The sequence below is a fragment of the Streptomyces paradoxus genome, from assembly GCF_014202475.1.
GTDB lineage: Bacteria > Actinomycetota > Actinomycetes > Streptomycetales > Streptomycetaceae > Streptomyces > Streptomyces paradoxus.
The window spans coordinates 928,777-986,447 of the sequence record NZ_JACHGV010000002.1; the positions used below are offsets into that span (position 1 = coordinate 928,777).

General features: G+C 71.9%; 48 protein-coding genes, 1 tRNA gene and 2 pseudogenes (2 of these 51 only partly in view). 15 read left to right on the forward strand and 36 right to left on the reverse strand.

All coding sequences use genetic code 11. The annotated features are described in order from the left end of the window. Nucleotides 1–608, reverse strand: partial view of an RDD family protein gene (locus HNR57_RS09100; RefSeq protein WP_184558644.1) — the 5' portion only. Its footprint begins 79 nt before the window's first position; the window shows 608 of its 687 coding nt (coding positions 1–608); the start codon lies at nt 606–608; its stop codon lies beyond the left edge, outside the window. 60 nt (nt 609–668) lie between these two features. Next, entirely contained in the window at nt 669–2,441 is a 1,773-nt protein-coding gene (locus HNR57_RS09105; protein WP_184558646.1) for an RDD family protein, read from the reverse strand. 245 nt (nt 2,442–2,686) lie between these two features. Between HNR57_RS09105 and HNR57_RS09110 the strand changes: the two genes are divergently transcribed. Continuing rightward, entirely contained in the window at nt 2,687–3,097 is a 411-nt protein-coding gene (locus HNR57_RS09110) for an SsgA family sporulation/cell division regulator (protein WP_184558648.1), read from the forward strand. Nucleotides 3,098–3,108: 11 nt separating this feature from the next. On the opposite strand, the gene HNR57_RS09115 is transcribed toward HNR57_RS09110, so the two are convergent. Then, nucleotides 3,109–4,524: an FAD-binding oxidoreductase gene (locus HNR57_RS09115; RefSeq protein WP_184558650.1), complete on the reverse strand. Its 1,416-nt coding sequence runs from the start codon at nt 4,522–4,524 to the stop codon at nt 3,109–3,111. Nucleotides 4,525–4,616: 92 nt separating this feature from the next. Here HNR57_RS09115 and HNR57_RS09120 point away from each other — a divergent pair. Continuing rightward, nucleotides 4,617–6,036 (forward strand): annotated as a pseudogene (locus tag HNR57_RS09120) (tetratricopeptide repeat protein). 379 nt (nt 6,037–6,415) lie between these two features. Here HNR57_RS09120 and hppD read toward each other — a convergent pair. Then, a complete protein-coding gene (hppD, locus tag HNR57_RS09125) occupies nt 6,416–7,561 on the reverse strand; it encodes a 4-hydroxyphenylpyruvate dioxygenase (RefSeq protein ID WP_184558652.1) in 1,146 nt (381 codons plus the stop codon). A 123-nt stretch (nt 7,562–7,684) separates the two neighbouring features. Here hppD and HNR57_RS09130 point away from each other — a divergent pair, with 123 nt between their 5' ends. The 7 genes from HNR57_RS09130 to HNR57_RS09160 are packed head-to-tail and all read left to right on the forward strand — an operon-like array spanning nt 7,685 to nt 12,652. Then, nucleotides 7,685–8,155 (forward strand): Lrp/AsnC family transcriptional regulator, encoded by a 471-nt coding sequence (locus HNR57_RS09130; protein ID WP_184558654.1) that lies wholly within the window; start codon nt 7,685–7,687, stop codon nt 8,153–8,155. Between the two features lie 18 nt (nt 8,156–8,173). Continuing rightward, a complete protein-coding gene (locus HNR57_RS09135) occupies nt 8,174–8,821 on the forward strand; it encodes an ABC transporter permease (RefSeq protein WP_184558657.1) in 648 nt (215 codons plus the stop codon). Continuing rightward, nucleotides 8,814–10,073 carry a betaine/proline/choline family ABC transporter ATP-binding protein gene (locus HNR57_RS09140; RefSeq protein ID WP_184558659.1) on the forward strand — a complete coding sequence of 420 codons (1,260 nt, stop codon included), beginning with the start codon at nt 8,814–8,816 and terminating at the stop codon, nt 10,071–10,073. Before HNR57_RS09135 ends, HNR57_RS09140 begins: the two co-directional genes overlap by 8 nt. Further along, nucleotides 10,070–10,876, forward strand: coding sequence for an ABC transporter permease (locus tag HNR57_RS09145; protein WP_184558661.1), 807 nt, complete (start codon nt 10,070–10,072; stop codon nt 10,874–10,876). The genes HNR57_RS09140 and HNR57_RS09145 overlap by 4 nt, the downstream gene beginning before the upstream one ends. Beyond that, nucleotides 10,873–11,835, forward strand: coding sequence for a glycine betaine ABC transporter substrate-binding protein (locus HNR57_RS09150; protein WP_184558663.1), 963 nt, complete (start codon nt 10,873–10,875; stop codon nt 11,833–11,835). The genes HNR57_RS09145 and HNR57_RS09150 overlap by 4 nt, the downstream gene beginning before the upstream one ends. A gap of 50 nt (nt 11,836–11,885) precedes the next feature. Further along, the gene (locus HNR57_RS09155) at nt 11,886–12,470 is read left to right on the forward strand and encodes an ArsR/SmtB family transcription factor (RefSeq protein ID WP_184558665.1); all 585 of its coding nucleotides are present in this window, start codon (nt 11,886–11,888) and stop codon (nt 12,468–12,470) included. Between the two features lie 11 nt (nt 12,471–12,481). Then, a complete protein-coding gene (locus HNR57_RS09160) occupies nt 12,482–12,652 on the forward strand; it encodes a hypothetical protein (protein WP_184558666.1) in 171 nt (56 codons plus the stop codon). Here HNR57_RS09160 and HNR57_RS09165 read toward each other — a convergent pair. From HNR57_RS09165 to HNR57_RS09190, 6 genes are all read right to left on the reverse strand, one after another. After that, nucleotides 12,649–13,440, reverse strand: coding sequence for a S16 family serine protease (locus tag HNR57_RS09165; protein WP_184558668.1), 792 nt, complete (start codon nt 13,438–13,440; stop codon nt 12,649–12,651). The genes HNR57_RS09160 and HNR57_RS09165 overlap by 4 nt on opposite strands. Nucleotides 13,441–13,517: 77 nt before the next feature. Further along, nucleotides 13,518–14,159: an IclR family transcriptional regulator gene (locus HNR57_RS09170; RefSeq protein ID WP_184558670.1), complete on the reverse strand. Its 642-nt coding sequence runs from the start codon at nt 14,157–14,159 to the stop codon at nt 13,518–13,520. 359 nt (nt 14,160–14,518) lie between these two features. Then, nucleotides 14,519–16,318: a DEAD/DEAH box helicase gene (locus HNR57_RS09175; RefSeq protein ID WP_184558672.1), complete on the reverse strand. Its 1,800-nt coding sequence runs from the start codon at nt 16,316–16,318 to the stop codon at nt 14,519–14,521. Nucleotides 16,319–16,455: 137 nt separating this feature from the next. After that, on the reverse strand, nt 16,456–16,839 hold the full coding sequence (locus tag HNR57_RS09180; protein WP_184558674.1) for a type II toxin-antitoxin system death-on-curing family toxin: 384 nt from the start codon (nt 16,837–16,839) through the stop codon (nt 16,456–16,458). After that, complete coding sequence (locus HNR57_RS09185) at nt 16,836–17,036, reverse strand: hypothetical protein (protein ID WP_184558676.1); 201 nt, start codon at nt 17,034–17,036, stop codon at nt 16,836–16,838. The genes HNR57_RS09180 and HNR57_RS09185 overlap by 4 nt, the downstream gene beginning before the upstream one ends. 40 nt (nt 17,037–17,076) lie before the next feature. Continuing rightward, on the reverse strand, nt 17,077–18,702 hold the full coding sequence (locus HNR57_RS09190; protein WP_184558678.1) for an MFS transporter: 1,626 nt from the start codon (nt 18,700–18,702) through the stop codon (nt 17,077–17,079). Nucleotides 18,703–18,895: 193 nt separating this feature from the next. Between HNR57_RS09190 and HNR57_RS09195 the strand changes: the two genes are divergently transcribed. After that, nucleotides 18,896–18,970, forward strand: a tRNA-Cys gene (locus HNR57_RS09195). 17 nt (nt 18,971–18,987) lie between these two features. On the opposite strand, the gene HNR57_RS09200 is transcribed toward HNR57_RS09195, so the two are convergent. Then, nucleotides 18,988–20,076: a hypothetical protein gene (locus HNR57_RS09200; protein ID WP_184558680.1), complete on the reverse strand. Its 1,089-nt coding sequence runs from the start codon at nt 20,074–20,076 to the stop codon at nt 18,988–18,990. A 707-nt stretch (nt 20,077–20,783) separates the two neighbouring features. Between HNR57_RS09200 and HNR57_RS09205 the strand changes: the two are divergent. Then, nucleotides 20,784–21,000: pseudogene (locus tag HNR57_RS09205) on the forward strand (transposase); the annotation flags it as partial. A 355-nt stretch (nt 21,001–21,355) separates the two neighbouring features. Further along, on the forward strand, nt 21,356–22,576 hold the full coding sequence (locus tag HNR57_RS09210) for an LPXTG cell wall anchor domain-containing protein (protein ID WP_313673176.1): 1,221 nt from the start codon (nt 21,356–21,358) through the stop codon (nt 22,574–22,576). A gap of 11 nt (nt 22,577–22,587) precedes the next feature. Here the strand turns inward: HNR57_RS09210 and HNR57_RS09215 are convergent, their stop codons facing one another. The 10 genes from HNR57_RS09215 to HNR57_RS09260 all read right to left on the reverse strand — a co-directional run bounded on the left by HNR57_RS09215 (nt 22,588) and on the right by HNR57_RS09260 (nt 35,671). Beyond that, entirely contained in the window at nt 22,588–23,754 is a 1,167-nt protein-coding gene (locus HNR57_RS09215) for an SUKH-4 family immunity protein (RefSeq protein ID WP_184558684.1), read from the reverse strand. 298 nt (nt 23,755–24,052) lie between these two features. Next, complete coding sequence (locus HNR57_RS09220; RefSeq protein WP_184558686.1) at nt 24,053–26,371, reverse strand: xanthine dehydrogenase family protein molybdopterin-binding subunit; 2,319 nt, start codon at nt 26,369–26,371, stop codon at nt 24,053–24,055. After that, a complete protein-coding gene (locus HNR57_RS09225; RefSeq protein WP_184558688.1) occupies nt 26,368–28,542 on the reverse strand; it encodes a 2Fe-2S iron-sulfur cluster-binding protein in 2,175 nt (724 codons plus the stop codon). Before HNR57_RS09225 ends, HNR57_RS09220 begins: the two co-directional genes overlap by 4 nt. Further along, nucleotides 28,539–29,432 (reverse strand): FAD binding domain-containing protein, encoded by an 894-nt coding sequence (locus tag HNR57_RS09230; protein WP_184558690.1) that lies wholly within the window; start codon nt 29,430–29,432, stop codon nt 28,539–28,541. Before HNR57_RS09230 ends, HNR57_RS09225 begins: the two co-directional genes overlap by 4 nt. Before the next feature lie 291 nt (nt 29,433–29,723). After that, on the reverse strand, nt 29,724–31,349 hold the full coding sequence (locus HNR57_RS09235; RefSeq protein ID WP_184558691.1) for a beta-N-acetylhexosaminidase: 1,626 nt from the start codon (nt 31,347–31,349) through the stop codon (nt 29,724–29,726). Nucleotide 31,350: 1 nt separating this feature from the next. Next, nucleotides 31,351–32,196 carry a carbohydrate ABC transporter permease gene (locus HNR57_RS09240; protein WP_184558693.1) on the reverse strand — a complete coding sequence of 282 codons (846 nt, stop codon included), beginning with the start codon at nt 32,194–32,196 and terminating at the stop codon, nt 31,351–31,353. Next, nucleotides 32,193–33,068 (reverse strand): carbohydrate ABC transporter permease, encoded by an 876-nt coding sequence (locus HNR57_RS09245; RefSeq protein WP_184558915.1) that lies wholly within the window; start codon nt 33,066–33,068, stop codon nt 32,193–32,195. Before HNR57_RS09245 ends, HNR57_RS09240 begins: the two co-directional genes overlap by 4 nt. A 209-nt stretch (nt 33,069–33,277) precedes the next feature. Then, nucleotides 33,278–34,576, reverse strand: coding sequence for an extracellular solute-binding protein (locus tag HNR57_RS09250; protein WP_184558695.1), 1,299 nt, complete (start codon nt 34,574–34,576; stop codon nt 33,278–33,280). Nucleotides 34,577–34,787: 211 nt separating this feature from the next. Beyond that, nucleotides 34,788–35,069: a DUF3039 domain-containing protein gene (locus tag HNR57_RS09255; protein WP_184558697.1), complete on the reverse strand. Its 282-nt coding sequence runs from the start codon at nt 35,067–35,069 to the stop codon at nt 34,788–34,790. Between the two features lie 29 nt (nt 35,070–35,098). Beyond that, complete coding sequence (locus HNR57_RS09260) at nt 35,099–35,671, reverse strand: YqgE/AlgH family protein (RefSeq protein WP_184558699.1); 573 nt, start codon at nt 35,669–35,671, stop codon at nt 35,099–35,101. Between the two features lie 252 nt (nt 35,672–35,923). On the opposite strand from HNR57_RS09260, the gene murA reads away from it, so the two are divergent. Continuing rightward, the gene (gene murA / locus HNR57_RS09265; RefSeq protein ID WP_184558701.1) at nt 35,924–37,264 is read left to right on the forward strand and encodes a UDP-N-acetylglucosamine 1-carboxyvinyltransferase; all 1,341 of its coding nucleotides are present in this window, start codon (nt 35,924–35,926) and stop codon (nt 37,262–37,264) included. A gap of 101 nt (nt 37,265–37,365) precedes the next feature. Here murA and HNR57_RS09270 read toward each other — a convergent pair whose 3' ends face one another. The 15 genes from HNR57_RS09270 to HNR57_RS09340 all read right to left on the reverse strand — a co-directional run bounded on the left by HNR57_RS09270 (nt 37,366) and on the right by HNR57_RS09340 (nt 55,536). Further along, complete coding sequence (locus HNR57_RS09270; RefSeq protein ID WP_003990598.1) at nt 37,366–37,647, reverse strand: HU family DNA-binding protein; 282 nt, start codon at nt 37,645–37,647, stop codon at nt 37,366–37,368. A 330-nt stretch (nt 37,648–37,977) separates the two neighbouring features. Next, a complete protein-coding gene (locus tag HNR57_RS09275) occupies nt 37,978–39,411 on the reverse strand; it encodes an NAD-dependent malic enzyme (protein ID WP_184558703.1) in 1,434 nt (477 codons plus the stop codon). Between the two features lie 331 nt (nt 39,412–39,742). Then, nucleotides 39,743–42,040, reverse strand: coding sequence for a HelD family protein (locus HNR57_RS09280; RefSeq protein WP_184558705.1), 2,298 nt, complete (start codon nt 42,038–42,040; stop codon nt 39,743–39,745). Nucleotides 42,041–42,166: 126 nt separating this feature from the next. Next, nucleotides 42,167–42,997 carry an anti-sigma factor family protein gene (locus HNR57_RS09285; RefSeq protein ID WP_281403871.1) on the reverse strand — a complete coding sequence of 277 codons (831 nt, stop codon included), beginning with the start codon at nt 42,995–42,997 and terminating at the stop codon, nt 42,167–42,169. Then, nucleotides 42,997–43,518: a sigma-70 family RNA polymerase sigma factor gene (locus HNR57_RS09290; RefSeq protein ID WP_010039908.1), complete on the reverse strand. Its 522-nt coding sequence runs from the start codon at nt 43,516–43,518 to the stop codon at nt 42,997–42,999. The genes HNR57_RS09285 and HNR57_RS09290 overlap by 1 nt, the downstream gene beginning before the upstream one ends. A 352-nt stretch (nt 43,519–43,870) precedes the next feature. Continuing rightward, nucleotides 43,871–44,464: a CGNR zinc finger domain-containing protein gene (locus HNR57_RS09295; protein ID WP_184558709.1), complete on the reverse strand. Its 594-nt coding sequence runs from the start codon at nt 44,462–44,464 to the stop codon at nt 43,871–43,873. A gap of 262 nt (nt 44,465–44,726) precedes the next feature. Further along, nucleotides 44,727–45,878, reverse strand: coding sequence for a uroporphyrinogen-III synthase (locus tag HNR57_RS09300; protein ID WP_184558711.1), 1,152 nt, complete (start codon nt 45,876–45,878; stop codon nt 44,727–44,729). A gap of 116 nt (nt 45,879–45,994) precedes the next feature. Beyond that, the gene (locus tag HNR57_RS09305) at nt 45,995–47,380 is read right to left on the reverse strand and encodes a nitrate/nitrite transporter (RefSeq protein ID WP_184558713.1); all 1,386 of its coding nucleotides are present in this window, start codon (nt 47,378–47,380) and stop codon (nt 45,995–45,997) included. 160 nt (nt 47,381–47,540) lie between these two features. Beyond that, the gene (locus HNR57_RS09310; protein WP_184558715.1) at nt 47,541–48,485 is read right to left on the reverse strand and encodes a hypothetical protein; all 945 of its coding nucleotides are present in this window, start codon (nt 48,483–48,485) and stop codon (nt 47,541–47,543) included. A gap of 69 nt (nt 48,486–48,554) precedes the next feature. Next, nucleotides 48,555–49,760: an acyltransferase family protein gene (locus HNR57_RS09315; RefSeq protein WP_184558717.1), complete on the reverse strand. Its 1,206-nt coding sequence runs from the start codon at nt 49,758–49,760 to the stop codon at nt 48,555–48,557. Beyond that, nucleotides 49,757–51,946, reverse strand: a complete 2,190-nt coding sequence (locus tag HNR57_RS09320; RefSeq protein ID WP_184558719.1) for a bifunctional polysaccharide deacetylase/glycosyltransferase family 2 protein — start codon at nt 51,944–51,946, stop codon at nt 49,757–49,759. Before HNR57_RS09320 ends, HNR57_RS09315 begins: the two co-directional genes overlap by 4 nt. Before the next feature lie 288 nt (nt 51,947–52,234). Continuing rightward, nucleotides 52,235–53,257 (reverse strand): hypothetical protein, encoded by a 1,023-nt coding sequence (locus HNR57_RS09325; RefSeq protein ID WP_313673184.1) that lies wholly within the window; start codon nt 53,255–53,257, stop codon nt 52,235–52,237. A gap of 166 nt (nt 53,258–53,423) precedes the next feature. Next, on the reverse strand, nt 53,424–54,389 hold the full coding sequence (locus tag HNR57_RS09330; RefSeq protein ID WP_184558721.1) for a LysR family transcriptional regulator: 966 nt from the start codon (nt 54,387–54,389) through the stop codon (nt 53,424–53,426). A gap of 49 nt (nt 54,390–54,438) precedes the next feature. Beyond that, nucleotides 54,439–55,278, reverse strand: coding sequence for a hypothetical protein (locus HNR57_RS09335; RefSeq protein ID WP_246554329.1), 840 nt, complete (start codon nt 55,276–55,278; stop codon nt 54,439–54,441). Between the two features lie 12 nt (nt 55,279–55,290). Beyond that, nucleotides 55,291–55,536, reverse strand: coding sequence for a hypothetical protein (locus HNR57_RS09340; RefSeq protein ID WP_062927163.1), 246 nt, complete (start codon nt 55,534–55,536; stop codon nt 55,291–55,293). A gap of 249 nt (nt 55,537–55,785) precedes the next feature. Between HNR57_RS09340 and HNR57_RS09345 the strand changes: the two genes are divergently transcribed. Both HNR57_RS09345 and yicI read left to right on the forward strand, forming a co-directional pair. Next, nucleotides 55,786–56,994 carry an MFS transporter gene (locus HNR57_RS09345; RefSeq protein ID WP_184558723.1) on the forward strand — a complete coding sequence of 403 codons (1,209 nt, stop codon included), beginning with the start codon at nt 55,786–55,788 and terminating at the stop codon, nt 56,992–56,994. Nucleotides 56,995–57,070: 76 nt separating this feature from the next. Beyond that, a protein-coding gene (yicI, locus tag HNR57_RS09350; RefSeq protein ID WP_184558725.1) for an alpha-xylosidase crosses the window boundary here: on the forward strand, nt 57,071–57,671 show its 5' end (the start). 1,649 nt of this gene lie beyond the right edge of the window; 601 of the gene's 2,250 nt are visible here — the first part of the coding sequence; its start codon is at nt 57,071–57,073; its stop codon lies off the right edge, out of view.

The window sequence follows — 57,671 nt, forward strand, 5'->3', positions numbered from 1 at the left end:
CCGCCGCAGATCGCGGTCCAGACGCACGCGCAGCAGAAGGCGAACGGGATCCACAGCACCGCGGCGCGCGCCAGCGCGTTCTGCACGGAGGGCGTCGCACCGTTGTCCAGGTTGGCCACGCGCATGTTCAGCAGCTTCTTGCCGAGGGTCTGGCCGGTCCTCGCGGTCAGGACGGTGTCGTAGGCGATGTAGAGGACAGCGGCGATCCCCGACTGCCAGAACGACTTGCCGACCTCGATGCGGTCGCTGTCCACGTCGTACTCGTTGACGTCGAAGCCCCACGTGAGCAACCAGACGACGGCGCCCACCAGGATCATGTCGAGGATGCGCGCGAGCGTGCGCTTGCCGCTGTCGGCGAGCGGGGGCATGCCGGCGAGGGGGTCGGTGGGGTAGGAACCGCCGCCGTACGGATCGCCCCCGTAGGGGCCGCCTCCGAAGCCGTCACCCGGACCGCCGGGACCGCCCGGGCCGCCGCCCCCGTACGGCGGTGGTTCGCTGCCGTAGGGCGGGCCAGTGCCCTCCCCGGGCGGCTCGTTCGGGGGGCGCTTCCGGAACGGGTCGTCTTCCGGGGGTTGCTGACCGGAGCCGGGGGGCGGTTCGCTGCTCATGGCCCGAGTCGACCGCGAACCCCCGGGCTCCGCATCCGGCGGACGGCCGTCCGAGGGAGGTCAGCCCGCCACGAACGTGTGCGCGGCCTTGTCGTGCCAGCACTGTCGCCAGGGCCGGTCGAAGAGGCACCAGGCGACGCCGACGATCCCGACGGCGAGGAGCCCGGGCACGCTGTAGACCAGCCAGCGGCGCAGGGCCGCGCCGAAGCCGGGCGAGTCGTGGCCCTCGATGTCGCGGACTTCGAGGCCCATCAGCTTCTTGCCGAGGGTGCGGCCCCACTTGGCGGTGGGCAGCACCTCCGAGAGCACGCCGGCGAGCAGCAGTACGGCCAGGATGATGCCGAGGTAGATCGAGGTGGTGCCGTCGAGCAGCCAGACCGTGACGGTCTCGCCGGAGAGCTTGGCCGCGTCGATCTTCTCGTTGACGTGGTCGATCGCCTTGGTGCCGAGCGGGACGGCGGCCGCGGCGGTGAGCGCGGCGAGCACGACGGTGTCCAGCAGCCGGGCCACCAGCCGCTTGCCGAGTCCGGCCGGGCGGGCCTCTGCCTGGCGCCGGGCGGCCGCCTGGAACACGTCCTCGACCGGCGGCTTCCAGGGCGTGACGGGCTGTTCGTCACCGCCGCCGGCTCCGGCGAGCCGGTGCACCTGCTGCGCCCAGGAGGACTGGCCGCCGCCGGGGCCCGCGCTGAGGGGCGTACCGGAGGAGGCCGCGGCGCCGGGTTGGGCGCTGCCGGGCCCGCCGGACTGCGCGGGGACGGTGGGCGCCGCCTGGGGTCCGGACAGCGCCGTCGGGGCGGCCGCGGAAGCCTGGGCCGCCGCGCTGCCGGCCCCGGCCTGCGCCGCGGAGGCACGGGCGGCGGCCGCCTTGCCCGCGCCGAAGCCGGGCCCCGCGGAATCGTTCCCGGGACCGGTCGGCCCGGACTGCCCGGCGAACGCGGGTCCCGACGGGCCCATGCCTGAGGCCGCCGCAGCACTGCCCTGGCCGGCCGGCCCCAAGCCGGAACCGGACGCACCGCCTTGGCCCGCGGAGCCGGAAGCGGCCGAGTCGCCACCCGGCCCCGCCGGCCCGAAGCCGGAGCCCGCGGCCCCACCCTGACCTCCGAAGGCGGGCGCCGCCGCGCCGCCGCCCGATCCCGGCGGTCCGAAGCCGGGGCCGCCGGAGTTACCGGAGCTGTTACCGGAACCCCCCGGACCCCCGGCCGGTTTCGAAGCGCCGCCGGCCGGGCCCGTGCGCGGGGACACCGCGCGGAACGTCATCGTGCCGTCGTCGGGGGCATCGGCCCGGGCCCCTCCCCCGGGCTGCCCCGTCGGGCGGCGGAACACGAACGTGCCGTCTCCCGCCGCCGCGTTCGCCTCCTGGTCGGCCGGCGGGACGTTCGCCGTGCCGTCGGTGCGGGCGGCCTCCCCGTCGGGCCGCGGGCCTGCGGGCGACACCCTCGGGTCGGCGCCCTGCGCCCCCTGCGGAGCGCCCCACGAGACACGGCGGTCCTGGTCCCCGCCGAAGCCGGACTGACGCGAGCGGTCGGCGCCCCAGGCCGAGGCGGGTTCGGGACGGCTGCCGTGCTGGGCGTCGGCGGCGGACGGCGACTCGGACGGCTCCTCGACCGGGTCCTCGTCGAAGAAGTGCGGGCCGGTCTCCTCGACCGAGGCGGGCTGTGCCGCCCCCGCTCCGGGCGGCGGCGCGAGCGACTCGCCGTCCCGGGGCGCCGGACGGCTGGTGCCCGGCACCCAGGAAGCGCCGTTCCAGTACCGGACATATCCAGGAATGGACGGGTCCGGGTAATACCCTTCGCGGGGCCTGTCGTCACCGGGGGCCGGGGTTGGGGCGCTCATGTCCGTCGTCCCGTATCTGCTCGGGGGCCAAATGGGGGCCTCCACATCTATCAGACGTGCGCAAGCCCCACCGCCGCTCCCACCGGACCCACCCCTTTCGAGCACCGATGTGCTACGCACCGCGCCGCACCGGCGGATGCCCCTGCGAAAAAAACTTCCGGCAAGGCGCGTAATGCCACGGCCCCCGCCCGCTCTCTCCTCCCGACCGGCCCTCGCGGGCAGCCGTCAGGAGAAGGGAGACCGCCGTGCACACCGTGGTGGAGCGGGAACTGGAGCTGAAACTCGTCCTGTCGCCGGAGCGCAGGATCCCCGTGCCGGCCCGGCTCGGGTACCTCACGGACGACCCCTACGCCGTCCACGTCACCTTTCACATCGACACCGAGCATCCGGTGTACTGGACGTTCGCCCGGGATCTGCTGGTCGAGGGCGTGTTCCGGCCGTGCGGGCAGGGGGACGTGCGGGTGTGGCCGACGAAGACCGCGGGGCGCAGCGTCATGCTGATGGCGCTGAGTTCACCCGGCGGGGACGCCCTGCTGGAGGCTCCGGCGGCGGCGGTGTCGGCCTGGCTGGAGCGCACGCTGCGGGTGGTGCCGCCGGGAACGGAGGGCGAACAGCTCGGTCTTGACGACGAACTGGCCCAGTTGCTCGCCCAGTGAGGGGCCGGGGCTCAGAAGAGCTTGCCCGGGTTCAGGATGCCCAGCGGGTCGAAGGCCTGCTTCACGGCCCGCTGCATCTCCATGCCCACGGGGCCGATCTCGCGCGCCAGCCACTCCTTCTTCAGGACGCCGACGCCGTGTTCGCCGGTGATGGTGCCGCCGAGCTCCAGGCCGAGGGCCATGATCTCGTCGAAGGACTCGCGGGCGCGCCGGGACTCGTCGGGGTCCGCCGGGTCGAAGCAGACCGTCGGATGGGTGTTGCCGTCGCCCGCATGGGCGACGACACCGATGGTGAGCTGGTACTTCTCGGCGATCCGGTCCACCCCTTCGAGCATCTCGGCGAGCCGGGAGCGCGGCACGCACACGTCGTCGATCATCGTCACGCCCTTGACCGCCTCCAGCGCGGTGAGCGACAGACGCCGCGCCTGGAGCAGCAGTTCGGACTCGGCCTCGTCGTCGGCGGGGACGACCTGGGTGGCACCGGCCGCCTCGCACAGCGCGCCGACGGCGGCGAGGTCGGCGGCCGGGGCGGTGGTGTCGAACGCGGCCAGGAGCAGGGCCTCGGTGCTCTCGGGGAGGCCCATCTGGGCCATGTCGTTGACGGCCTTGACCGTCGTACGGTCCATGAGTTCGAGGAGTGACGGGACGTGGCCGCCCTCCATGATGCGGCACACGGCGTCGCAGGCCGCGGCGGCGGAGGCGAACTCGGCGGCCAGCACCAGCTGCTGGGGCGGCTTGGGGCGCAGCCCGAGGACGGCCCGGACGACGATGCCGAGGGAGCCCTCGGAGCCGACGAACAGGCGGGTCAGGTCGTAGCCGGCGACGCCCTTGGCGGTGCGGCGGCCGGTGGACATGAGCCGCCCGTCGGCGAGCACCACGTCCAGTCCGAGGACGTATTCGGCGGTGACGCCGTACTTCACGCAGCACAGGCCGCCGGAGGCGGTGCCGATGTTGCCGCCGATGGTGCACATCTCCCAGCTGGAGGGGTCCGGCGGGTAGTACAGGCCGTGTTCGCCGACGGCCCGGGACAGGGCGGCGTTGACCACGCCCGGTTCGCACACGGTGATGCGGTCGACCGGGTTGATCTCCAGGATCCGGTCCATCTTCGTCAGGGAGAGCACGATGCAGCCGTCGGAGGCGTTGGCGGCGCCGGACAGCCCTGTGCGGGCGCCCTGCGGTACGACGGGGACGCGCAGGGCACTGGCGGTGCGCATCACGTGCTGGACCTGTTCGGTCGTGCGCGGCAGCACGACCACGGCCGGGGTGCCGGCCGGGCAGAAGCTCGCCATGTCGTTGGCGTAGGAGGCCGTGACATCGGGGTCGGTGAGGACCGCTTCGGCCGGGAGGCCGCCGAGGAGCAGGTCCACGAGGTCGCCGGTCGCTGCGGTGTCGTCGGAGCGGGGCGCTTCGATACGGCTCATGATCACAGGTTCGCACCCGGGGCCATCGGTGTGAACCCCGTCGGCGGGACCCTTCGGCTGCCCGGGTGTGGTCGTCGTACTGACGCACAGTGAGCGCCATGGAGAACGAGCAGGAGGGACCGGAGCGGCGGGACAGAAGCGTCCGACGCCGCCGGGTGCTGGTCGCCTCCGCGGCGGGGTGTGCCGTGCTGGGCGGGGTGCTGGTGCTGCTGCCGAGGGAGCCCGCCCGGCCCGCTCCCCCGTCGCCGGGGGCGCTGGCCATGGCGGCGGTCGGCGGCGGGGTGCCGGCCGCGCTGCCCGGCCTGGCGGAGCTGATCCGCGAGCGGGAGAAGGCCGTACGGGCCCGGCCCGGGGACGCGGCGTCCTGGGCGGTGCTCGGGGTGGCGTACGCGGAGCGGGGGCGGCGCCTGGCCGACCCGGCTCACTACCCGCGTGCGGAGAAGGCGCTGCGGACGTCGCTGACGGTGCGGCCGCAGCGCAACACCCGGGCCGTGGCAGGGCTTGCCGCGCTGGCGAACGCCCGCCGGGACTTCCGCGCCGCGCGCCGGTGGGGCGAGGCGGCGCTGAAGCTGGAGCCGCGACGGTGGACGACGTATCCGCTGCTCATCGACGCCTACACCGGGCTCGGCGAGCACCAGGCGGCCAAGCGGATGCTGGACCGGCTCACGGAGTTGCGCTCCGGCCCCGCCGTGCTCGCGCGGGCCGCGGCGGTGTACCGGGACCGGGGGTGGCTGGAGGACGCGGCGGCCTCGCTGGCGGACGCGGCGGCGGGTGCGCGGGCTCCGGTGGAGCGGGCGGCCTATCTGGAGCAGGCCGGGCGGCTGGCCTTCGAACGCGGGGACCCCGACGTCGCGCTGCGGCTCTTCCGGGAGGCGGTCCGCCTCGACCCCGAGCAGCGGGCCGGGCAGGCCGGGCAGGGCCGGGCGCTGGCGGCCCTCGGCCGGACGACGGAGGCGCTGAAGGCCTACCGGGTGGCTCTCGCCGGGCAGCCGTGCCCGCGGTACGCCCTGGAGCTGGGCGAGTTGTACGAGTCACTGGGGATGCCGGACGCGGCCCGGGCGCAGTACGGCCTGCTGCGGGAGCGGGTACGGGGCGCTGCCGCGGGCGGGGCCCGAGGGGCTGGTGCTGGGGCGTCTGGAGGCCGATCACGGCGATCCGGCGGCGGCGGTACGGCGGTTGCGGGTGGAGTGGCAGCGCCGGCCCGCCGCGGAGGTCGCCGACGCGCTGGGGTGGGCGCTGTACCGAGCCGGGGAGCCCGCGCAGGCCTTGCTGTTCGCGCTGCGGGCGACGGCCCCCGAGCCCGGGGGCGGGCTGCGCGACGCGGTGTACATGTACCACCGGGGCATGATCGAGCGGGAGCTGCAGCGCCACGGCGCCGCCCGCCGGCACCTCACGGAGGCTCTGCGGATCAACCCGCACTTCTCGCCCCTGCACGTGCCTGCGGCCCGGGCGGCGATCGAGGAGCTGGGCCAGCCGCCGGATGCGGGGGTGCCGGAGATGGACGACGGGGTGGGGTAGGCGGGGCACCACCGGTGCGCGCCGCCGTAGCCGCACCCCGTTGCCCGCCCGTCGCGGCGCACGCCGGCGTGGACGCACGCGGTCGTGGCCACACGCCGTTGCGGTGGACACGAAGGCTGCCGCCCCTCGATCCCGCCGCGCCGGCGATCGACGACGACGCGACCCGGCGGTCCCGGAATCGGCAGCGGGCGCGCCCGGCGCAGGCGGACAGGTGCGCGGCGGTGCCGAACCCGGCAGGGCCGCCGCCGGGTTGCTCCAGCGGGTCCGCCTCGGCACGCCCGGCGTGGCGAACGCCGACAGGTGCGCGGCAGTGCCGCATCCGGCAGGCACGGGTCGTGCGGGTGCCCCGTGACACCCGCACGACCCGGGGCATCTGCGGCTACAGGTTGCCGCGGCGGTCCTGCTCGCGTTCGATCGCCTCGAACAGGGCCTTGAAGTTGCCCTTGCCGAAGCCCATCGAGCCGTGGCGCTCGATGATCTCGAAGAAGACGGTCGGACGGTCCTGGACCGGCTTGGTGAAGATCTGCAGCAGGTAGCCGTCCTCGTCGCGGTCGGCGAGGATCTTCAGTTCGCGCAGGGTGTCGATCGGGACCCGGGTCTCGCCGACCCACTCCCCCAGCGTGTCGTAGTAGGAGTCGGGCGTGTTGAGGAACTCGACGCCGGCCGCCCGCATCGTACGGACCGTCTGCACGATGTCGCCCGTGTTGAGGGCGATGTGCTGCACGCCCGCGCCGCCGTAGAACTCCAGGTACTCGTCGATCTGGGACTTCTTCTTGGCGATCGCCGGCTCGTTGATCGGGAACTTGACCTTGAGCGTGCCGTCGGCGACGACCTTCGACATCAGCGCGCTGTACTCGGTGGCGATGTCGTCGCCCACGAACTCCTTCATGTTCGTGAAGCCCATCACCTTGTTGTAGAAGCCGACCCACTCGTTCATCTTGCCGAGCTCGACGTTGCCGACGCAGTGGTCGATCGCCTGGAAGGTGCGCTGCGCGGGCGGCTCGACCATCGGCTGGGCCGCGACGAAGCCGGGCAGGTACGGGCCGTCGTAGCCGGAGCGCTCGACGAGGGTGTGGCGCGTCTCGCCGTACGTGGCGATCGCGGCCAGGACGACCGTGCCGTGCTCGTCCTTCAGCTCGTACGGCTCGGCGACCGAGCGGGCGCCGTGCTCCAGGGCGTAGGCGTAGGCGGCGCGGGCGTCCGGGACCTCGATGGCGAGGTCGACGACGCCGTCGCCGTGCTCGGCCACGTGCTGGGCGAGGAAGTGGCCCCAGTCGGTGGCGGGCTTGATGACCGAGGTGAAGACGAACCGGGCCGAGCCGTTCTCCAGGACGTACGCAGCGGTCTCGCGGCTGCCGTTCTCCGGTCCGGAGTAGGCGACCAGCTTCATGCCGAAGGCCGTGGAGTAGTAGTGCGCGGCCTGCTTGGCGTTGCCCACGGCGAAGACGACCGCGTCCATTCCCTTGACCGGGAAGGGGTCGGCCTGCCGGGCGGTGTCGGGAGTGTGGTGTGTGGTCTGCGTCATAGCCGCAGGGTCTCCCCGCTCGGCAAGGTGCGCAATAGTTTGTATTTCGACTGGGCAATCTGTTCAGCAATACGGCCGTATCGGCCGCCTTTCTGTACAGGATGACCATGCCGGGAGGCTGCTGTGGCGATCGATCATCTGGACGGCCGGATCATCCTGCTGCTCGCCCGCGAGCCGCGGATCGGGGTGCTGGAGATGTCCCGGCGGCTCGGGGTGGCCCGCGGCACCGCGCAGGCGCGGCTGGACCGGCTTCAGTCGAACGGAGTCATCCGCGGATTCGGCCCGCAGGTGGACCCGGCCGCGCTCGGCTACCCCGTCACGGCGTTCGCCACGCTGCAGATCCGGCAGGGACAAGGGCCGGACGTACGGGCCCACTTGGCGACCGTTCCGGAGGTGCTGGAGCTGCACACGACCACCGGCACCGGAGACATGATGTGCCGCCTCGTGGCCCGCTCCAACGCCGATCTCCAGCGTGTGATCGACCGGGTCGTCGGTTTTGATGGCATCGTCCGGGCCTCCACGGCGATCGTCATGGAGAACCCCGTTCCGCTGCGGATCATCCCGCTCGTGGAGCAGGCCGCGGAGGAGACCTGAGTCGTGGGGTGAGCGCGCGTGAACTTCTGGGAGTACCTGGTGAACCGGCACCAGCAGCTGCTCACCGACGCCTACCAGCACGCGAGCGCCGTCTTCCAGTGCATGGTCGTGGCGACCCTGCTCGGGGTGCTGATCGGTGTCGCCACCTACCGCAGCGAGTGGGCCGGGAACCTCGCGACCACGACCACCGCCACCATCCTGACCGTCCCGGCGCTCGCCCTGATCGGTCTGCTCATCCCCCTCGTGGGGCTGGGCGTGCCGCCCACGGTGATCGCGCTGACGCTGTACGGGCTGCTGCCGGTCGTGCGCAACGCGATCGTCGGACTGCGCGGGGTCGACCCGACGCTGGTGGACGCGGCCACGGGCATCGGGATGTCGCGGCCCGCCCGGCTGCTGCGGATCGAGCTGCCGCTGGCCTGGCCGCCGATCCTGACCGGGATCCGGGTCTCCACCCAGATGCTGATGGGCATCGCCGCCATCGCGGCGTACGCCTCCGGTCCCGGTCTCGGCAACGTCATCTTCCGCGGCCTCGCCTCGCTGGGCAGCGCCAACGCGCTCAACCAGGTGCTGGCGGGCACGCTCGGCATCATCGTCCTGGCCCTGCTGTTCGACGCCGCGTACGTCCTGATCGGACGGCTGACCATTCCCAGGGGGATCCGTGCCTGAGACCGGCGACCACGGCGCGTCCATCGAGCTGGAGAGCCTGACCAAGCGCTACCCCGGCAGTCCGCAGCCGGCCGTGGACAACGTGAGCATGGAGATCAAGGCGGGCGAGGTCGTCGTCTTCGTCGGTCCCTCGGGGTGCGGGAAGTCGACCACCCTCAAGATGATCAACCGGCTGATCGAGCCCACCGGCGGCCGCATCCGCATCGGCGGCGAGGACGTCACCGACATGGACCCGGTCAAGCTGCGCCGCAAGGTCGGCTACGCCATCCAGTCCGCCGGGCTCTTCCCGCACATGACGGTCGCGCAGAACATCGGCATCGTCCCGAAGATGATCGGCTGGCCGAAGACCCGGATCAAGGAGCGGACGGAAGAGCTGCTCGACCTCGTGGGTCTGGACGCCGGGGAGTTCCACGGCCGCTACCCGCGCCAGCTGTCCGGCGGTCAGCAGCAGCGCGTGGGGGTGGCCCGGGCGCTGGCCGCCGATCCCCCGGTGCTGCTGATGGACGAGCCGTTCGGCGCGGTGGACCCCATCACCCGGGACCACCTCCAGGACGAGCTGATCCGCCTGCAGCACGAGCTGCACAAGACGATCGTCTTCGTCACCCACGACTTCGACGAGGCGATCAAGATCGGCGACCGGATCGCCGTGCTGCGCGAGCGGTCGCACATCGCGCAGTTCGACACGCCCGAGGCGATCCTGACCAACCCGGCCGACGACTTCGTGTCCGGGTTCGTGGGCGCCGGTGCGGCGCTGAAGCGGCTGAACCTGACCCGCGTACGGGACGTGGAGATCACCGGGTATCCGACGGTCACGGTCGACGACCCGTTGCAGCAGATCTTCAACCGGCTGCGCACCAGCGGCAGCAACGAGATCCTGCTGCTCGACCGGCGCGGCCGCCCCTACAAGTGGCTGCGGCGCGGCGACCTGATGCGGGCCCGGGGCTCGCTGGCCCGCGCCGGGACGCTGGTGCACGACACGGTCACCCGCGACGCGACGCTGCGGGACGCGCTGGAGGCGGTGCTCACGGACAACGCCGGGCGGGTGGCGGTGACCGGGCGGCGCGGCGAGTACACGGGCGTCGTCGACATGGAGACCCTCATGAACTCCGTGCACGAGATGCTGGAGGCCGACCGCCTCGACGCGATGGAGCACCAGCACGAACTGGAGTCGCTGCGGGCCTCGCAGACGCACGCGGAGCAGGAGGGGGCCTCGGGTCCGGCGGCCGTGAACGTCCCGGGAGGGGAACGGTGACCGCCACGGAGGCCGAGGAGACCTCCGAACCCCTCGACGAGCCCGAGGCGCCACCGCCCGAGCGCCGGCCGTCCCGTCTCACCTGGCAGAAGCTGACGTTCCTGCCGGTCGCCCTGATCGCCGTGCTGCTCGCCACCTGGCTGTGGTTCCAGCAGGCCGACCTGGACGCGCTGACCCGCAACGCCCTGTCGGGCGGCCAGGTGACCAAGGCGCTGTGGCAGCACATCCAGCTGACCGTGATCTCCACCTTCTTCGTGCTGATCATCGCGATCCCGCTGGGCATCCTGCTGACCCGCGGGGCGGTGAGCAGGGCCACCCCGGTGGCGATGGCGTTCGCCAACATGGGCCAGGCGACCCCGGCGATCGGTCTGCTGGCCCTCCTGGTGATCTGGCTGGGCATCGGCCGCAGGGCCGCCCTGATCGGCATCATCGTCTACGCCATCCTGCCCGTGCTCGCCAACACGATCGCGGGCCTGAAGGCGAACGACCCGACCCTGCTGGAGGCGGCCCGCGGCATCGGCATGTCGCCCACGGGAGTGCTGACCCGGGTCGAACTCCCCCTGGCGGTCCCACTGATCCTGGCGGGCGTGCGCACGGCCCTCGTCCTGAACGTCGGTACGGCGACCCTGGCGGTCTTCGGCGGGGGCGGCGGCCTCGGCGTGCTGATCACGACCGGGATCACCAACCAGCGGATGCCGGTGCTGGTGCTGGGCTCGGTCCTCACGGTGGTGCTGGCGCTGCTGGTGGACTGGCTGGCGTCGATCGCCGAACTGCTGCTGCGGCCGCGGGGGTTGCAGTCATGAGGCGGCGTTTCTGCCTGCCGGCGGCCGGCCTGCTGCTGGCGGTCGCCGGGTGCGGCCTGACCAGCGGCTCTCCGCTGACGGACGACGTGGAGCCGGGTTCGATCGGCCGGGGCGAGCCGCTGAAGGGCGCGCAACTGACCGTGACGTCGAAGTCGTTCACCGAGCAGCTGATCCTCGGCTCGATCATGGGCATCGCGTTCGAGGCGGCCGGGGCGGACGTGATCGACCGCACCGGCATCCAGGGTTCCATCGGCAGCCGCGAGGCGGTCCGCAAGGGCGACGCGGACGCCGGGTACGAGTACACGGGCACGGCCTGGATCACCTACCTCGGGCACAGCAAGCCGATCACCGATCCCCAGGAGCAGTGGGAGGCGGTGAAGAAGGAGGACGCGGGGAACGGCCTGGTCTGGCTGCCGCCGTCGAAGCTCGACAACACCTACGCGCTGGCGATGAACCAGGAGAACGCGCAGCAGTACGGCACGAAGACGATGTCGGACGTGGCGAAGCTGGCGAAGTCCGATCCGGGGGCCGTGCAACTGTGTGTGGAGGTCGAGTTCGCGAACCGTGCGGACGGGCTGCCGGGCATGCAGAAGGCCTACGGCATGGACGTCCCGGCGCGGAACATCACGCAGATGGACACCGGGATCATCTACACCCAGACGGACAAGGGCAGTTGCACGTTCGGTGAGGTGTTCACCACCGACGGGCGCATCAAGTCCATGAACCTGGCGGTGATGGACGACGACCGGAAGTTCTTCCCCAACTACAACGCCGCGCCGATGATCAACGCGAAGTCCCTGAAGGAGTGGCCGGCGATCGCGGACGTCCTGAACCCGGTGACGGCGCGGCTGGACAACTCCGTGGCGCAGACGCTGAACGCGAAGGTGGACGTGGACGGGGAGGACCCGCACCAGGTGGCGCTGGACTGGATGGTGGAGGAGGGGTTCGTCAAGGAGTGAGTTACAAAGAAGGCGTTGCAAAGAGACCTTTGCAACGCTACCTTTGCACTGTGAGCGAGCCCGAGAACACACCTGTACGGCAACTCGATGCCCGATCCCTGCGAGGACTGGCGCACCCCCTGCGCATGCAGCTACTGGACGCCCTGCGTTTCGGGGGTCCGGCGACGGCCTCGCAACTGGCCCAGAAGCTGGGTGAGTCCAGCGGGGCTACCAGCTACCACCTCCGCCAGCTGGCGGAGTACGGCTTCGTCGAGGACGCGCCCGAGCGCGGCAAGGGTCGCGAGCGCTGGTGGAAGGCAGCCCACCACGGCATCCGCTTCGACGACTCCCTGCTCACCGACTCGGACCCGGTCGTACGTGGAGCGGCGGACCTGTACCTGCACGAGGTCGCCACCACGCAGACCCGGGACTTGTCCACATGGCTGGGCAACCGCGACTCATGGCCCGAGGAGTGGAGCACCGCCTGGGACATGAGCAGCGCGACGCTGCATCTGACACCCGAACTGACGCGGGAACTCATCGAAAAGATGCACACGCTGGTCGAGACCTACCGCGACCGGGCTGCCGCCGAACACGCACCCGGTACCGAGCAGGTCCGCATCCAGACCCACGCCTTCCCGATCCGAACCGACTGAAAGGTTCGCCAATGCACCCGGACATCCACCTCGCCCTGCACCACGCCCGCGCCACCGAACTCCGCGCCGAGACCGAACCCCGTCCGGCGCCCCGGCCCGACCTCCGTGCGCGGCTGGGCTGGACCCTCATAGAAGTCGGACTGAAGCTCGCCACGCGGCCCGGGCCGGTCCCCGCCCACTAACAACTCGGCACGGAACCCTTGCCGGTCTCCAGGGCCACCAGGGAACTCACCGTGCTCTTCAGCGTGGTCACCGGAATCAGCCGCAGGCCCTTCGGCAGATTCGCACGGGCGTCCCCGCACTCCGCCTTGGGCACCAGGAACACCGTCGCCCCGTCCCGCTTCGCGGCCTGGGTCTTCAGGGCGACGCCCCCCACCGCACCGACCCGGCCGGTCTCGTCGATCGTGCCCGTACCGGCGATGACCCGGCCGCCGGTGAGATCCCCGCCGGTGCCGTCGCCGTCGAGCTTGTCGATGATCCCCAGGGAGAAGAGCAGCCCCGCACTGGGCCCGCCCACGTCCGCGAGCTTCAGGCTGACCTCGATGTCCTTGTCGTCGAGGCCGAGGTACCCCAGCGCGGCCTGCGTCGCCGCGTCCTGGGACTCCCTCATCTGCTTCTCGTTGTGCCGCTCGATCTCCTTGACGCTGTCCCCGCTCGGGTAGACCGAGTCGCGCGGCATGACCGCCTGGTCGGTGCGGAACCAGCTGTCGATGACCTGAGGGAGCGAGACCCGGGTGTCCGGGGACGTCGCCTCGATGGTGGTCATCCGCAGCTGGCCCTTGGTGTCCCGGGCCGGCGCACCCGAGATGGTGATCACCTGCGTGCCCTTGTTCTCGCCCAGCACGTTCGCCGTCAGCCCCGGCTGCGCCACCGAGAACGGCAGCGGCGCCAGCGCCGCCGTCGCGAGCAGGGCCACGACGGGCAGGGCGCAGACGGCGACGGTCTGGGGGCGCGTGAGGCGAGAGAACACGGGATCAATCTAACGCGGGAGCCGGACACCGCCGGGACCAGGGCGTCCGGGGGCCCTCTCCCGCTACCCGGCGTGCGTCAGCGCAGCGCCTCCGCGACCTCCCGGGCCGCCTCGACGACCCGTGGCCCCACCCGCTCCGGCACGGCCTCCGCCAGCATCACCACACCCACACTGCCCTCGACGCCCGTCACGCCCAGCAGCGGCGCGGCCGCCCCGCAGGCGCCCGCCTCCAGCTCGCCGTGGGTCAGCATGTAGCCGGGCTCGCTCATCGGGTGCTGGCGGGCCGCGAGGATCGCCTTGCCGGCGGCGCCGCGGCCCAGGGGGTGCCGGAATCCGGCCCGGTAGGCGACGTGGTAGTCCGTCCAGGTCGGCTCCACCACGGCCACGGCCAGCGCGTCCGCCCCGTCGACCAGGGTCAGGTGCGCCGTCGCGCCGATGTCCTCGGCCAGTGATCGCAGCGCCGGCATCGCGGCCTCCCGCACCAGCGGGTGGACCTGCCGTCCCAGACGCAGCACCCCAAGCCCGACCCTGGCACGTCCGCCGAGGTCACGGCGTATGAGCGCATGCTGCTCCAGGGTGGCGAGCAACCGGTACACGACGGTCCGGTTCACACCGAGCCGGACGGAGAGCTCGGTCACGGTCAGCCCGTGGTCCGTGTCGGCGAGCAGTTTGAGGACACGCAGTCCCCGGTCGAGCGTCTGGGAGGTCTCCGCGGTCACGACGCCCACTCCTTAGTGGTGAGGTCGGCGGCCCCCCGGTCGGCGGATGCGTCACCGAGTCCCGTCGGTAACGCGCTTCAGAGGCCGCCGATCGGCCGGCGGCCCGGCCTGTCCGGGCCGCGTCGCTTCACGGCTGCGCTCCGCGGCGGCGCTGCCACGGGGCGTGTGCGTAGCGGGACAGTAGCGAAGCAGGTTCGCTGAGCGGAAGGCTCCGTCCAGAATCCGGGCACTGACAGGTGCGTCGTATTGCCCTTTGCGGTGGTATGCGCCCCGTCAGGGGCGCGGGGCTGTGCCGATGTGCGGCTCTGCCGCGTGGGCGCGACCAGCCACATGCAACCCGCAGGCAACGAATGACAACGTCACTTCATCCGCGTAGCCCACTCCTGCACCTTGGTGATCCGCTGCTTCAGCTGCCCCGCAGTCGCCTCAGCCGCCGGAGGCCCCCCGCACACGCGCCGCAGCTCCGTGTGGATCACCCCGTGCGGCTTGCCGCTCTGGTGGACGTAAGCGCCGACCATCGTGTTGAGCTGCCGCCGCAGCTCCATCATCTCCTTGTGGGAGACCACCGGCCGCCGCTCCGCTGGCACTTCGAGCAGGTCGGCTTCCTCGTCCGGCTTCTTGCGGCTGTGCGCGATCTGCCGGGCCTGCCGCTTCTGCAGCAGCAGCTGCACCTGGTCGGGCTCCAGCAGGCCCGGGATGCCGAGGTAGTCCTGCTCCTCCTCGCTGCCCGGGTGGGCCTGCATGCCGAACTCGGCACCGTTGTACATGACCCGGTCGAAGACGGCCTCGGACTCCAGCGCCTCGAAGGAGAACTGCTCCTGCTCACCGGTGTCCTCGTCCTGCTCCCGGTTCGCCTCGTCCATCTCCTTCTCGGACTCGGCGTACGGGTCCTCCTCGCCCGCCTTCTTCGGCTTGTCGAGGACGTGGTCGCGCTCGCGCTCCATCTCGTTGGCGAAGGAGAGCAGGTCGGGCACGGTCGGCAGGAACACCGAGGCGGTCTCGCCGCGCCGCCGGGACCGCACGAAACGGCCGACGGCCTGGGCGAAGAAGAGCGGGGTGGAGATGGTGGTGGCGTAGACGCCCACCGCCAGCCGCGGCACGTCGACGCCCTCGGACACCATCCGCACGGCGACCATCCACCGGTCGTTGTTCGCGCTGAACTCGTCGATCCGCTCGGAGGCGCCGGAGTCGTCGGACAGCACGAGGGTCGCCTTGCTGCCGGTGATCTCCCGGATGAGCTTGGCGTACGCGCGCGCCGAGTCCTGGTCGGAGGCGATGACCAGGGCGCCCGCGTCCGGGATGGCCTTCCGGACCTCGGTCAGCCGCTGGTCGGCCGCCCGCAGCACGGACGGCATCCACTCACCGCGCGGATCCAGCGCGGTCCGCCAGGCCTGGCTGATGGCGTCCTTGGTCATGGGCTCGCCGAGCCGGGCGGCGATCTCGTCACCGGCCTTGGTCCGCCAGCGCATGTTGCCGCTGTAGGAGAGGAAGATGACGGGCCGGACGACGTTGTCGGCGAGGGCGTTGCCGTAGCCGTAGGTGTAGTCGGCCGCCGACCGCCGGATGCCGTCGTTGCCCTCCTCGTACGTCACGAAGGGGATGGGGTTGGTGTCGGACCGGAAGGGCGTACCGGTCAGGGCGAGCCGCCGGGTCGCGGGCTCGAAGGCCTCCAGGCAGGCCTCGCCCCAGGACTTGCTGTCACCGGCGTGGTGGATCTCGTCGAGGATGACGAGCGTCTTGCGCTGCTCCACGCGGTTGCGGTGCAGCATGGGCCGGACGCCGACACCGGCGTACGTCACGGCGACGCCGTGGTACTCCCGGCCGAGCGGCCCGGCGCTGTACTCCGGGTCGAGCTTGATCCCTATGCGGGCCGCGGCCTCGGCCCACTGCTTCTTCAGGTGCTCGGTCGGGGCGACGACGGTCACCTGCTGCACGACATGGTGGTGCAGCATCCAGGAGGCCAGCGTCAGCGCGAAGGTCGTCTTGCCGGCGCCGGGGGTGGCGACCGCGAGGAAGTCCCGCGGCTGTTCCTGGATGTACTTCTCCATCGCGCCCTGCTGCCAGGCTCGCAGCTTGCTGGCGGTACCCCAGGGGGCGCGGCCGGGGAACGCCGGGGACAGGTGGTGCGAGGCGGAACTGGTGCCGGCGGTGGTAGTCACGGTCTCCGTTGGGGGTCGGGCGGCTCGTGCGAGGGAGCCTGACGGCTCGGCTACGTATGACAACCGGGCCACCCTACCGGCGCCCCGAGCCGGTCAACGCGCGGACCGGGCCGGGTCACCTGTGGGTGGGACCGACGTCACAGCTCCCTCAGTCGTCCCGCGATCCCTTCGACCTCCGCCTCGGCCCCGGAGGCGACGTCGACGACCAGCGCGTAGGCCGTGTCCTTGTCCGCCCCGGCCAGGTCGACGCCGTTGAGGGCGAGGAAGGCGGCGGTGGCCAGCCAGGCGGTGCGCTTGTTGCCGTCGACGAGGGGGTGGTTGGCGGCGAGGGCGTGCAGGAGGGCGGCGGCCTGCTCGTACAGGTCGTCGTAGGCGGCCGTGCCGAACATGCGGGCGCGGGGGCGGTGCACGGCGGAGGCGAGCAGCCCGGGGGCGCGCGCCTCGGGCGGCCGCCCGCCGAAGGCGACCTCGGCGATGGCGGTGACCTCGTCGACGGTCAGGTAGCGGGTGTCCCTGGTCATTCGCCGAGCCTCCTCAGCAGGTCGGCGTGGTGGCGCGCGAGCCTCTCCGCGACGGCGCGCACGAAGGCGCCTTCCTGGCCCAGGTATGCGCGTACTGCGTGCAGCGCCACCTCCTCGGGCGTGCGGCCCTGGGCGTCCGCGAGGTCGTCGAGGGCGGTCCGCAGTGCGGGGTCGAGGGGCAGGTCGAGGCGGGACATGCGCAGAGGCTACGGCCGGGGCATGGCGAGGGCGACCGCTTTACGGCGACGTCTGCGGCCGTCGTTCCCGCAGGCGCGTCGACACCCAGGCCCCGGCCAGCGCCACCCCTGCCATCGGCAGGAACACCGCGGTGAAGGCGGCCGGGTGGGAGCCGGACGTGTGGGTGGCCGAGTGGGTCACGGTGCCGCCGCCCAGCGCGGCGAAGGCGGCGCCGCCGGCGGACAGCAGGACGACGTTGGAGAGGCCGTCGGAGATCTGGAGGGCGGCGGAGTTGGTGCCGGCCTCCTCGGGGGCGGAGAGCTTGAGCAGGAGGACGCTCGTGGAGGAGATCACGAGCCCCATCCCGAAGCACCCGAAGGCCCAGGCGACGGCGACGGTCCAGACGGGCACGGAGTCGATCAGCACACTGGGTGCCGTGGCGATGGCCGCCGCCACCAGCAGCATCCCGACGGTGGTCAGCCGCTCCCGGTACGGCTCCACCCGCGACCGCGACTGCACCCACGAGCCCAGCGCCCACGTCCCCCCGCCCGCGGCGAGCGAGAAGCCGGCCAGCGTCGGACTGAGCCCGCGCTGCGTGACCAGCATCAGCGGCACGAACGACTCGGCGGCGATGAAGGACCCGGCGGCGACGCCCCGCAACAGCACGACGGACGGCAGGCCGCGCACGGCCCGGTACGTGCCGCGCGGGAGCAGCCCGAGCACGGCCGGCACGAGCAGGGCCATACCCACGGCACCGGGCAGGAGCGAGAACGGGCGCAGGTCCTGGGCGGCGTACTGGAGCAGCCCGGCACCCAGGGAGATGGCCAGGGCGAGCCGGATGCGCCGGCGGTCGAACGAGGCGGGCGGGTCGTGCGGCGGGGTGGGCCGGTCGGTCGTCCGCGTCGGCTCCGACGTGACGGGCCGGTCGGTCGTCCGCACCGGATCAGGGGTGACGGGCCGGTCGGCGAGGGCGGTCCGTTCCGCCGGGACGGGCACATCGGGACCTTCCACCGCGGCGGACTCGGCGGCGGTGTGCCCCGCCGGGCCGGACGCCCGGCGCCTTATCTGCGGCAGCGCGAGCGCGAGCGGGAAGACGACGAGCAGGGGTATCCCCACGAACACCCATCGCCACCCCAGCTGTTCGGTCACCGTGCCGGCGGCGAGCGGGCCGACGATCGACGGCAGGACCCAGCTCGCGGCGAACGCGGCCATGATGGCCGGCCGCAGCCGCTCGGGATAAGCCCGCCCGACGACGACGTACAGGGCGACGATCACCAGCCCACCGCCGAGCCCCTGCACGGCCCGGCCCAGGATGAACACCCACATCGCCCCGGCGGTGCCGGACAGCAGCAGCCCGGCGCCGAAGGAGGCGATGCCCGTCGTCAACGGCCCGAGGGGCCCACGCCGGTCGGACCACTGTCCCGAGAGCACCATCCCGAACAGGCTGGTCGTGAAGTACCCGGAGAAGGCGAACGCGTACAGCGACACCCCGTCCAGCTCCCGGGCCGCGACCGGCATCGCCGTCCCCACGGCGGTCGCCTCGAAGGCGATGAGCAGCACGACGGAGACGATCCCGACACTCAACGCCCGGTACGCCGCCCCGAGCACACCTTCTTCCCGCTCGGCCACGGAGGGCGGACCAACGGCTTCCTCGACATCGGCATCACGCGGCTTCGGGACGGTCATGCCCGCCAGCGTAAGGTCCACACCGCACGGTGACCCCTGTCCCTGGACGGTCCCGGCCTCAGACCTTGGTCGTACGCCCCGCCTCTCGGCCACGCCCTTCATGAACTGCGTATGGCAGTCACATTGCAGCCCACGCAACCCCCTTGAGCCGGGCTTCACCCAGCTCTACGGTCACTACACCGAGTTCAAACACGGCCGTGTGCCCGAGTGGTTCAGGGGCTCGCCTGCAAAGCGAGTTACGTGGGTTCGAATCCCGCCACGGCCTCCATTGCCTGAGCGGCACAGCTACCGCACGGTCCGCCTGGCTGCTCCAGGAAGACCCGGCGTGTGCTCCAGTGTCGGGGTGTGTTCCGTCGGGGTGACGGGGGGCTCTTCGGGCGTCTGCGTGCCGGGCGTTTGCTCCTCGGGCGTTTGCTCCTCGGGCGTCTCCTCCTCGGGTGTCTCCTCCTCGGGTGTCTCCTCCTCGGGCCGCTCCGGTGTCTCGCCGGGCGTCTCGGGTGTGGTTTCGGTGGTCTGCTGGGTGTCGGGAGTCGTTTCACCGCGCGGCGGCTCTGCGCACTCCGGCTCCTGTCCGGGCTGGCGCTTCAGGCCGCCCACGGCAGGCGACTTGCAGATGTAGCTGGTGACGCCGTTGTGGCCGTCGATGATCTGCTGGCGGGTTTTCGATCCCTTCTGCAGGTAATTGTTGATGAAGTGGATGGCCAGGGGGTTCAACTCAGGCTGCGGTGGCGTCGCTTCGGCAGTGGGGTCAAGTGAGTCGTTGTTGATGCTGTTGATGATGTCGTTGGGGAGCAGGACGTAGCGGCTGTCGTCGGTGTTCAGAGTGGTGGGGTCCTCATCCTTGAAGGGCGGTGCGATGTAGATCGCTCCGATGGGAGAAGGGCCGGGGCGTTTGGCCGACACATCCGCATCCAGATCTCGCTTGACCTGCCGAACGATGAAACAACCGTCGCTGTGGGCGACCAGAACGACTCGGTTGCCGGCGTTCAGTTCGCCGCGCACCTGCTTCGTCAGCTCGCCGTACGCGGGGCTCTTCCTGGCGGCTTCCGGCGAGGCCCACCTGTTCACCAGCCCTGGCATGGAATTCGTCAGAGCATCTCCGGCGGCCGTCACCGTGACCATCAGGTCTGGCACTGCGAGGGGATGGGTCAGGGAGTCGATCAGGTCGACCACCGCTTGAGGCTTGTCCTTCTTGACGGCCGGATTCTGGGCCCCGGCCATACCGGCTCGCACGCTTCCGATGGGGTCCACGGCGCTGCGGTTGTACACGGTGGTGATCTGCTGTACCAGGGCGTCGCCCAGCGCGGTCCCGGCCTGTGGCAGATCCAGGACGCTGTTGTTGAGGACGCCGTTGGTGAAGAATGTCTTCACCATGGGCTGAGCCTGGGCCGGGGCATTCGGGGCGGCCCTCGGAGCTGCTCCGACTGTCTGTCGCCCGCCGGCACCCTGGTTCCCCTTCCTCGGGGGAGCCGGCACCGTCACCGAGTGACCGTTCAACTCGGCATTGTTCTCGAGGAATGCGTCCATGCCGCCACGCCTTTTCCACTGGCGGGCGTGTGAGGCGAGCACCTCTCCGAGCATTTCCTGCGGATCCATTCCCGCATCCCGGGCGGCGGCCATGGCATCGGCGACGTCCTGGAAGGCGCGCTGTGCCCCTTGGCCCCGCAGTGGGTCTTCCGTGGCGGCCAGACGATCCCGGAGTTCTTCGGGTGCGTCTTCTTGCCTCGATGCCCCTGTCGCCGTCGGACCGCATGCTGTCGTCAAGGTCGCGGCCACGCCGAGCACCAAGGCGGTCCATGCCGCGGCAAGGGCTCTTCTCCAATCGCCCTCCGGCCGGCACGGGTGCCTGTTTCGGGCTTCTACGCGGGTGTGCGTCGTGTTCCTCATCCCGACTCCGTTCCGCGAGGAATTCCCCGGCGCGGAATCCGGGGCGGGTTCAGTTTTGCAATCACCGTGACACGCCCGACGCGGCGGCGCTCGACGCTGTCCGCTGAACGGGGGGGACCCGCAGTGACGTACCGACGGCTGCCGCACGGCCCCGTCGCGGGCCGGCTCGCCCGGGTCGAACCGAGACTGCTGGCCGGGCGGCCTGCGAGGCCGATGCCGTCCGTGACGATGTCCGGTGAGTACGTCGTCGAACATCTCCACGGTGAGGGCGCGGTACTGGTCGTGGACGAGACCGGCGACGTGAAGCAGGGCACCCGCAGCGTCGGGGTCCAGCGCCAGTGCACCGGCACCGCCGGGCGGAGCGAGAACGCCCAGGTCGCCGTCTCCCTCGTCCACGCCGGCGCACGCGGGACGAGACAGTGGAACGCGGGACGGTCTGGCCCTCCCCTGCGAGGTCGTCACGTTCCTCGACCGGCTGCGGGCGCTCGGCGTCGACGAACGGATCGTCCAGGCCGAACAGGAGGGCTGATCCCGCTTGCGGCGCGCTCACCCGGGCGAGTGGCGGAGCCCCCCAATTCCCACCACACCCCGCCCGCCTCGTCCCGAAACACCCGCGTCCCATGCTGCCGACTGGACCTGCCCTCTCTGACACTCCGTCGGCCCCAGCGAACTCGTGCACAACCCCGAGCACCCTTCAGGCGTCCAGAACATGACCGGTAGCCGATGCTCCGGTCGTTCGCCCGCTGTTTCGACGAGGAGAACCACCGTGCACCTCCGCCCCCCGGCAGCCGTTCTGGCCGCTGCCGTGATCGCCGTCACCGGTCCCGCTGTCGCCGCGCCCCTGGCACACGCCGAGGACGGTGCGCCCGAGCTGGTCGTGTCGGCCCTGCCGTCCGCGGCTCCCAAGCCGGGTGAGGTGTACGACAAGTCCGTCACCCTCACCAACAAGGGCACGGCCGCCGTGGACGGGGTCACCTTCCGGGTGCGTCTGACGCGCGGGCTGGACTTCCCCGAGCAGGTGAAGGGCTGCACCTACTCGACCGTCAAGGAGCAGGTCAGGCAGGCGGTTTGTGAACTCGACACGGTCGTCGAGCCCGGTGCCTCCGTCACCACGCCCGTCCGGTTCAAGGCGCTGGACAACGCCCTGATGGAGTCCGTCGAGTACGGCACGAGCGCGAGCGGTGAGGCGCCGGGCGAGGGGTTCGACGACAGTTACCGGCGGCTCACCCTGACCGCGGACAACACCGCCGACCTCGTCGCGGTCGGTGAGGACACCGAGGCGCTGGCGGGCGAGGAACAGTCGGTGACGGCGACCCTGCGCAACGACGGCCCGGGCTGGGTGCAGAACCAGGAGAGCGACGACCTTCCGGGCCTGCTGGTGCAGATCCCGCCGGGCACCGTCGCCGTCAAGGTGCCGAAGGACTGCGCGCCGTTCGGGATCGACGGGCCGAGCGGGCCGCAGGGGACCACGGGCAAGCCCAAGTACGTGTGCTGGCCGCAGGACGGGACCCTCGACGTCGGTCAGTCCCTGGCCTACACCTTCACGCTGAAGATCAAGGAGTCCGCGCAGGACACCGAGGGCGAGGTCAAGGCGTCGTCCGTCTACGACATCGCCCCGAAGTACGACACGAACCGCGCCAACAACACGGCCGTGATCAGCATCGACCTGCCGAGCGACTACGAGCCGGAGCCGAGCCCCTCGGACGGCGCGGACGGTGGTACCGGCGACGGCGGGGTCGGCAACGCCCCCGAGGGGCAGGCCGCCGGCGGCACGGGCGCCACGGCCTCACCCTCGGCCACGGCCTCCGACGGCACCTCGACCGGTGGCTCCACGGGCAGCACCACCGGCAGCACCACCGGCGGCAATCTCGCCACCACCGGCTCCGACGGCACCCCGCTCCTCGCCGGTGCCGCTGCCGCCGCCGCGGTGATCGGCGGCGGCCTGGTGTTCGCCGTACGCCGCCGCAACGCCGCCAGGTCCGCCTGACGGCAGGGCCGTCAGAGCACCCCGCCCGCCTCGTCCTGGAACGCGTCCGTCCAGTAGTGACGGACCGTTCCGCCCGCGGTCACGCCCGTCGGGTCCACCGTCGACAGGACCTGGAGCATCGTCATGGCCAGTTGGTCGTAGGTGTCGGTCGTCAGCTCGTGGGACGACTGGGCGTCTATCGCGCGCTCGCGGTGCAGCAGCCAGAGCGTGAAGGCGAGGGTCGACACGTCCGTGTTGAGCGGGTACAGCGTCGCCTCGGGTTCGCTCCAGTTCAGGACCGCGCCCGTCGCGCCGTCGACGACCAGGCTGTTGTCCTCGACGAGGTGGCCGAGGCGGATCAGGCGGTGGGCCCCGGCGGGGAGTTCGGCCGGGGCGCCGGTGTCGGCGTAGTACTCGGCGAGCGTCGCCAGGGGGACGTCCGTGTCCAGGGAGAAGACGTGGGCGTCCTCCGGCAGGCCCACCTCGCGCAGGAAGCGGCGGGTCGGTTCGTGCGTGAGAGTCGCGGGGAAGTCGACGTCCTCGAAGCGCGCGACCTTGCCGGGGCCGAACTCCTGGTCCAGGAGGCGGTGCGGGAGGTCCAGGGAGAGGCCGGACGCACCGCCGCGGCCCGCCACCAGGGACAGGGGGCGGATCAGTGCCGCCATCTTCCAGAACGGGGCCGGTTCGCCGTCCGCGCCGTCGCGGAAGACCGCCAGCAGGTGCCGGGACGCCTCCGCCACCGCCTTGGGGCCGTAGCGGCCCGCGTAGGAGGCGAACTGGCCGCGCAGGCCCGCCAGTTCGTCCGTGGCCTCCGCGAAGCGCACCAGAGTCCGCAGGGAGGGGGCCAGGGGGCGGCGGTCCATCAGGTCGGGGCGGTCGTGCAGGACGTACGTCGTCGAGATCTCGCCCGTCGCGCCGTCGAGCAGGACCGACTCCGTCTCCAGGCCGGCGGGGCCCAGCAGTCCGCCTATCACCAGCTGTTCGCGCAGTTCCGCCGAGAGGCGGTCGCCAGGGTCGCCCGTCGAGTCGGCGACCGTGCGCAGGCCCTCGCGGCTCAGCTCCGCGAAGCTCAGCACGCCGCTGTCGCCGGGCAGTCCGGGGCCGGTCAGCCAGTGGCGCGTGGACGCGTGCGTCACCCACGGGTCCAGCTCGGACTCGGTCAGGGTGATCACCGCGGAACCGGCGTCGGTCGTACTCATGGGCTCCCCCGCATGTGCTTGCTCACCGTCCCCTGGCGGAGCACGGCAGACCGCCCGGGCCCAGCCCGGCAGCCGCTCCCCACTGCCCAGAACAGTACGCCCCACCACTGACAACGCCCCGGAACAGCGACGCGCGCCCGGCGACCACGCCACGTCACCTCACAAGACGCTCAGAGCACCCTGGCGCGTTCCCTTTCCGCCGAAATCGCTTTCATCCTGTGGCACGGCGTCAGTTTCACGAGGGTGGAGTGGAGTCCGATGCGCGGGGTCCGGGCGGGCCCGCGGGGAGGCATCGGCCTCAGCCCCGTTCCGTCACCACCGCGGCCTGGGGGCGGATCGGGAGGCGGTTCACGGGGCGGCCCGTCGCGGCCCGGACGGCGGACGCGACGGCCGCCGGGGACGTCACCACCGGCACCGCGCTGACGGACTTGGCCCCGAACGGCGCGACGACGTCCCGTTCCTCCACCAGCCGGACGATGCGGATGTCGGGCGCGTCGAGGGCGGTCGGGAGGGCGTAGCCGGTCAGATCGGGGTGGCGGACGATGCCGCGCGGTGTGCGGAGGTTCTCCGTGAGGGCGATGCCCACGCCCTGCGTCACCCCGGCCTCGATCCTGGCCGTCAGCTGGGCGGGGTTCAGAACCCGGCCCACGTCCTGGGCGACGGCCAGTTCCACGACCCGTACGGAACCGAGCTCGATGTCGACGTCCACCACCGCGCGGATCGCGCAGAAGGCCATGCCCACGAAGGCGTCGCCCTGCCCGGCCTCGTTCAGCGGCTCGGTCGGGTGCGGACGGCACTGGGCGGTGGCCCACAGTTCCTTGCCGTCCAGCGCCTCGGTGACGGTCGTCGAGAGGACCCCGTCGTACGAGGTGATCTTGCCGTCGGTGATCTGGAGCAGCTCCGTCGACATACCGAACTTGTGGGCGAGCGGCTGGAGGAGCTGGGTGCGGACCATCTTGGCCGCGCGCTCCACCGCCCCACCCGACACCCAGGTGTGCCGGCCGCGGCAGCCCGCGCCCGCCGGGGGCTGGTCGGTGTCGACCGGCGCCACGTGCACCTCGTCGACGCCGAGCGTCTCCTGGACGATCTGCCGGGCCAGGGTCGTGAAGCCCTGGCCGGTCTCGACGGCCGCGCACAGGACCGTCGCGACGCCGTCGTGGACCTTCACGGTCGCCGTGGAGACCTCGTCCGCGCCCTCCGCGCCGAGCATGTGCACCATGCCCACGCCGTAGCCGACGCCCCGGCGCACCGCGCCCGGTTCGCCCGCACCCTCGGGGCCGCCGGGCAGCAGCCACTCGTCCTCGGGGGTGTCCTTGGGCAGCGGCGGCAGCGGGAAGTCCCGTACGGCCTGGAGGAGTTCGGCGACCGGGGCCGGGCAGGTCACGGTCTGGCCGGTCGGCAGCACGTCGCCGGTGGCCAGGGCGTTGCGCAGCCGCACTTCCGCAGGGTCGAGGCCGAGCTTCTTGGCGATCTTGTCCATCTGCGCCTCGTAGGCGGCGCAGACCTGCATGGCGCCTTCGCCGCGTACGTGCCCGGACGGGGGGTTGTTGGTGCGGACGGCCCAGCCCTCGATGAAGGCGTTCGGGACGACGTAGGGGCCGCAGGCGAACGCGACGGCGGCGGCCAGGGCCTGGGAGGAGGTGTCGGCGTAGGCCCCCGCGTCGAGCAGGATCTGCGCCTCGACCTTGACGAGTCTGCCCTCGGCGTCGGCGTGGTGCCGGTAGCGCAGCAGGGTGGGGTGCCGGTGGACGTGGCCGAGGAAGGACTCCTCACGGGTGGCGGTGAGTTTCACCGGGCAGCCGGTGCGCAGCGCGAGCAGGCCGAGCGGGAGCTGGAAGCCCTGGTCCTCACGGTCGGCCGTGGCGCCGGGGACTCCGGTCACGACGACCTTGACGCGCTCGGGTTCCAGGCCGAACGCGGCGGCGGCCGCGTCGCGGTCGGCGTGCGGGTCGGTGGAGGCGAGGTACAGCTCCACCCCGCCGTCCGGGCGCGGTACGGCCAGGCCCGCCTCGGCGCCGATGGGCGCGGGGTCCTGACGGCCGATGCGGTACAGGCCCTCGACGACGATCTCGCCGGCCGCCTCCGGGTCGCCGTGGTGCAGCGGGATGTGCCGGATCAGGTTGCCGTCGGGGTGCAGCGGCTCGGCCTCGAAGGCCTGCTCCGGGTCGGTCACCGGGTCGAGCACCTCGTACTCGACGATGACCGCGGCGGCGGCCATGCGCGCGGTGTCCGGGTGGTCGGCGGCGACGGCGGCGATGGGTTCGCCGTGGTGGCGCACGACCTCGGAGGCGAAGACCGGCCGGTCGGCCTTGCCGCGGCCGTGCAGCGGGCTGCCGGGGACGTCCTCGTGGGTGACGACGGCGCGGACGCCGGGCATCTCGCGCGCGTGGGTGGTGTCGACGGACAGGATGCGCGCGTGCGGGTGCGGTGAGCGCAGCACGGCCGCCCACAGCAGGCCCTCGGCCCACAGGTCGGCGGCGTACGGGAAGGTGCCCTCCGTCTTGGCGCGGGCGTCGGCGGGCGGGAGCGAGGCGCCGATGCCGTGCGGAAGCGGGTCGGGGGCGGGGGCGGCCTCCGCGGCCTGTGCGGCCTGGGCGGTGGCTGCTTCGTTGCTCACGCGGGGCCTCCGTCCTGGCCGTAGGGCTGCTCATGCGGTTCTGGGGAGTGCGGTTCGGGGGTGCGCGGTTCCGGGGGCGCCCCGAAGGCCGACGCGTTCACGCCACCGGCGCCCGGGCCCGCCTGGTGCGGGATGCGGGCCTCGTCGGTGTCGCCGTCGGCGGGCGCGGAGTGGGTCTCGCGTTCGGCGACGACCTCCTTGACGGCGTCCACCACGCCCCGGTAGCCGGAGCAGCGGCACAGGTTGCCGCACAGCGCCTGGCGGGTCTCCAGCTCGGTGGGGGCCGGATTGCCCTCCAGGAGGTCGTGCACGGTCATCGCCATGCCGGGGACGCAGAAGCCGCACTGCACGGCGCCGCAGCGCGCGAGCGCCCGCTGCACGTCCGACGGCTGTCCGTCCTCGGCCAGGCCCTCGACGGTGCGGACCTCGCTGCCGGCGGCGGTCACGGCCGGGACCAGGCAGGACGCCACGAGCCGTCCGTCGACCTGGACGTTGCACGCGCCGCACTCGCCCTGCGAGCAGCCGTCCTTGGCGCCCGCGAGTCCGAGCCGCTCGCGCAGCACATACAGCAGGGACTCGCCGATCCACGCGTCGCCGACGGGGCGTTCGGTGCCGTTGACGCGCAGGACGTAGGAGGCGAGGGGGTGTTCCTCCTGGGGGGCGGCGGGGGGCACATCGTGCGGGGCGGCGGCCAGGGCGTCCGGGGTTTCCGCGGTCTCGGCCGCCGGGGCCTCGTCCGGGGCCGGGTCGTCCTGGTTCTCGCCGCCGGCGGTCTCCGGGGCGGTGTCGCCGTCGGCGTCCGCGGAGGCGGGGAGGTGCCCGGCAGCGGGCTCGGAGGGGCCCTCGGCGGCCTCTGCGGCCCCGGAGGCGTCCTCGGCGTCCTCGGAGGGCTCACCGTGGCCGGGAGCGGACTGTGAGGCCTCCTGGGCGTCCTGCGGGGGCGCGGCGGCTTCCGGGTGCGCCTCGGGCACGGGCTCCCCGGGGAACTCGCGAGGGGCCTCGGCGTACGGCTGCCCGGGCGCGTGGCCGTCGGGGGCGGACGCCTCCGGGCCGTGGCCGGGGAAGTCGGCGGGCTCGAACCCGTGGTCGGCCCCGGGGTCGGTTCCGTGGTCGGTTCCGTGGTCGGCGAAACGGGACGGCCCCGCCGGGTGGTGACCGGCCGCCCCGGTCTCCTCCGGCGCGTACTCGGACGGCTGAGGCGCGTGCTCCGTGCCGGGCGCCTCCGGCGCGTGGCCGAACTCCACCGGCCGGTGCGCGGTACCGGTGTCCTCGTGGGCTCCCGGCGCGTGGGCGTCCCGGGGATGTCCGGGTCCGGCCTCAGGGCCCGCCTCCCGCGGCAGCGGCCCGGCGGCCTGCTGCTCCGATGCGTATCCGGGGGCCGGTCCGGTGTCGCCCTGCCGCCCGTGGTCCTGCTCGTGACCGTGCTCGTGGGGGTAGCCCCGGCGGGCCTCCTCCTGCCCGGCCGTGTCCTGCCCGTCCTGCCCCCACGGCCGGCCCGCGGCCTGGGTCGCCCAGGGTGCGGGCGCGCCGCCGGGCAGCGTGGCCGGCGGGGTGCCGCCCCACTGCTCGACCAGCGAGGACGTGGTGAACTCGCCCGACTCGTCCGGAAGGTCGCCCCCGGCGACGGGGATGGACCACTGCCCGGTCACGTCATGGCCGGGCGCGGCCCCGGCCGCCGCGGTCTCCTCGAAGTTCCACTGCCCGGTCGCCCCGGGGTTGTACGTGAACCGGTCGTCGCCGCCGTGCTGCGGCGCCGTCGCGTCGGAGGCGTAGGGCGTCCCGGGGTCGTACGGCGCTTCGGAGCCGCCGTACGGCTGCTCGGGCACGTCGTGGCCCTGCTGCTGGTGCGCGCCGTGCTCGTGTCCGTGCTGCGGGTGCCCGGCGTTCGGGTCGTGCCACTGCGCGCCGTCGACCGGCGCTCCCGGTACCGGCCACGCGCCCGTGGCCGCCGGGTCGGTCCCGGCCGTCGAGGCGGGGTTGACCGTTATCTGCGGCGGTACGTAGCCGTGGCCGGGCGCGGCCAGGGGGCTGTCGGCGGCCAGCAGGGCGTCGACGCCCCCCTCGGGGAGTTCGACGAAGGCCGTGGCGCCGTCGTCGTACTCGCCCTGGGGCAGCGGGTCCCAGCGGCTGCCGCCCCGGGGCGTGCCCTCTCCGTGCTGGTCGTCGGTCACGACAGCGCCCTCCCCAGTGCTCGTCGGGCCAGCGCGGCGACGGTGCGCCGCAGGTGCAGTACGGCGGGCGGAAGCTGCGCGACCGAGCCGTCCTCGGCCGGCGCCGCGTCGGGGATGCAGGCCGCGGCGACGTACTCCCCGAAGGCGTTCAGCGCCTCCGGGACGAGCGCCCGGTTGTTGTCCCAGTCGATGAGGCTGCCGACCCACTGCTCGGCCTCCAGGGGCCGCAGCGGCATCGGCGCTATGGCGCCCACCGCGCAGCGCACACCCCGGCGCGCGGGATCCAGGACCAGGGCCACGGACGCCACCGCCCGCCCCGGGCCGGTCCGGCCGGTCGCCTTCAGGAAGACCTGCGGGGCGTGCAGCAGCGGCACGCGCACGTAGCCGATGAGTTCGCCGGCGCGCAGCATGTCCATCCCGGCCAGCAGGTGCGAGACCGGGATCTCCCGGCGGGCCCCGCCCGGGCCCGCGACGATCAGGGTGGCCTCCAGGGCGGCCAGCACCGGCAGCGCGTCCCCGGTGGGGGCGGCGGAGGCGATGTTGCCGCCCAGGGTGCCCGCGTTGCGGATGTGCGGCGGGCCCGCGGCGCGCGCGGCGGCGGCGAGCGCCGGGATCAGGGCCGCGAAGTCGGGGCGGCCCATGCGCGCGTGCGTGAGGCCCGCGCCGAGCAGCGCGTGACCGTCCAGGTACTGCCAGCCGCGGATCTCGCTGATCCGGCCGAGCCCGACCAGCGCGGCTGGCCTGAGCTGCCCGGAGTTGACGGCGGCCATCAGGTCGGTGCCGCCCGCGACGGGCACGGCGGCGGGCATGGCGGTGAGCGCCGCGACGGCCTCGTCCAGCGTCGTGGGCAGCGTGACGGCCTGCCCCGCCTGCGGTGCGTGCGTGGTCAAACCGGCTGCCCCTTCCCGCTGCCCCACCTGGTCCCACCTGTGCTGCCGTACGGTACGTGCTGACAGGGCGGACGTGGCAACTCTGGCACATCTTGGCAAGAGCCGAAGACACGGGTCCGCTAGGAGGCATTCGCCCACCTCACCGGCGAGATGGTCCGTTTTCGCACAGGTTCACCAGTGCATGCCGATTGGCACTTTCGGTGACCCTTGTGCGCTTTTTCCGTGGCCTGTTCGAGCTGTTCGGTCGCGACGGGCGGCAGAACCGGTCGCCGGGCGTCGCGACCGCCGGCCCTACCGGACGGGCGGCGGACCGTCGATCGGGCGGCCCAGCACCCCCGGGCGCTGCTGCCAGGGCAGCGGGCCGGTGGGAGGCCGGTAGGCGACGCCCAGGGCGTCCAGCCGCCGGTAGTGGGCGGCCATACGGCGCTCGAAGCCGGCGAAGTCCCGTTCCGCCGGGGCCGGCAGGGCGCTCCAGGCGACCTCCGCGAAGGCCACGAGCCGGGGGAAGGCCTGGTAGTCCACGCGCGCGTGGTCCTCCATCACCTCCGTCCACAGGTTGGCCTGCGTGCCCAGCACGTGCCGGGCCTCCTCGGGCGTCAACTCCGGTGGAACGGGCTCGAACCGGTAGACGTCCTCCAAGGTGCGCACCCACCCGATCGGTACCGGCTCGTCGGGGCCCGGGTCCTGACGATGGTCCAGGTACACCTGCTGCTCGGGGCACATGACGACGTCGTGGCCGGCCCGGGCGGCGGCGATGCCCCCGGCGTAGCCCCGCCAGGAGGACACGGCGGCACCCTCGGCCAGCCCGCCCTCCAGGATCTCGTCCCAGCCGATCAGCCGGCGGCCGCGCTCGGCGAGCCAGGTGTCGAAGTGCCCGATGAACCAGGACTGGAGCGCGTCCTCGTCCGCGAGCCCGAGTTCCCTGATGCGCGCCTGGGCGGTCTCGGAGCTCCGCCACTGGTCCTTGGGGCATTCGTCGCCGCCGACGTGGACGAACTCCGAGGGGAACAGCCCGAGTACTTCCTCGAAGACGCCCTCGTAGAAGCGCAGGGTGTTGTCAGTGGGGGCGAGTACGTTCGGGTTGATTCCCCAGGTGTCCCAGACGGAGAGGGCGGTGGTGTCGATGACGTCGGTGTTGCCGAGTTCCGGGTACGCGGCGATGGCGGCCTGCGAGTGGCCCGGTACGTCGATTTCGGGGACGACGGTGATATGCCGCTCGGCGGCGTAGGCGACGATCTCCCGGATGTCGTCCTGGGTGTAGTAGCCGCCGTGCGGCTTGTCCTCCCACAACGGCGAGGCCCGGTGGCCGGTTTTGGTGCGGGCGCGCCAGGAGCCGGTTCCGGTCAGCCGCGGGTGCCGCTTGATCTCGATGCGCCAGCCCTGGTCGTCCGTCAGATGGAAGTGGAACACGTTGAGTTTGTGCGCCGCCATCAGATCGAGGTAACGCAGCACGCCTTCCTTGGGCATGAAGTGCCGGGCGACATCGAGCATCAGACCGCGCCAGCGGAATCGGGGGGCGTCCTCGACCGTGAGGTACGGCACGGTCCAGGCGCGGTCGCGGTCCAGCGGGGCCCTGCGGTACGCGTCGGGGCCGAGGAGCTGGCGCAGCGTCTGGGCGCCCCAGAAGACGCCGGCGGCGCCGCCGCCCTCGATGAGGACGCCGTTCCCGTCGCTGACGAGGCGGTACTCCTCGGGGCCGAGTGCGGGACCGAGCCGGAGCCCGATGCCGTCGCCGGCGGCGTCGTCGCGGTCCCGGGCCTCACGGAGCGGCAGGCCGGTGGCCTGCCGGAGGGCGGTGCTCAGCCAGTGGCCGACGCTCTCCGTCCCGGTGCCGGCGTGGAGCCGGGAGTGCGCCGTCAGCCGCACCTCGCCTGTGGCGGCGGCGACGCTGCGGGGCTCGGGAACCAGTTCGGTCACGTCAGTCCTTCACCGCCCCGCCCAGTCCGGAGACCAGACGGCGCTGTACGAGTACGAAGAAGACCAGGACCGGGATCGTCATCACCGTGGAGGCGGCCATGACCCCGCCCCAGTCCGGGTCGTCGGGCTTGTAGAAGACGAGCAGCGCCATCGGCAGCGTCGACTGCGAGGTGTCGCTGATGATGAACGACTTGGCGAACAGGAAGTCGTTCCAGGCGGAGATGAACGAAAAGACGCTGGTGGCCACGAGACCGGGCAGGACGAGCGGGAAAAGGATCTGCCAGAGGAATCGCGCCCGGCTCGCCCCGTCGATGTACGCGGCCTCCTCCAGCGCCTCCGGAACGGCTTTCACGAACCCCCGCAGCATCCAGATCGCGAAGGGCAGCGAGAAGGCGATGTGGGGAAGGACCAGCGAGCCCAGCGTGTTCAGCTGACCGGCGTCCCGCATGAGGAAGAACAAGGGGATCGTGAGGGCTTCCACGGGCACCATCTGGGCCACCAGAAACATGATCAGAAGGGTGGTCCGGAGGCGGAAGCGGAATCGTGTGACGGCGGTCGCGGCGAGAAACGCGATGAGCGCGGAGGCGATCACGACACAGCCCGCGACGAGAAGGCTGTTGAGGAAGTAGCGGCCGAATTCCTGCTGCCCGAAGACGCGCCGGAAGGAATCGAGGGAGGGCGCGAGCGTCCACGGCCTGGGCTCGCTCGACTCGATCTCCCCGGCCGGTTTGAAGGCGCTGAGCACCATCCAGTAGAGGGGGAAGGCGACGACGGCCGCGATCAGCAGGGCGGAGGCCTCGGCGGCCGGCCGGCCCCGGCGGCGCACACGGGCGCGGAGCGGATTCACAGTTCCTCCCCCTGCCGGCGCAGCAGCCGCAGGTACACCGACGTGACGGCGAGCAGGATCAGCAGCATCACGACGCCGATCGCGGAGCCGAGGCCGTACTGCGAGGACGCGAAGGCCTGCTGGTAGGCGTAGACGTTCAGGACCAGGTTCTGGCCGGCGATGCCGCCGCCGTTCGTCATGACGTAGATCTGGGTGAAGACCTTGAAGTCCCAGATGACCGACTGGATGGTGACGACGACCAGGATCGGCCGGAGCATCGGGGCGAGTACGGAGCGCCAGATGCGCCACTGCGAGGCGCCGTCGAGGGAGGCGGCCTCCAGTACTTCGCCGGGTACGGCGCGGATCCCGGCGTACACGGTCACCATCACGAACGGGAAGGAGCACCAGACCACTTCGAGCAGGACGAGGAAGAAGGCGCTGAGACGGCCGTAGGTCCACGAGTGGTCGCCCAGGCCCAGCATCCGGTTGACCGGGCCGAAGTCCGGGTCGAAGAGGAACAGCCACACCGTGGAGCCGGTCACGGCCGGGGTGGCCCACGCGCCGAGCGCGGCCAGCATCAGCGCGAGGCGCGGTACGGCTCTGACGCGCGTGAGCAGCACGGCGAGGGCGCAGCCGACCGCGAGCGTGGAGACGACACAGGCCGCCGCGAACAGCACGGTGGCGAGCAGCACCTGCCAGAACTGCGGGTCCCCGAACAGCTCGGCGTAGTTCCCGAACCCCTCGAAGGTGGCGGGCTCGCCGCCGCTGACCTGTGCCTGCGTGTACTGGAAGAAGGAGATCAGCCCGAGCTGGTAGATCGGGTAGACGAGCAGCCCCCCGAGCACGACGAGCGCGGGCGCGAGATACAGCCACGGCGTCCAGCCGCCGGACACGAGCGGGGACGTGCCGGACGCGGCCCGGCGCGAGCCCGTCCGGCCGCTCCGGTTCCCCCGGTCGCCCTTGCCCGGGGTCCGGCCGGGCGAGCCACCGCCCTGCCGGGCACGGACCGCGACGGAGCCCTCCGGGACCACTCCCGCCGACGCACCCGCGGCCCCGCCCCCGTCGGTGTCCGTCGTTTCCGTGTGGTGGTCGTTCACCCGGCTCACCCCGCGGAGCCGAACGCGGTGTTCATCTTCTTCGCGGCGTCCTCAGAGGCCTGTGCGACGTCCTTCTTGCCGCTGATGACCTCCTGGAACATCGTCGGCAGGACGAGGGAGGAGTCGATCTGGGCCCAGGCGGGCGACGCGGGGACGAACTTGGTCCCGGCGGAGAGGGTCCGCACGAAGGGCTTCACGAACGGCTCCTGCCGCGCGACCTGCTGGCGGACGTCCGTGAAGGTCGGCAGGAAGCCCATCGCCTCGAAGAGTTCGCCCTGCGTCTTCTTGGAGGCGAGCTGCTCCATCAGCTGTACGGCGAGCGTGCGGTGCGAGGTGCTCTTCAGGACGCCGATGTTGTTGCCGCCCGCGAAGGCTGGTGCGATCGAGCCGGACTTGACTCCGGGCAGCGGGACGACGGCGTACTTGCCCTTGACCTTCCCGGCCTCGACGGCGGTGTGGCTGAAGTCGCCGCCGATGGCCATGCCGGCCTTGCCCGCGGCGAACGCGGAGACCGTGTCGTTGCCGCCCATGCCCGCGCACTTGGCGGCCGGGCAGTTGTCGTCGCCGAACAGGGACGTGTACGCCTTGATGCCCTTGCGGGCCTGAGGGCTGTCGATGCCGGACGCGTACGAGCCGCCCTTGCCGCTCGCGATCTCACCGCCGTTGGCCCACACGAACGGCATCGCGCCGTAGGTGTAGGCACCGCCGACCACCAGCCCGTACAGCTCGGGCTTCGCGGCGCGTATCGCGCGGGCGGTGGAGGCGAGTTCGTCCATCGTCTCCGGGACGGACAGGCCGAGCTCCCTGAACACGTCCGTGCGGTAGTACAGGGCGCGGACACCGACGTAGAAGGGGGCGCCGTAGAGCTTGCCGTCCACCGTCACCGACTGCCTGGCCGTCGGGTCGGTGTCCTTCGCCTCGCTCCAGTCGCCGAACTCCTCCGTGACGTCCAGGAGTCCGCCGTCCTTCACATAGCCGGCCGTGTCGGTGTTGCCGTACTCCATCACGTCGGGCGCGGAGGCGGGGTCGTTGAAGGCGGCCTTGACGCGCTGGGCGCGGGTGTCGATCGGGATGTACTCGACCTCGACCTTCGTGCCCTTGTGGGCCTTCTCGAAGCCGGCGACGACGGAGTCGACGACCTTCTGCTTGGGTGCGTTGCCGACCTCCTGGAAGAGCCACACGCGCAGCGTGCCGGTCTTCTCGTCCTTGTCGGGGGAGGAGTTCGAGGAGGTCTGGGGCGCGCACCCGGTGGCCACGAGAGCGGCGAGCGCGGTGAGCCCGGCAAAACGGACGGACAGCTTCATGGAGTGCTCCTCCGAAGGTGTGTTGCAACATGCGCAATGAAGGTTTCGCTGTGCACAACACATCGGAGGCTAGGGACTGCATGAACACGCCCACAAGAGGTCTCAACCACTCTGTGACCGGCAGACGCACCCCGTGCAACGCCCGGACAGCACAAAAGCCCCCAGGGCGCGCAAAACGCGCCCTGGGGGCCTCACGCCCCGCGGGTCGGGCCTACTTGCCGCCCTTGCCCTTGTCGTCGTCGCCGGAGCTCATGGACTCGTAGATCTCCTTGCACATGGGACACACGGGGTACTTCTTCGGGTCGCGGCCCGGCACCCAGACCTTCCCGCACAGCGCCACGACGGGGGTGCCGTCGAGGGCGCTCGCCATGATCTTGTCCTTCTGGACGTAATGGGCGAAGCGCTCGTGGTCACCGTCACCGTGGGAGGTCTGCGGCGTCGGCTCAACGAGGGTCCCCGTACCAGTCCCGCGCTCGGGCTCGAGAGTGCTCATAGGGCCAAGGGTACTGAAGCTCACACGCATCAGTTGAGCGAAGGGTCGTCCGGGTACGTCGCGACCATCGCCAGCTCGCTGCGCTGGCGGCGCAGCACCTCGCGCCAGAGCCGCTCGGGAGACGGGGACGAGACGTCGCCCGGCTCCGACTCGACGACGTACCACGCGCCGTCCACCAGCTCGTCCTCCAGCTGGCCCGGGCCCCAGCCGGCGTACCCGGCGAAGATGCGCAGGGAGCCGAGGGCCGAGGCCAGCAGCTCCGGCGGGGCCTCCAGGTCGACCAGGCCGATCGCGCCGTGCACCCGGCGCCAGCCCAGCGGAGTGGCCTCGCCGGACGCGCCGCCGGGAACGACCGCGACCCCGAGGGCCGAGTCCAGCGACACCGGGCCGCCCTGGAACACCACACCCGGTTCCACGGCGAGGTCCCCCCAGCCCTCCAGGATGTCGCCGACGTCCACCGGAGTGGGGCGGTTCAGGACGACACCGAGGGAGCCCTCCTCGTCGTGGTCGAGGAGCAGCACCACCGCACGGTCGAAGTTGGGGTCCGCCAGGGCGGGGGTGGCCACGAGCAACCGCCCTGTGAGCGAGGACACCTCGGTCATGGCAGAAATGATCCCGCATTCTCCCTTCGCGTGGGGAGGCAATGCGGCACAGGGAGGGAACGCAGCTCAGGGCGCACTGATGCGTCCCACGCGCACGAAACCGGCCGTGACCCCACGTGCCCGGCCCGGAACGGTTCGTGTTGTGACAGAGCTATGACGTGGCTGGGTCTTACTCAGGCTTACAGAAGGGGGGTGGTGGGCGATTACCCTTTCCCTCCTGGCCCCTGCCCGACTCCACGGAACGCGAGATTCATGACCGTCAACGACGATGTCCTGCTTGTCCACGGCGGAACCCCGCTGGAGGGCGAGATCCGTGTCCGCGGTGCGAAGAACCTCGTACCGAAGGCCATGGTCGCAGCGCTGCTGGGCAGCGCTCCGAGCCGGCTGCGCAATGTTCCGGACATCCGCGACGTTCGGGTCGTACGGGGTCTGCTGCAGCTGCACGGTGTGACGGTCCGTCCGGGTGACGAACCCGGCGAACTGGTGATGGACCCGACGCGCGTGGAGAGCGCCAACGTCGCTGACATCGATGCCCACGCCGGTTCCAGCCGTATCCCGATCCTGTTCTGCGGCCCGCTGCTGCATCGCCTCGGCCACGCGTTCATCCCCGGGCTCGGCGGCTGCGACATAGGCGGCCGGCCCATCGACTTCCACTTCGACGTGCTGCGCCAGTTCGGCGCGCGCATCGAGAAGCGGGACGACGGCCAGTACCTGGAGGCGCCGCAGCGGCTGCGCGGCACGAAGATCCGGCTGCCGTACCCGTCCGTCGGCGCGACCGAGCAGGTGCTGCTGACGGCCGTCCTCGCGGAGGGCGTCACGGAGCTGTCCAACGCGGCCGTCGAGCCGGAGATCGAGGACCTCATCTGCGTGCTGCAGAAGATGGGCGCGATCATCGCGATGGACACCGACCGGACGATCCGCATCACCGGTGTCGACAAACTCGGCGGCTACACCCACCACGCCCTGTCGGACCGGCTGGAGGCCGCGTCCTGGGCGTCGGCGGCGCTGGCGACCGAGGGCAACATCTACGTCCGCGGCGCGCAGCAGCGCTCGATGATGACGTTCCTGAACACCTACCGGAAGGTGGGCGGGGCCTTCGAGATCGACGACGAGGGCATCCGCTTCTGGCACCCGGGCGGACAGCTGAAGTCCATCGCCCTGGAGACGGACGTCCACCCCGGCTTCCAGACCGACTGGCAGCAGCCGCTGGTGGTGGCCCTGACGCAGGCCACGGGCCTGTCCATCGTCCACGAGACGGTCTACGAGTCCCGCCTCGGCTTCACGTCCGCGCTGAACCAGATGGGCGCGCACATACAGCTGTACCGCGAGTGCCTGGGCGGCTCCGACTGCCGCTTCGGCCAGCGCAACTTCCTCCACTCCGCGGTCGTCTCGGGCCCCACCAGGCTCCAGGGCGCGGATCTGGTCATCCCCGACCTGCGTGGCGGCTTCTCGTACCTCATCGCGGCGCTGGCGGCCCAGGGCACGTCCCGGGTCCACGGCATCGGCCTCATCAACCGCGGCTACGAGAACTTCATGGAGAAGCTCGTGGAGCTGGGCGCGAAGGTGGAGCTGCCGGGCAAGGCGCTCGGGTAGCTCGCGTCAAGACGCCAAAGGGGCGGCCACCCGGTTCGGGTGGCCGCCCCTTTGATGTCACTCACTGTGGTTCGCACACCGCCGGCGTGCGAACGGCAGGGTTACTTGCCCTTGGCCGCTTCCTTGAGCTTCGAGCCCGCGGAGACCTTCACGCTGTAGCCGGCGGGGATCTGGATGGGCTCGCCGGTCTGCGGGTTGCGGGCGGTGCGAGCGGCACGGTGGGTGCGCTCGAAGGTCAGGAAGCCGGGGATGGTGACCTTCTCGTCGCCCTTGGAGACGATGTCGCCGACGACGTCGGCGAAAGCGGCCAGCACGGCGTCGGCGTCCTTGCGAGTCACCTCGGCGCGGTCGGCCAGCGCGGCCACCAGCTCACTGCGGTTCATGTTGTTACTCCCGTGTTCATCTTGCCGTTGAGGCGTCAGATCGAAGCCGATGCTGCCAGGGTCCTCGATGAGTCCCCGGACCCGGGTCCGTCGTCAGACCCTCGCGCCCAGGGACGCATCCTGCCCCTACCTGCGGCGGGAAAGCCAATCCGGCACCCGCAGGAGTCGTGAGAACACCCTTGGGGAGTCACACGAAAAGAGGGCCTGAGCCTTTCGCCACGATAGCTGCGCTGCTGACAGGGTTCTTGCGACGCGCCGGGTTCCGGGCCGCCGTGGGGTTACTCACAGTCCCGGGGCCGGGCCCCGTGGGGGCCCGGTCCGGCCTCGGCCTCAGACTCCGGACGGGCTGCCGGCCATCGCGCCGACCGCCTTGGCGGCCTCCCGGACGGCGCCGGCGACGGCGCCCGCGACCTTGTCGTTGAAGACGCTCGGGATGATGTAGTTCGGGTTCAGCTCGTCCTCGGTCACCACGTCGGCCAGGGCCTTCGCGGCGGCCAGCATCATCTCGGTGTTGACCGTCCGCGACTGCGCGTCCAGCAGACCGCGGAAGACACCCGGGAAGACCAGCACGTTGTTGATCTGGTTAGGGAAGTCCGAACGGCCGGTGGCGACAACGGCCGCGGTCTGGCGGGCGATTGCCGGGTCGACCTCGGGGTCCGGGTTCGCGAGCGCGAACACGATCGCGTCGTCGGCCATGGCGGCCACGTCGTCGCCGTCGAGGACGTTCGGGGCCGAGACGCCGATGAAGACGTCGGCGCCGCGCACGGCCTCCTTGAGGGTGCCCGTGAGGCCCTCGGGGTTGGTGTTGTCGGCGATCCAGCGCAGCGCCGAGTCCGGGGCGGCGTCCACGAGGTCCTCGCGGCCGGCGTGCACGACGCCGTGGATGTCGGCGACGACGGCGTTCTTGACGCCCGCGGCGAGCAGCAGTTTGAGGATGGCCGTACCGGCGGCGCCGGCGCCGGACATGACGACGCGGATGTTCTCCATGGCCTTGGCCGCGACGCGCAGGGCGTTGGTGAGCGCGGCGAGGACGACGATCGCGGTGCCGTGCTGGTCGTCGTGGAAGACGGGGATGTCCAGGGCCTCGCGCAGCCGGGCCTCGATCTCGAAGCAGCGCGGGGCGGAGATGTCCTCCAGGTTGATGCCCGCGAAGCCCGGGGCGATCGCCTTGACGATCTCGACGATCGCGTCGGTGTCCTGGGTGTCGAGGCAGATCGGCCAGGCGTCGATGCCGGCGAACCGCTTGAAGAGGGCCGCCTTGCCCTCCATGACGGGCAGCGCGGCCTTCGGGCCGATGTTGCCCAGGCCCAGCACGGCGGAGCCGTCCGTCACGACCGCAACGGAGTTGCGCTTGATGGTGAGGCGACGGGCGTCCTCGGGGTTCTCGGCGATGGCCATGCAGACGCGGGCCACGCCCGGCGTGTAGACCATGGACAGGTCGTCACGGTTGCGGATGGGGTGCTTGGACGCCATCTCGATCTTGCCGCCGAGGTGCATGAGGAAGGTCCGGTCCGAGACCTTGCCCAGGGTGACTCCCTCGATGCCGCGGAGTTCCTCCACGATCTCGTCCGCGTGCGCGGTCGACGTGGCCGCGATGGTGACGTCGATACGGAGCTTCTCGTGACCGGATGCGGTGACGTCGAGGCCGGTCACCGAGCCTCCGGAGGACTCCACGGCGGTGGTGAGCTGCGAGACGGCGGTTCCGCTCGCGGGCACCTCCAGCCGGACCGTCATCGAGTAGGAGACGCTGGGCGCCGTTGCCATGGCCGACTTCCTCTGCTTTCACCTGACGCTGAGTTGTGCCGTCCGATCGTCGCACCTACCGCTGAGTAGCAGGTAGCCGCCCTCGATTGCGAACGTTTTGTTCGCGGAATGCGCCGGCAAAAAGAGACCCACGTCACGTGGACGTGGGTCTCTTCGCAGTTGAGTGGCACCGACCCGCCATGCTCGCCTCGCGGCAAGTGGTCGCTCGTAGCGACGAAGGTTGGGCCCGGGGGCTTGGATCGAGCCGGTGCCACATCCAGGCTAACAAACAGATCCCGTAAGGCCATTCCCGTACCGGGAGTTCATTTCGCCGGCAAGTGGGTAACCCGGCTCAGTCCCTGAGCAGGTCCGGGATTCCCGCCGCGTCGGGCTCGTCCCGGTCGGCCGAGACGACCGTGAGCTGCTGGGTGGCACGGGTCAGCGCGACGTAGAGGACGCGCAGTCCGGCCGGGGACTCGTCGGCGATCTCCGCCGGGGAGACCACGACCGTCGCGTCGTACTCCAGGCCCTTCGCCTCCAGGCTGCCGAGGGCCACGACCCGGTCGCCGAGACCGGCGAGCCAGCGGCGGGCCTCCTCGCGGCGCTGCATGGCGACGACCACGCCGACCGTGCCGTCGACGCGCTCCAGCAGCCGGGCCGCCTCGTCGCGGACGGTCGCGCCCAGCGTGTCCTCCACGACGGTGAAGCGGGGCTCGACGCCGGTGGAGCGGACCGCCTTCGGTGACACGGAGCCGGGCATGGCGAGGGCGAGGACCTTCGAGGCCAGGTCGGCGATCTCGGCCGGGTTGCGGTAGTTCACCGTCAGCTCGAAGCGGCGGCGGGGGCGGGTGCCGAGGGCCTCGTCGCGGGCCTCGGCTGCCTCGTCCGGGTCGGACCAGGAGGACTGCGCCGGGTCGCCGACGACCGTCCAGGTGGCGTGCCGGCCGCGGCGGCCGACCATGCGCCACTGCATCGGGGTGAGGTCCTGCGCCTCGTCGACGATGACGTGCGCGTACTCGACGCGTTCCTGCGCGAGGCGCTCGGCGCGCTCGCGCTGCGACTCCTCGCGCACCGGCATCAGCTCCTCCAGGCCGGTGAGCTGGTCGAGCGGGTCGAGTTCGCGCTTCCTGCGCGGGCGGGCCGGGGCGCCGAGGACGGCCTGGAGCTCGTCGAGCAGGGCGATGTCGTGCACCGAGCGGCCCTCGCGCCTGAGCGAGCGGGCGACCTTGCGGACCTCGCCGGGGTTGAGGATCCGGCGGGCCCAGCGGCCGAGGCGCCGTTCGTCGGCCATGGCGTCCAGGACGGCCGCCGGGGTCAGCTCCGGCCACCAGGCGTCGAGGAAGGCGATGAAGGCGTCCTCGGAGGTGATGTCCTCGTCGAAGGAGGAGCGCAGCTCGGCCGCGAGCTCCGGGTCGCTGTGCCGGCCGGCCGCGCCGGACCGCTCCCACAGGGCGTCCAGGAGGAGCTTGCGGGCGCGCGGGCGCAGCAGGTTCACGGGGGCGGTGCCGCCGAGGGCGGAGCGGCGGATGCCGTCGAGCTCCCCGGCTTCCAGCTCCAGGCGGCGGCCGAAGGCGACCACGCGCAGCCGGGCCGGCGGATCGTTCAGCTCGAGGGCGCCGCGCGCTGCCTTGCGCAGCACTTTGAGCATGCGGGAGGAGCCCTTGGCGCGGGCCACGGACGGGGAGTCGTAGAGGGTGGCCTCGCTGCCCTCGACCAGGGAGCCGATGGCGCGGATGGCGACCTGGCCCTCCTCGCCGAGGGAGGGCAGCACGCCCTCGGTGTAGGCGACGAGCAGCGGGGTCGGCGAGACGATCAGGATGCCGCCCGCGTACCGGCGCCGGTCCTGGTAGAGGAGATAGGCGGCGCGGTGCAGGGCCACGGCGGTCTTGCCGGTGCCCGGGCCGCCCTCGACGTACGTCACCGAGGCGGCGGGGGCGCGGATGACCAGGTCCTGCTCGGCCTGGATGGAGGCGACGATGTCGCGCATGGTGTGGCTGCGGGCCTGGCCGAGCGCGGCCATCAGGGCGCCGTCGCCGATGACGGGCAGCTCGCCGCCGTCGAGGTACGCCGTCAGCTCGGGGCGCATGAGGTCGTCCTCGACGCCCAGCACCCGGCGGCCCTTGGAGCGGATGACGCGGCGGCGGACGACCCGGCCGGGGTCGACCGGGGTGGAGCGGTAGAAGGGGGCGGCGGCCGGGGCCCGCCAGTCGATGACCAGCGGCGCGTAGTCCTGGTCGAGGACTCCGATGCGGCCGATGTGCAGGGTTTCGGCGATGTCGGCGGTGTTGTCGAGGCGTACGGCGCCCTCCGCCGGCTCGATGGCGGTGTACGCCCCGTCGGGGCCCTTCTTGCCGTCCTTGCCGGTCAGCAGGTCGATCCGGCCGAAGAGGAAGTCCTCGAACTCGTTGTTCAGCCGGCTGAGGTGGATGCCCGCGCGGAAGACCTGCGCGTCCCGTTCGGCGAGTGCGCCGGGGGTGCCGACCTGCCCGCGCCGGGCCGCGTCCTGCATCAGGAACTCCGCCTCGTGGATCTTCTCCTCGAGGCGCCGGTACACCCGGTCGAGGTGTTCCTGTTCGACGCGGATCTCCCGGTCACGAACCGAATCGTGCACCGAACCGACCGCGCCTTGTCTGTGAGCCTGAGCGGCCACCGGGCCCCCTTCTGACGTGCTGGGCAGCCGTCAACCGTACGCGAAGGGGACCCCTGGAAGCTACGGGCCGGCAGGCAGGCGCGGGGTCTTTTGCCCCATTGGCGCCCGCCAGGCCGCCGAACGGCCCTACGCGTCGACCTCGACCAGCCGCTTGCCGTCGAAGGTGACGACCTCGAAGTGGTCGATCTCGTTCGGCTCGAAGGCGGCGCCGCCCTGCACGTACAGGGGCTCCTTGGCCTTGTCGGACTTGGCGTCCGGCAGGCCGTAGCCCCACTCCGGGACGGACCAGGAGGAGAGGGTCTCGCGCTCGCCGTTCTTGCCGACCGCGACGAGGGCGCACTTCAGCGGGCCCTTGACGTTCTTCAGCTCCAGGACCATGCCCGTGCCCCAGTCCTTCTTCTGGAGGGCGACGGTGGCGGAGACCTTGGTGTTCGGGTCGGTGGCGGTGATCTTGTCGGAGATGCCGTCGAAGGCGGCCTTGGCGGGGCTGGCCGCGAGCGGGCGGTTCTCCGCACCGCCGCCGCTGTCGCCGCCATTGGTCGCGACCGCGACGAACGGGCCGCCGATGATCAGCGCACCGGCCGCGGCCACCATGTAGAAGCTGCGGCGGCGCTTCTGGGCGCGGCGGTCGGCGACCTCGTCGACCAGCTTCTCCACCAGGCGCGGCCGGGGCTTCGCGGACAGGGAATCGCCGATCGCGGGTGTGCTGCCGGATCCGGGGAGGTCGGCGAGGGCGGCGAGCATCGGCTCCATGCCGGCCAGTTCGTCGAGCTGCTGGGCGCACCATTCGCAGGTGGCGAGGTGGGCCTCGAAAGCGGTTGCTTCGGCGTCGTCGAGGATGCCGAGGGCGTAGGCGCCGACGGTCTCGTGCTCGTTCGGCACCGGAGATTCCTGCATGGGGCCAGACATACCCATGCCTCCCGTACCGAACCCTTGGTTACCCCCGTAAACACTCATCACGCCGTCACCCCCCGCTCCTCCAGTGCGAGCTTCATCGAACGCAGGGCGTAGAAGACCCTGGAGCGGACGGTGCCGCTGGGTATGCCCAGGGTCTCGGCCGCCTCATTGACGGTACGCCCCTTGAAATACGTCTCGACGAGCACCTCCCGGTGGGCGGGCGTCAGGTCGTCGAGTGCGTCCGAGAGAGTCATCAGCCACAGCGCCTTGTCGATCTCGTCCTCCGCGGGGATGACCTCCAGCGGCGACGGGTCGACCTCCTGCGGCCGGGCCTGCCGGCTGCGGTGGCCGTCGATGACGATGCGCCGGGCGACCGTCACCAGCCAGGGGCGTACCGATCCGGTCGCTCTGTTGAGCTGACCGGCGTTCTTCCAGGCACGGATGAGCGTCTCCTGCACGACGTCCTCGGCGCGCTGCCGGTCTCCGGCGACCAGGCGCAGGACGTATGCCAGCAGGGGTCCGGCGTGTTCGCGATAGAGCGCACGCATCAGCTCCTCATCGGGTTCCGAGGGCTGGGACATGCGATGTCGGGCCCTCGGTGCACGTTCATTGGCCACGACGGAATCCTTGCGCACGCCCACCTCCGGTGTCCGGGGGTTCCCCCAGTCGGTCGCTCCACAAGCCGTACGGACGCGAGCCGTTGGGTGTTCAAAGAGACGTGACAGATTTCTTCGAGGTGACGTGACGAGCTGGACATGGGGTCACATTCCCACCCCGCGTTCTTTACATTTCCGCCACATCGGCAACTTCAAGCCAGCCCTTCCCTACGGTGGCGTAGGTAAACGACATGTAATCGAAATCACTTCGACAGTGCGGTCGCAGAAGTCGCATTTAGGACAGGGAAATTGAGTGCACGGACCACTCAATTCCGTTTTACGCGCGGGCGAGTGCCGCGCGGCGACGATGCCGGGCGACCCTTTCGCGGTTCCCGCAGACCTCACTGGAGCACCAGCGCCTCCTGCGTCCCCGGGAGGTGTCGAGGTACACGATGGGGCAGTTGTCGCCTTCGCACTGGCGCAGGGCCGCGCGCGCGACGGGGTCGGTCAGCAGGTCCACGGCGTCCCGGGCGACGACCGCGAGCAGGGCGGCGCAGCCGGGCGGGCCGTCCAACCGCCGCAGGAGCTGGCCGTCTTCGCCGCGCACCGCGCGCGGGGCCGGGGGCGCGGTGCGGGCCAGGTCGTTGACGCGGGCGAGCGCGAGGTCGTACGTCGCGACGCCGGGTCTCGGGCGGCAGCGCACCAACCGGTCGATCTGGGCGCGCAGTTCACGGAAGGCGAGCAGCCAGCCGGTGTCCGCGTGGGGCAGGGCGGTGTCCGCCGGGACGAGTCCGGAGCCGGTGATCCAGGCGCGCAGCACGTCCACGGAGTCCAGCCGCTCCTCCGGGTGCGTGGTGGAGAGCAGGTCCAGGCAGGCCCGCCCGGCGTCGAAGCGCAGCTCGTAGGGGGCCGTGGCCGTACCCAGTGCCATGTGCCTGTCACCGCCTAGGGGTTCACCCCGGTCGCGAGGGCTTGGGTGAGACGCCAGTGAGAGGGCCGGTAAACCGCTCCCTCTTACAGTGCCTGCCCGCTACGGCGCCGGAAACCCCTCGCACACACCTCGACGTGACGGCCGCCCGGAGGGGACACGCGTTCAGGCCACGCGGATCCGGCCCCGTGCCGGACCGCGCCCCGCGGCCGGTTTCCGCCGCGGTCCCGCGTATGGCGTGTTCCGGCTCAACCCCCGGACGGGCTCACGCGTCCGCGTACTTCGTCTCCGCGCTCGGGTCCAGGGCCAGGCGGTAGCCCCGCTTGACCACCGTCTGGATCAGCTTCGGGGTGCCGAGGGCCGTGCGGAGGCGGGCCATGGCCGTTTCGACCGCGTGCTCGTCGCGGCCGGAGCCGGGGAGGGCACGCAGGAGGTCCGCGCGGGCCACGACCCAACCGGGGCGCCGGGAGAGGGCGCGCAGGAGGGACATGCCGGCGGGCGGGACCGGTTTGAGATGGCCGTCGACCAGGACGGCGTGGCCCCGGATCTCCACGCGGTGCCCGGCGACGGGGAAGGAGCGGGCCCGCGCGGGGAGTTCCTGGCAGAGGAGCTGCACCAGGGGGCCGAGCCGGAAGCGCTCCGGCTGGATCGTGTCGATGCCGCGGGACTGCAGGGGCAGGGCGGTGACCGGGCCCACACAGGCCGGCAGGACGTCGTGGGCCAGCGCCGCCAGGACCTCGTCGAGCAGGCCGCGCTCCTCCGCGCGGGAGAGGAGGGAGGCAGCTGCGGGCGCGCTGGTGAAGGTGACCGCGTCCAGGGCCCGGCCGACCGTCGCGTCCAGCAGGCGGTCGACCGGGGTGATGTCCTCCGGCGGCATCCAGCGGTAGACGGGCACCCCGACCACCTCGGCCCCGCCCTCCCGCAGCGCCTCCACGAACCCGGGCAGGGGCTCACCGTGCAGCTGGATGGCGATCCGCAGACCGTCGACGCCCTCCTCCAGCAGCCGGTCCAGCACCTCCGCCATGGACTCCGACGACGGCGACCACTCCTCCGTCAGCCCGGCGGCCCGGACCGCGCCCTTGACCTTCGGCCCGCGCGCCATGATCCGTACGCCGCCCAGCCGCGCCAGCAGCTCCTCCCCCAGCCCCCAGCCGTCGGCGGCCTCGACCCAGCCCCGGAAGCCGATCGCGGTCGTGGCCACGACGATGTCCGGCACCTGCTCGATGATCTCCTTCGTCGCGGCCAGCAGCTCGCTGTCGTCGGCGAGCGGCACGATCCGCAGGGCAGGGGCGTGCAGGACGGCGGCACCGCGTCGCTGCAGCAGCACCCCGAGCTCATCGGCCCGGCGCGCGGCCGTCACACCCACGGTGAAACCCGCCAGGGGCCCGTGGTCCGGTCGCTGTTCTTCCTCGTACATGGCTCTCGTCCCGCATCCAGTCGTCGTACTTCGTGGGTACGGCGTACCTACATGCCGATCGAGCCTGTCAACGGCTCGTGACAGGCCCGGATCGGCTTGATGTCGCTGGTGTTACGTCACACCTCGGCGTAACTGAGCTGCGGCTTCGCCTCCGAGCTCGCCGTGGTGACGGGTACCCGGGGTGCCGTACGGCGAAGGTATACGGCCCAGGTGACCACGAAGCAGACCGCGTAGAAGGCGAGGAAGGCGACGAACGCCCCGGTGCCCGAGCCGTAGGAGAGGAAGGACTGGCGGAAGGCGAGGTTGATGCCGACACCGCCGAGCGCGCCCACCGCTCCGATCAGCCCCATGGAGGCCCCGGAGAGCCGCCGCCCGTACGCCGCGGCCTCCTCGCCTTCCAGTCCCTTGGCCAGGGCCTTGTTCTGGAAGATGCCCGGGATCATCTTGAACGTCGAGCCGTTGCCGAGCCCGCTGAGCACGAACAGCACCACGAACGCCGCGGTGAACAGCGCCAGCGACTTCTCCATGGAGGCGCCGATCAGGACCGCCGTGGCTGCACCCATGGCGACGTAGTTCCACAGGCTGATCTTCGCGCCGCCGTACTTGTCGGCCATCCAGCCGCCCAGGGGCCGGATCAGCGAGCCGAGGAGCGGACCGATGAAGGTGACGTACGCCGCCTCCAGGGGGGTGCGTCCGAACTGGTTCTGGAGGACCTGCCCGAAGGCGAAGCTGTAGCCGATGAACGACCCGAACGTGCCGATGTAGAGGAAGGACATGATCCACGTGTGGGCGTCCCGCGCGGCGTCCTTGGCGGCACCGGTGTCGTTCTTGACGTTCTCCAGGTTGTCCATGAACAGCGCGGCCATGACGGCGGCTACGACGATCAGCGGGATGTACATCCCGAGCAGCACTCGCGGCCCGCCGCCGGCGCCGATGATCCCGAGCGCGGCCAGCTGGATCACCGGTACGCCGATGTTGCCGCCGCCCGCGTTGAGGCCAAGGGCCCAGCCCTTCTTCCGCAGCGGGAAGAAGGCGTTGATGTTGGTCATGGAGGAGGCGAAGTTGCCGCCGCCGATACCGGCCAGCAGGCCCACGAGCAGGAACGTGGAGAAGGAGGTACCCGGCTCCATCACGGCGAACGCGGCGCAGGTCGGGATCAGCAGGAGGGCCGCGGAGATGATCGTCCAGTTCCGTCCGCCGAAGATCGCCACGGCGAAGGTGTAGGGGACGCGGACGACGGCGCCGACGAGCGTGACCATCGAGGTCAGCATGAACTTGTCGGCCGGGGTGAGCCCGTACTCCGGGCCCATGAAGAGCACCAGCACGGACCACAGGGTCCAGATCGAGAATCCGATGTGCTCGGACAGGACGGAGAAGTAGAGGTTCCGGCGGGCGACCTTCTCTCCGGTCTCCTTCCAGAACGTCTCGTTCTCCGGATCCCAGTGCTGGATCCAGCGTCCGCCCTTGCTCGGGGGTGCGGGTGCCGTGCCAGGGCCTGTCATGACGCCTCCACTGTGCTCCGGGGCTCGGTCGTGCTTCGAGTGACTGACCCCGAAGGTAGGGAGGGCGCGTTTCCTTCCTGTGGCACCGCGGGTGTCCGCGAGGGAACTTTGCTCTCACCCCGGGCCGGGGCGGGATGAGAGGTTCCGGGCGGTTTCCGCGTCAGCGCTGCGGGGGCTGCCAGTGCGGCGGCTGCTGGGGGTAGGGCTGGTTGTACGGGCCCGGGTGCTGCGCCCCGTAGGGGCCGGGGGCGGGCAGGCCGGGGTACGGGGCCGGGGCGGGCTGCCCCTGGGAGGGACCCGGAGCGGGCTGGCCGCCGTACGGCGCCTGTGCCGGTGCCGGTGCCGGCTGGGCATACGGGCCCGGGGTCGGCTGGGCGTACGGGCCCGGGGCGTGCTGGGCGTACGGGCCCGGGGCGTGCTGGGCATTCGGGCCCGGGGCGTGCTGCGCGTACGGGCCGGGGGCCTGCTGCGCGTACGGGCCGGGCGCGAACGGATTGCCCTGCCCGGGCGGCTGCGCCCCCGGCGGCAGATACCGCGTCCGGCCGTTCTCGTCCGTCACCGGCAGGAAGCCGGCCGCCTGCAACCGGGCAGCGAACTTGGCGTTGCGCTTGCGCGTCACCACGAGGCCGATGCCGAAGACCGCCATGAGCAGCACCCACACCACACCGGCCGCGACGAAGTCATCGGACTGGCCGCCGAAACGGAAGCCGAGGATCGCGCAGCCGATGGTGACGCCCAGGGCCCCGTACCCCATGCGCTTCTCGGCGTTCTTGCCGGTGAGGTCGAAGTTGATGCGGGCCTTGAGGAGTTCGAAGGCGTCCGGCACGACGGGCGGCACGGAGACCCCGTCGGCCGCGTCGGGGTACCGCGCCCAGTTCTGCCCGGCCCGGGCCCGGGCCTGCGGGCTCGGGTCGGGCAGGAGCAGCATGGTGAGCGCGCCGTTGCGGCCGCTGCTCTGGCGGACGTCGGCGTACTCGTAGCCGAACTGCTGGGCGACGAAGGCCAGCCGGGCGAGCTTCTTCACGGACGCCATCGGGCTGGTGAGTTCGACCGGTTCCCCGCTCGCCATCAGCCGCAGCATCTTCTGCATCTGCCGCTTACTCATCCCACCGCTCCCCCGGATCACCCTGTTCACAAGCGCAACTCGGGCAGTTTTCCACACGCGCGGGCCGGCTCAGCTGCCGGGTACCGTCCGCCTCCGCCCCCCGCGAGCCCTCAGCCCCGGCTCCTTCGTCGGCCACAACCGTGGCCTCTGCTTGGCCGCCAGATCCTCCGCCCAGCCGAACACCAGGACGCAGCACCCGATCAGTACCCAGACCAGGGCCAGCACCGGCCACACACTCTCCAGCAGCCCGGGGACGTTCTGTTCCAGCAGGGGGAAGCCCCACAGCCGGTCCCACAGGGTCGCGGCGATCAGGATGCAGGTGTTGTGCCACAGGTAGATGGTCACGGCACGGGAGTTGAGCAGGGTGATCGTCCCCGCGAAGGGGCGCAGCCGGCGCGGCCACTCCGTCCAGGACGGGCTGAGGTGCAGCAGCAGGAACACCGTGCCGAACGACCACAGGGCCTGGGCCAGCGGCATGCTGTCCAGGTCGTTGCCGGTGCCGAAGTCGTGGTGCAGGGCGTACCAGAGACCGGCCAGGGCGATGACGGGTGCGACGGACGGCACGATGTAGCGCGGCAGCCGCCGCAGGATGCCCTCCTGGTGGGCCATGCCGAGGATCCAGCAGGCGCCGAAGGTGGAGAAGTCCGTGAGCGCCGAGGGGATCCGCTCGCCGGGCAGTGCGAGCCACTCCTGCTCGAAGGCGACGGCCAGGGCGATGGGCGCGAGGATCGTGAGGGCCGGCAGGGCGCGCAGGGCCTTCAGCAGCACCGGGGACAGCAGGACGAACCAGAGGTAGGCGCGGATGTACCAGAGCGGGCCCGCGAGGTCGGCGGCCCAGTTCTCGCCGATGAAGCCGTGGATGCCGGGCAGGCCCTCCGCGTACGGCGGGTCGCTGAGCGGGACGATCCAGAAGGTGAGGTGGAGCAGCCACCAGCCGGGGTGCCCGTCCGCGTCGGGGCCCCAGCCCTGGAGGACCATGCCGGTGACGCCGACGACGCCCAGCAGCCACAGCGGGGGCAGCAGCCGGCGCATCCGGCCGCGGATCACCTGCAGGGCCGGGCGGTTCAGCGAGCGGGTCATGAGGCTCCCGGCGAGCGCGAACATCACGCCCATGGACGGGAACAGCAGCGGCAGCCAGGCCCAGCCCGTGAGGTGGTAGAGGACCACGCGGAAGAGGGCGAGGGCGCGCAGCAGGTCGAAGTACCGGTCGCGGCCGGGCTTCCGGCCGGCGGCCGACTCCTGCCGGGGAGCCTCGGTGACAGGGGCCGTGGTCATCCGACCGGCCTCCCGTCCATCGCCTGGGGCGCGGCTGTGCCGCCCCCGGGCAGGCCCACCGCGCCCGTGCGCCGCAGCTTCTGCCAGCGCAGCCGGCCGCCGGTGAGGGCGGTGATCCAGGACTGGAGCAGCACGACGTACATGAGCTGGCGGTAGAGGAGCTGCTGGAGCGGGAGGGAGATCAGGTGGGTCATGCGTTCCTTGTCCAGGTGGAACGCGTAGGCCGCGCACACGCCCTGCACCGCGAGGACGCCCAGCCAGGCGCCGATGGTCTTCTCGGTGGGGCCGAACACCAGCCCGTACAGCAGGAACACGTCGATCAGCGGGGCCAGCAGCGGCGCCACGACCATGAACATCGACACCAGCGGCATGCCCACCCGGCCGAAGCGGCCCGAGGGCCCCCGTTCGAAGACGGACCGGCGGTGCTTCCAGATGGCCTGCATGGTGCCGTACGACCAGCGGTAGCGCTGGGACCACAGCTGCTGGACGGACTCCGGGGCCTCGGTCCAGGCCACGGCCTTCTCGGCGTACACCACGTGCCAGCCGTCGCGGTGCATGGCCATGGTGATGTCGGTGTCCTCGGCGAGCGTGTCGTCGCTCATGCCGCCGACGCGTTCCAGTGCGCTGCGCCGGAACGCGCCGACCGCGCCGGGGATGGTGGGCATGCAGCGCAGCACGTCGTACATGCGGCGGTCGAGGTTGAAGCCCATCACGTACTCGATGTGCTGCCACGCGCCGATGAGCGAGTCACGGTTGCCGACCTTGGCGTTGCCCGCGACGGCGCCGACGCGCGGGTCGCCGAAGGGCTGGACGAGTTCGCGGACGGTGGTCGGCTCGAAGACGGTGTCGCCGTCCATCATCACGATCAGGTCGTACTTGGCGTTGGCGATGCCCCGGTTGAGGGCGGCGGGCTTGCCGGCGTTGAGCTGGCGGACGACGCGTACGCCGGGCAGGCCCAGGTTCTCGACGATGCGGGCGGTGCCGTCGCTGGAGCCGTCGTCGATGACCAGCACCTCGATGGGGTGGTCGCTGGCGACCAGCGAGCGGACCGTCTGCTCGATGCACTTGGCCTCGTTGTAGGCGGGCACGAGGACGGACACCGGTTCCGTGACGGGTTCGCCCCAGCGGAAATCGCGGCGCCGGACCCGTCGGGCGTGCGCCACGGAGAGGATCAGCATCAGCCCGAGACGCCCGAAGACCAGCACACCGACGACGGCGAGGCCGGCGACGAGGACTCCGGTCACCTTCTCGGACGCCTGCACCAGGAAGACCCACGCCTCGCCCTTCAGCGACTCCAGCCCGGCGACGCGGGTGTGGGCGCTCGGCGCGTCCAGGGCGCCGGTGAGGGTGTGGAAGCGGTAGCCCTTGTCCTGCAGCCCCGAGATGTAGGTGTCGAGCGCGGCCACGGTCTGGGAACGGTCACCACCGGAGTCGTGCATCAGCACGATGGCGCCCTTGCCGCCCCGCGGCGTGGCGTTGCTGATGATCTTCTGGACCCCGGGCCGTCGCCAGTCCTCGCTGTCGGTGTTGTTGACGATGGTGATGTAGCCCTTGCTGCCGATGTACTCGGTGACCGGCCACGTGTTGTTGTCCATGTTGTGGGCGAACGACGAGTAGGGCGGGCGGAACAGCGAGGTGCGGATACCGGCGGCCCCGGCCAGCGCGAGCTGGTTCTGGGACAGCTCCCAGTCGACGCGGCTCTTGGTCTGCAGCGACAGGTCCGGATGGTTGAAGGTGTGCAGGCCGATCTCGTGGCCCTCGTCGACCATGCGCTGGACGAGGTCGGGGTGGCGGGAGGCCATGGTGCCGGTGATGAAGAAGACGGCCCGGGCGTCGTGCTTCTTCAGGACGTCGAGGACCTTGGGCGTCCACATCGGGTCGGGGCCGTCGTCGAAGGTCAGGACCAGTTCGCCGTCCGGGAGTTCCAGAGCGGTGGACTTCCCGTTGCGGGTGTCGATGACGGGCCCGCCCTTCAGGATGTCCTTCGGGACGCGGTCGTTCGCCGCGGGCGGGCCGACGCGGTGGTCGGCGAGGATCTCGCTGTGCACGTAGCCGCGCAGCATGAGCATCGCGCCGAGTGCGACGAGTACGAGCAGGGGCAGCAGCAGACGCATGGGCAGGCGCCGGCGCCTGAAGCTGCCACGGGCTCGCGACGCGGGTCCGAAACGGCGGGTACGGGATGCCATGGGTGGTGGTACTCCGGGTGGTGCGGGATGGGGTGGTGCGGGGACGGAGGCGGGCGGACGGTGTGGTCGGGCGCACTCCGCGATGTCTTGTGGTCCCGTTTCCGCTTCGGGAGCGGGGCAGGTCGCCGGAGCGGGTGATCGCGAGCTGGACCCGCTCCCCTCCGGAGAGCTCGGGCCCAGGCCGGCTCGGACCGAACCGGCCGGCTCGGACCGGTGCCGCACAGGCGCCCGGCCGGAAGGACGGTGCAGCGGCGCCCGGAGCGGTGGGCGCCGCTTTCGCGGACGGGGCTAAGCCGCGACGGGCGTCTCCGCGACGGGCTGAGGCTCGGCCGGGCCTTCGGCGACGGGCTGCGGTTCGGCCGGGCCCTCGGCGACCGTGCCGCCGTCGCCGCCGGTGCCCGTCGTCTCGGTGGGCGTGGCCGTGGGCTCCGCCGTCGGGGTCGGGTCGGTGGCCGGCGTGCTCGGCGGGTCCGCCGGTTTGGTGGGAGCCGGGGCGGTGGCCTTGCCGCCCGGTGCCGGGACGGTTCGGGTCGCATTCGGCGAGGGCTTGGCGGACGTGCCGGAAGGGCCGGTGCCGGCGGTGGCATCGGGTGCGGCTGCGCTGGGGCCGGGCGCGGGTGCCGTGGCCTGGCCGGTCGCCGGCGTGCTGCCCGGCGCGGTGGCGCCGGTGCCGGTGGTCGGTGCCGACTCGGCGGGCAGCGACGGGGTGTCGACCTGCCCGGCCGGCGGGTTGTCCTCCTTGGTCGGCACGGGCAGCCAGGGCGCGTTGGAGTTGCCCGACATCAGCGTGGCGGCGATGACGACGGCGTAGGCCCCGCAGGCCAGGGCGACGGCCATGCCGATCCGGCGGTAGCGGCGGCTGCGGCGGCCGGACTCGTCGACGAAGACGGGCCGGTCGGCCGCGGCCTCGGCGCCCGGGCCCTCCTTGACCTGGCGCAGGAAGCCTTCCCCGAGCTGCACGGCGTCGAGCTGGACGGTGACCTCGTGCGGATCGTGGGTCTGGCCGTCGGTGTCGGGGGTGTCCGCCGACGGTTCGGCTCCGGCTTCCTCCTGCTCCTGCCAGGGGTCGCGGACAGCGGTCCGGTTCCCCGGCTGCGGGGCGAGCGAGTCGGCCTCGCCCTCGCTCTGGCGGGGAATGCCGCGCAGTATCTCCGTCCCGGCGGGCAGGCGGTGGCCGGTCGTCCGGACGTCACGGTCGGGGAAGACCTGAGTGGCTCTCCCGTCCCGGGCTCCGCTGTCCGACGGGACTTCTCCGGTAGCCGTAGCGGCCTCGGGCCACTCGGGTTGGGCGTCTTCTCGCCACTGTTTCACGCGCACGCACTTCCCCCCACGGGATGGTTCAGGTGCGCTTGCCGACCTGAGCACCCGCCGTCGGATCGGGCCCCCACCCGTCCGAGCGCCCCCTCGTACCACACCGTGCTCAGGCGTCGAATGTAGCGCACGCGCAGGTTCTGTGTGGGCGCCGTGTCGAATCGTGTCAACCGTGAGACGCCATGAGGACATCGTCTCCGGCCGGCAACCAGGCACCCGCGGGCCTGCGCAACCAGCCCGTTTCCGCAGCCAGCCGGGCCGCCGCCCGGCGCAGCGCGTCGAACGCGGGGTGGGTCAGGCCCTTGCGCCACACCAGCGAGACGGGGGACAGCGGAACGGGGTCGACCAGGGGCCGCACCACCATCGACGGGAGCGCCGGGAACTCCACGACGGCCAGGACGGGGTTGCGCGTTCTGGCCATGAGCCGCTGGAACTCCTCTTCCCCGACGGCCAGTGGTGCGGGTGGCGCTATTTCGATGCCCCTGCCCTCGAACAGCAGCCGTGCGAGTCGCGTCCACTCCGGTGTGCGCGGATTGCCGGCGCCCGCGTAGACGCTCTCGCCGGCCAGTTCGGCGAGCGGCACGGTGTCCCACGAGGCCAGCCGGTGATCGTCCGGCAGCACGACCGCCATCGGCTCCAGCCGCACGGGCTGGTGGTCGAGCCCGGACCGCAGCGCCGGGTCCAGCCCGGCGAACCGCCCGAACGACGCGTCCAGCCGGCCGGCGAGCAGTTCTCCGGCGGCTCCCGTCAGGCCGCTCTCGTAGCGGGCCATCAACTCGTGGCGGGGGGCGAGTTCGCGTGCCTCGTGCAGCACCCGGCGCGGTGTGACCAGGCCCGGGGAGTTGAGGTCGACCAGCAACGGCCGGGCCTGGCCGAAGGCGGCGAGCAGTTCGTCCTGCGCCTGGAGCACCCGGCGGGCGTACGGCAGCAGCCGCTCCCCGTCGGGGGTGAGCGTCACCTGCCGGGTGGTCCGCACGAACAACTCGGCGCCCAGCTCCCGCTCCAGCCTCCGCACGTCCCGGCTGAGCGCCTGCTGAGCCACGTGCAACCGCACCGCGGCGCGCGTGAAGTGCAACTCCTCGGCGACGGCGACGAAGCCACGCAGCAGGCGGGGATCGAGGTGCACGGACATGCGGTGAACCTACAGCGGCCGGCCGCGGGGGTCCGCGGCCCTCCCGGGCTCAGGGACTGATGTCCTGCGGGGGCGTCCCGGCCCCGCCCCGTCGAGCGTCGGGGTCCCTCAGGCCCTCCGCGTTCTTCTGTCCCTCCGCGCCCGCGGCCGGCGGAGCCTGTCCCATCCGGTGCCGGGGTACCGAGCGCATCGGCGGCCTGGTCAGGGTGATCTGGCGGACGACCTGCTGGAAGCAGGCCAGGGCGGCGAGGCCGGGCAGGGCGGCCGCGGCGGTGCCGAGGATCGTCCGCGGCGCCTGGACGACGCACAGCAGCACGGCGATGCAGGAGAAGACCAGGACCACGCACCAGGAGTGCACGGCACGGCGCTGGTGCAGCGCGGCCCGCAGGACGGACAAGGAGCCCACCAGCCAGGGCCCGTACACCAGCAGCGGCCACCAGGTGCGCAGGCCCCTCGCCGCCGGGGACACGGCGACCAGCCGCAGGGGGTCGTAGGTGACGATGCCGCTCAGGAGGCTCACCGCGGAGGCGATGACGGCCGCCAGGGCGGCGATGAGGAAGCTGGTGGCGCGGAGGACGCCCGGGGCTTTGCGGGCCCGGACCTTGCGGTGCCGCCGGGGGACCTCCCGTACGGGCGGCAGTTCCTCGGTGATGTCCTGGAGCCGCCGCATATGGGTGTCCGGCGCGGCGGCCGGTGCCGGATCCGCGGCGGTGACCGGGTCCTCGTCCCGGGGGGCGGGAACCCTCGCCGCCTGCTCCCCGAGGGCCTCCTCCAGGATGAACGCCAGCTCCTCGGCGGGGTCCCACGTCGGGTCCGGAGGTGTGAGCGGAGTGATGAAGTCCCGGGCCGGAGCCCGGTGCCGGCCGGTGCCCTCTACTTTGTCGTACATGGCGTGACCCGACTATTCCGCAAGCGCGAAAGCGGGCCAATCCGTGGCACTGATCCACCGTCGGGCGAGATCCTTTTCCAGGGCGCTCATGCGGTCGATGAAATCGCGCAGAACCGGCTCGGTCACCTGCAGTGCGACCGGGCAACCCCCCTTGGTGAGCGTCCCGTTGACGGTCGCCGACGAGTGCGCTGGAGCGGGAATGTAGGTGTACGGGCCGAGCGTTACCGCCCAGCCGTCTTTCCTGGTCGCCTCGGTCATGTACCGACTAACCGTCGGCCCACTTCGGCGGATGCGCGGCAAACGAGTGAACGAATTTCCCGGATGAGCATCTTTTCCATGCGTCATGAGGAGCATCAGGAATCTCCATATCCATGTATGAAGAACAGAGAGCGAACGTTTCCCGCCACGCCTCTCCGGCCCGCCCGTCATGGATTCACAACCCAGGTGCGTGACTGCGCACGAAACAGGTGTTGGACCGCTTGATCGTCCCCGGGCGACGGTGGACGCATGCCGCAACTCTCCCCGTACCGTCGCCTGTTCCGCCTGCCGGGCGCCCGCGCGTTCACCGCCGGGAACCTCATCGCCCGGCTGCCGATGGGCATGTTCAGCGTCAGCGCGGTCGTGATGATCGCCGGGAGCCGGGGCTCGTACGCCCTCGCTGGTGCCGTCACGGCCACGGGGCTCGCGGCGGCCGCCCTGGTCGCTCCGTGGATCGCCCGGCTCGTCGACCGGCAGGGCCAGGCCCGGGTGGCCCTGCCCGCCACGGTGATCGCCGTCCTCGGCTCCCTCTCCCTGCTGCTGTGCGTGCGCCACGACGCCCCCGACTGGACCCTGTTCGCCTCCTACGCCGCCACCGCCACCACCCCCAATACCGGGGGCATGTCCCGGGCCCGCTGGGCGCATCTGCTGGCCGGCGACGCGAAGGCGCTGCACACCGCCAACTCCTTCGAGCAGGCGGCGGACGAACTGTGTTTCATGCTGGGCCCGGTGCTCGCGGCCTTCCTGTGCGGGACGCTCTTCCCCGAGGCGGGCACCCTGGTGGGCGCGGTGCTGTTGCTGGCCGGCATGGTCCTGTTCACGACCCGGCGTGCGACGGAGCCCCCGGTCCGCGCGCACATACCCGGCAAGGCGCCGCTGCGCGCCCCCGGCATCCCCCCGCTGCTCGCGGTCTGCCTGGCGATGGGCGCCGTCTTCGGCGCGACGGAGGTCGTCACGCTGGCGTTCGCCGACGCACAGGGGCGGCAGTCGGCGGCCGGTGTCGTGCTCGCCCTCCAGGCCGCGGGTTCCTGCGGGGCGGGCCTGTTGTACGGCGCCGTGAAGCCCGCCGGTCCGGCCGCGGCGCGGCTGCCCTGGTGCTTGGCGGCGATGGCCGCGCTGCTGGCCCTGCCGCTGCTGGCCGCGACCCTCACCGGTTCGCTCCTCGCCCTGGCGGCCGCGCTGCTGATCGCCGGGATGGCGACGGCCCCGACGATGGTCACCACCATGACCCTGGTCCAGGAGCGCACCCCCGAAGGCCGGCTGAACGAGGGCATGACCCTCGCGGTGACCGGACTGCTCGGCGGCATCGCCTGCGGCAGCGCGATCGGCGGCTGGACCGTGGAGCACCTCTCGCCGACGGCGGGCTACGTGATCCCGGTGACGGCGGCGGCCGCGGCCCTGGCGTTGTCCCTGCCCCTCGCTTCGAATCGCTTCACCGTTATCCCCACGCCCCATTGACGCCCTGAAGCCCCCCGCTTACGTTCGATCGTCGAAGCGCTTCGACGTCATGCGCCGGGAGAGTAGGGACCCCCACATGAAGTTCACCGACGGCTACTGGCTCCTGCGCGAGGGCGTCACCGCGGCCCACCCGGCCCAGGTCCTCGACGTGACCGAGGCGGACGGCGCCCTGGAGATCCACGCGCCGACCCGGCCCGTCCGCTCACGCGGCGACCTGATGACCGGCCCGGTCCTCACGGTCAGGGCGCACACCCCCATGCCCGGCGTCATCGGCCTGACCCTGACGCACTTCACCGGCGGTGAGCCGCGCGGCCCCGAGTTCGAGCTCACCGCGTCGGACACCACCGCGGAGATCTCGTACGACGACGAGCACGCGACCCTGACCTCCGGTGACCTGTCGGTCCGGCTGGCCCGCGGCGGACCGTGGCACGTCGAGTTCCGCGCGCACGGCCGGACGCTCACCAGCAGCGGCCACAAGAACGCGGGCATCATGCGGGACGCCTCGGGCGCCCACCACCTGCGCGAGCAGCTGGTCCTGAACGTCGGCACGTCCGTCTACGGCCTCGGTGAGCGCTTCGGCCCGCTGGTGAAGAACGGGCAGGTCGTCGACATCTGGCAGGCCGACGGCGGCACGTGCAGCGAACAGGCCTACAAGAACGTGCCGTTCTACCTCACGG

Coding starts and splice junctions, on each gene's coding strand:
- HNR57_RS09105 (WP_184558646.1), bottom strand. CDS start 2,441: ATGAGCGCCCCAACCCCGGCCCCCGGTGACGACAGGCCCCGCGAAGGG.
- hppD (WP_184558652.1), bottom strand. CDS start 7,561: ATGACGCAGACCACACACCACACTCCCGACACCGCCCGGCAGGCCGAC.
- HNR57_RS09150 (WP_184558663.1), top strand. CDS start 10,873: ATGAGGCGGCGTTTCTGCCTGCCGGCGGCCGGCCTGCTGCTGGCGGTC.
- HNR57_RS09160 (WP_184558666.1), top strand. CDS start 12,482: ATGCACCCGGACATCCACCTCGCCCTGCACCACGCCCGCGCCACCGAA.
- HNR57_RS09180 (WP_184558674.1), bottom strand. CDS start 16,839: ATGACCAGGGACACCCGCTACCTGACCGTCGACGAGGTCACCGCCATC.
- HNR57_RS09185 (WP_184558676.1), bottom strand. CDS start 17,036: ATGTCCCGCCTCGACCTGCCCCTCGACCCCGCACTGCGGACCGCCCTC.
- HNR57_RS09190 (WP_184558678.1), bottom strand. CDS start 18,702: ATGACCGTCCCGAAGCCGCGTGATGCCGATGTCGAGGAAGCCGTTGGT.
- HNR57_RS09200 (WP_184558680.1), bottom strand. CDS start 20,076: ATGGTGAAGACATTCTTCACCAACGGCGTCCTCAACAACAGCGTCCTG.
- HNR57_RS09215 (WP_184558684.1), bottom strand. CDS start 23,754: ATGAGTACGACCGACGCCGGTTCCGCGGTGATCACCCTGACCGAGTCC.
- HNR57_RS09250 (WP_184558695.1), bottom strand. CDS start 34,576: ATGAAGCTGTCCGTCCGTTTTGCCGGGCTCACCGCGCTCGCCGCTCTC.
- HNR57_RS09255 (WP_184558697.1), bottom strand. CDS start 35,069: ATGAGCACTCTCGAGCCCGAGCGCGGGACTGGTACGGGGACCCTCGTT.
- HNR57_RS09260 (WP_184558699.1), bottom strand. CDS start 35,671: ATGACCGAGGTGTCCTCGCTCACAGGGCGGTTGCTCGTGGCCACCCCC.
- murA (WP_184558701.1), top strand. CDS start 35,924: ATGACCGTCAACGACGATGTCCTGCTTGTCCACGGCGGAACCCCGCTG.
- HNR57_RS09270 (WP_003990598.1), bottom strand. CDS start 37,647: ATGAACCGCAGTGAGCTGGTGGCCGCGCTGGCCGACCGCGCCGAGGTG.
- HNR57_RS09275 (WP_184558703.1), bottom strand. CDS start 39,411: ATGGCAACGGCGCCCAGCGTCTCCTACTCGATGACGGTCCGGCTGGAG.
- HNR57_RS09285 (WP_281403871.1), bottom strand. CDS start 42,997: ATGAGTGTTTACGGGGGTAACCAAGGGTTCGGTACGGGAGGCATGGGT.
- HNR57_RS09290 (WP_010039908.1), bottom strand. CDS start 43,518: ATGTCCCAGCCCTCGGAACCCGATGAGGAGCTGATGCGTGCGCTCTAT.
- HNR57_RS09295 (WP_184558709.1), bottom strand. CDS start 44,464: ATGGCACTGGGTACGGCCACGGCCCCCTACGAGCTGCGCTTCGACGCC.
- HNR57_RS09300 (WP_184558711.1), bottom strand. CDS start 45,878: ATGTACGAGGAAGAACAGCGACCGGACCACGGGCCCCTGGCGGGTTTC.
- HNR57_RS09305 (WP_184558713.1), bottom strand. CDS start 47,380: ATGACAGGCCCTGGCACGGCACCCGCACCCCCGAGCAAGGGCGGACGC.
- HNR57_RS09310 (WP_184558715.1), bottom strand. CDS start 48,485: ATGAGTAAGCGGCAGATGCAGAAGATGCTGCGGCTGATGGCGAGCGGG.
- HNR57_RS09315 (WP_184558717.1), bottom strand. CDS start 49,760: ATGACCACGGCCCCTGTCACCGAGGCTCCCCGGCAGGAGTCGGCCGCC.
- HNR57_RS09320 (WP_184558719.1), bottom strand. CDS start 51,946: ATGGCATCCCGTACCCGCCGTTTCGGACCCGCGTCGCGAGCCCGTGGC.
- HNR57_RS09330 (WP_184558721.1), bottom strand. CDS start 54,389: ATGTCCGTGCACCTCGATCCCCGCCTGCTGCGTGGCTTCGTCGCCGTC.
- HNR57_RS09335 (WP_246554329.1), bottom strand. CDS start 55,278: ATGTACGACAAAGTAGAGGGCACCGGCCGGCACCGGGCTCCGGCCCGG.
- HNR57_RS09340 (WP_062927163.1), bottom strand. CDS start 55,536: ATGACCGAGGCGACCAGGAAAGACGGCTGGGCGGTAACGCTCGGCCCG.
- HNR57_RS09345 (WP_184558723.1), top strand. CDS start 55,786: ATGCCGCAACTCTCCCCGTACCGTCGCCTGTTCCGCCTGCCGGGCGCC.